The sequence below is a fragment of the Streptomyces clavuligerus genome (assembly GCF_005519465.1).
GTDB lineage: Bacteria > Actinomycetota > Actinomycetes > Streptomycetales > Streptomycetaceae > Streptomyces > Streptomyces clavuligerus.
The window spans coordinates 1,494,613-1,552,283 of the sequence record NZ_CP027859.1; the positions used below are offsets into that span (position 1 = coordinate 1,494,613).

Genomic DNA, 57,671 nt, shown 5'->3' on the forward strand with positions numbered 1-57,671 from the left:
GGAGTGCTCCAGGGCCTCGTAGGAGTGGTGGAACAGCCCGCCGTAGAGCAGCGCCACCGGGGCCAGCGAGACCGGGGCAGTACGCCGCAGGGGCGCGCCGACGGCGGTCAGCGCGTACCCGTCGGCACGGGAGACGACCACGCCGCTGGACTCCAGGTGGCGCAGCAGCCGGGCGAGCGCGTCGGGGTCGACGGCGAGCCGCCCGGCCAGCTCGTCCGCCCGGGCGGGCAGCAGGTCGGGCACCCCCAGCCCCACGGCCACCGCGATGGCCCGGGTGGTCCAGGCCCCTGTGAGCAGGGTCAGCAGGGTCCGCAGACACCGGTCGGGGGCGTGGGCCGGATGCGCGGCGAGCGCCGCCGGGTGGAAGCCGGGGACCCGCAGCTCAAGCCGCCGGTACTCCAGGGGGGTCGGGCCGCCGGGGTCGCGGAAGTAGAGGACCGTGCAGTTCTCGTCCGGGTTGTGCCCGCCGCCGTCGGGGACCAGACCGCCCCGCTCGCGCAGGAGGGCGCGCAGACCGAGGAGGATGGCCTCGTCCCCTGTGGTGACCCCCAGCGCCAGGTGGTGCTCATGGGGCTCGGCCCGCTCCCGTTCCGCGATCCGGGTCAGTGGCGAGCCCGGCGGCACCGGCAGCACGAACAGCTCGACCTCCATCCGGTCCGGCCCGCCCACCGGGAGGCCGATGTGCAGGATGGACACGTCCAGCTCATCGGCGGGCAGCCGGTGGCGCAGCGCCAGCCGGTCCCGCACCACCGTGCTGGGCACCGGTCCTCGTACCCGCAGGCCGGACGCGCGCAGAGCGGCCGTGAGCCGCTCGGGCGAGGGCGGGAAGACCAGCGCGGCCACGTGCTCCGGCACGCAGTGGGCCGCCACGGCCGCCCGCTGGTCCGCGTCGAGCGCGCGGAGCAGCCGACCGAGGGCGTCCTCGCCCCCGTTCCGCCGGACGAAGGCGAAGGCTTCGCCGAGTACTGTCGCGTCCGCCGGGTCGAGCTCGTCGGCCCAGCCGTTCTCTGCTCTCATCCGCACTCCTCGTGACCGGCCACCGGTCCGGGGCCGCGGGCCGGACCTCGCGTCGTCATCCCATGATGCGGACGCGGGCCGGGGCGGCGCAGCGCGAACCCCGCGGCGCCCGGACACGCGGGGGAGCGGACGTCGACGGGCAGGCCGCCACGGCCGAACGCCGACGGCCCTGGCCCCGGGCCGCTCACCGGAGCCGGGCCGGGTGCTGACGGCCCGGTGTGTCCGGCCGGGGACCGCGTGTGCGTCCGGAACGGGCGTCCCGCCGTCCGCCGGGCCTGTCCGGGGCCGGGGCGGGGACCGGGGCGGCGCAGCGCGAACCCGTGGCGCCCGGGCACGCGGGGGAGTGCGGGCGGTGCGCCGGACGGGCGGAAGAGCGGATGGGCCCGACCGGCGGCGGCGAACGGGAGACGGCGGGCGGTGGTCAGCGGGCCGGGCGCCCGGGTGGGCGACGCGGCGGCCCGCCGGGGTTGGCGACGGGCCTGCGCGGCCGGCAGCCGGTCGGCGACCCGGCCGGCCCCGGGCCCATCGACGGGGAGTGCCCGGCCCCGGGGCCGGGGAACCGGTGGCGGGCGCGGGGCCCGACGACCGCTCCGGAACCGGCGGACGGCAGCGGAAACCCGGTGACCGCTCCCTGGTGGCCCCGTCATCCCCTGTGCTATGCAAGGTGGTCGTCCCGCTCCGGCGGACCCGGCCGCCGTCGCTCCGTCCACCCGATCCGATGGGAAGTGATCCGATGGCAGGTACCCTCCGTGCCGCGGGCGGCTTACGCCCGCGCGTTCTCCTCCTCGTACTCCTGCTGATGGCCGCCACCCTCACCGCCGCCGTCACCGCCGCTCCCACCGCGCACGCCCGGTCGCTGACACCGGTCGGCGGCGGCACCGGGATCATCTTCCGGATCAGCCCGGCGCCGGAGGACCCCCGGAGTTACTACATCTGCTCCCTCACCGCCGTGGGCCGCGACCGGACCGGCAACCTCGTCGCCCTGACCAACGCCCACTGCTTCATCGACGAACAGGGGAACAAGCTGACCGGCGCCGAGGTCTACCGGGACACCTCCCCGCCCGGGACCGCCTTCGCCCCGGCGCCGGTCAACGACTCCCGGCCCGATCTGATGACCGGCCCGATCGGCCGCGTCACCCATGTCAGTACGCCGAACAACCTCCTCAACAACGGCCCCAAGGGCCTCGACTTCGCGGTCATCGACCTGGACGAGTCCCGGGTGGCCCCCACCACCACCGTCAACGGGACGACCATCACCTCCCTCGGCGCCCCGCCGCCGACGGGCACCCGGATGTGCAAGCAGGGCCATCGCACGGGCCTCACCTGCGGCGCGCGGGTCGGCACCAGCGGCATCTGGTTCACCCATCTGATCTGGACCAACGGCGGGGACTCCGGCGCCCCGGTCGTGCTGGGCGAGACCCTGGTGGGCAACGCCTGGGGCGCCCAGCACAGCTCCCCGATCCTGAGCATCCTCGACGAGCTGGACACCGTGGGCGGCGTGGGCGCGGGCTTCCGCCTGGCGACCTGACACCCCGGGGCCGCCCGGAGCCCGCGCCCCTCCGGTCGGCCGTCCCGCCCCGACATTTCGGCGGTGTTCGATGTCGACTTCGGTCACACCGTTCCCTCCGTTCGCTTGGAGCACCCCCGTCCTGGGCATTTGCCCGTGGGTGGGTCGCGGACCGCGGCCCGGGAGGTCGCGGCGCACGGGTTCTCCCGTCCGCCGTCGCGGGGAGGGGAGACCCAGGGTGGAAGTGCGGGATTCGGCTCGGACGGTTCTGATAACCGGGGGTTCCAGCGGCATCGGGGCCGCGGCCGTACGTGCCTTCGCGGAACGCGGTGACCAGGTCTGGTTCACCTACCACCGGGGTGCCCGGCGAGCCGGGGAGCTGGTGCGTGAACTGGCCCTCGCCGAGGGCGGCCGCCCCCACGCGCTGCCGTTCGACCAGGGCGACTGGGACAGCCTCAAAGAACTGCTCAAGGCGTTACCGCAGACGGTGGACGTCCTGGTGAACAACGCGGCCCTGGGCACCGCGACGGTCGAACAGGCGGGCGCGACCTCACGGCACATGGAGGACGAACTCTTCACCCGGGTGAACTGCCTGGGACCGCTGTGGCTGACCCGGCACCTCCTTCCCGGCATGGTGAAACGCGGATACGGCAAGATCCTCACGGTGTCGAGCGTGGGCGGCGGGATCGCGGCCTTCCCCGGATTCCGGGACGCCGACGGCATGAGCAAGGCCGCGGTCGCCTTTCTGACCCGGCAGTGGGCGGCGGAGTTGAGCCATGAGCCGGTGGAGGTGTTCTGCGTCTGCCCGGGGGCCGTGGACAGCCCCATGTTCCGGCAGAGCACCCTCGACCCGCTGTCCCCCGCCGACGCCGCCGAACTGGTCACCCGCCTCCCGCGGGGCCGTCTCATCCGGGCGGAGGAGATCGCGGAAGTGCTGTGGTGGCTGACCACGGCCGCCGCCGTCCCCCTGCACGGCGCGGTCATCGACGCGTCCATGGGGCTGGGCGTCCGCCCGGGGCTGATCACCAACCGCTGAGCCCGGCACACCGCCCGGCTCAGCCCACCGTTGCAGGGAGCCCATGGCCCATGCGTACACAGGACGAGCACCTACCTGACGAAGACGTACCTGACGAAGACGTACCTGACGAAGACGTACCGGACGAAGACGTACCGGACGAAGGTGTACCGCACGAGCGAGGAGCGCGGGAACACCGGGAGACGGAGCGCACACCGGGCGAACGGCCGCAGGAGGAAGAAGAGGAGGAAGAAGAGGAGGAAGAAGCAGGGACGGCCGACCTCTGGGCCGAGGGAGACCTCACTCGCGCCGTCACCGCCGCCGCCCGGGTCCTGGACACCTATGTCCAGGACAGCCAGCGCGGCCGGGCCCCCGTGCTGCGCCAGACACCCCCCGGCGCCCTCGCCGGGAAGCTGCGCCTGCGCGAGTGGATCGCGCGGGGCGGTATGACCGACGAGGACCTCACCGCGTTCCTCACCGACTACCTGGACGAGAGCACCCGGCTGCACCACCCCGGCTATCTCGCGCACCAGTGCGCCGTCCCCGGCATCGGAGCCGCCGTCGCCGACCTCGTCCACGGCGTCAGCAACAACGCGATGTCCCTCTACGAGATGGGCGCCCCCGGAGTGGCCGCCGAGTCGGCCGTCATCCGGTGGATGGCGGAGAAGGCCGGCTGGCCCGCCGACACCGCCGGCGGGGCACTCGTCCACGGCGGCTCCCTCGCCAACCTCACCGCGCTGCTCGCGGCGCGCGCCCGTGCCTTCCCCGACGCCTGGGACGACGGCACCCCGCCCGGCGCGGTCGTCCTCGCCCCCGCCAACGCCCATCTGTCCGTGGCCCGCGCCGCCGCCGTCCTCGGCCTGGGACGGCGCGCCGTGCACCCCCTGCCCTGCGACGGACTCGGCCGCGTCCGGGGCGAGGCGGTGGCGGACCGCATCGCGGCCCAGCACCGCGCGGGACGCCGGGTGCTCGCCGTCGTCGCCAACGCCTGCGCCGCCCCGACCGGCCTGTACGACCCGCTCCCCGCCATCGCCGGGGCCTGCCGGGAACACGGCGTCTGGCTCCAGTCGAGGGCTCCAAGGCCCAACTCGGCCTCAAGGTCTTCCTCGGCCTCGCCCGCCGGGGCGAGGCCGGACTGGCGTCCTACATCCACGGCCGCCACGAGGCGGCGCGCACCCTCTGGCGGCTGATCGGGGACCGGACCGCCTTCGAGGCCCTGAGCAGGCCGGAGAGCAACATCGTCTGCTTCCGGCACATCGACGGCCCCGGCCCCGGCAGCGACAGGAAACACATCGCCGTACGCGACCGCCTCATCCGGGAGGGCAGCTACCACCTGGCGTCCTCGGTGGTCGGCGGCAGACGCTGGTGGCGCGCGACCGTCATGGCCCCTGCCACCGGAACGGACACGTTCCACGGGCTTCTCGACACCCTGGAACGCGCCTACCGGGAGGCCGACTCCTGAGCCCCGGCGGCGTGTTCGGGCGGCGGCCCGACCGTGTCGCCCGCGCCCTCCGTTCTGCTACGGTGCACATATGTTCCTTTCTCGTGTGTAGGAGTCAGCGCCCACCACGCCCACCGGGCGTGGTTTCCGTCGCCCCCGCACACCTGAGCGCCATCGGTCCGGCGCTGTCTCCGAGGAACGTGATATGTCCCCGTCTTCCACGGCACCTTCCCCTGCCCCCTCGTACGCGGCCGTGCTGCGCACCCGCTACGCCTGCCGCACCTTCGGCGCGGCGCTGCTGGGCAGGCTCTCCTACGGAATGGTCTCGCTGTCGCTGATGCTGGCGGCCAAGGAGGCCACCGACTCCTATGCCGTAGCCGGTACCGTCGTGGCGCTGTTCGCCCTGACCAGTGTCTTCCTCTCACCGACCCGGGCCGGTCTCGTCGACCGGTACGGGCCGCGCCGGGCCCTGCTCCCCATGGCCGCCTGCTATGCGCTGCTGCTGGCCGGGCTGGCCTTCGCGACCTCGTGGCCGGGCGGCTCGGGAATCCTGCTGGGCATCCTGGCGGTGCCCGCGGGCGCGTGCACGCCGCCGCTCGGCCCGGTGATGCGGACCGTCTGGAGCGACCTCCTGCCCGACCGGCGGCTCCTCCAGCGCGCCTACAGTCTGGACGCGGTCGCCGAGGAACTCCTCTTTGTCGCAGGTCCGTTGCTGGTGGGGCTGCTGATGCACATCGCGTCACCGTCGGCCGGGCTCGCCGTGAGCGCCGCGCTCGTCGGGACCGGCTCGCTCGCCCTGGTCATGTCCCCGGCGGTGCACGGCTGGGCCGGCCGGCAGCGGGATTCCGCCGCAGCGGCCCCGTCCGGGGGGTCCGTCCCCGGCGGGCGACCCGGCACGCCGCTCCGACGGCTGTCGCGAGGCGGCCCCGGTCTGCGGCAGGCGATCGTCGTCTCGGCCGCGGTGGGCACGGCTCTGGGAGCGTTCGAACTCCTGGCGATCGCCGTCGCCGACGAACACGGGACCCCGGGGTCGGTGGCCTGGATCTTGGCCGCGCTCTCCGGCGGCAGCGCGATCGGCGGCCTGGTCTACGGCGCCGTCGCCTGGCGTGCCTCCAGCAGGCTGCGGCTGGCGGTCCTCGCGGCGGCCCTGGGGCTGGTCCTGGCCGCGGCCGGGCTCTTCCCCCATCCCGCCGTGCTCGTCGTGTGGGCGGCGATCGGCGGACTCTTCATCGCCCCGGCCCTCACCACCGCCTATCTCATCGCCGACGAATGCGCCGACCCGGCCTCCCGCACCCGGGCGGGCGCATGGGTCAACACCGCTCTCAACGCCGGTTCGGCGGGGGCGACCGCCGTCACCGGGCTCCTGCTGGGCCATGTCCCGGTGCCCGTGTGCTTCGCGCTGGCCGCCGCCCCGGCCGTGCTGTCCGCGGCGACGGCCCTGTACCGGCCCCGGCGGCCCGTCCCCGTGCCCGTCGGCCGCTGAGCGGACGGGGGAGGACTACGCCCCGCCGCGACGGCGGGCACCGTTCCCGGCGGTGTCGTGCAGGATCTCCACCTCCCGCGCCCAGCGCCGGACCAGCCGCCCGGGGTCCCGCTCCGGCGCGGAGACGAGCGCGGAGAGACGGGCCACCCGGCCGTCGGCGGCCAGCAGGGTGAAGCAGTCGGTGCCCGCGGGCAGCCAGGGGACGGCCGTCACGGCGGTGACCCGGCTGCCCAGCACCCGTCCCAGCTCCGGGACCCGGACATGGGACGCCGTCAGCAGCACCCCGCGGGGGTCGGTGAGCCGCCGCAGGAGCCGGACCGCCAGACGTTCCGGGGCCCGTTCGGTGAGGACCCGCAGGGCGGCCCGGCGCCGGTCCAGGGTGCCGCGGCTCGTTCCGGCCATGATCGCGGCCAGCCGGGCCGCGGGGTCCGGGAGGGCGAGCGGCAGGGGGACGCGGACCGGCCAGAGCCGGTTGACGTGGCGCAGCTCCCGGCCGCCGCCGTCCGCTCCCCGTGCGCGGGTGCTCACCGGCACCAGGGCGGTCCCGGGCGCGCCGGGGCCCGGCCGTCCGTCGCGCAGGGCCCCCGCGAGAGCCGCGAGGTGGACCTGGTTGACCGTCGCCCCCGTGGCACGGGCGGTCGCCGTCAACAGGCCGAGGTCGACCGCCGCGTGGGACAGCTCCCGGGACGGGCGGGAAGCCGCCGCCGGTGGCGGAGCGGCGGGCACCGGGGCCGCCGCCGCACCGGGGAGCAGATCCGGCAGCAGGGACAGCAGCCCCGCGCACACATCGCGCCCGACGCGTCCGTACGCGCCCGGCCCCGGCCCCGTACCGCCCCGTGTATCGCCCCATGTACCGCTCCGTGTACCGCTCCGTTCGGCGAACAGGGCGCCGAGCACGGACAGCAGCGAGAGGCCGTCGAGCACGGCGTGGTGGGCGAGCAGGCTGAGCGCCCACTCCCCGCCCGCGTCCCTGTCCCCGCCCGTGCCCGTGCCCGCGTCCCTGTCCCCGCCCGTGTACCCGTCCGTGCCCGCGCCTGTGTCCCCGGCCGTCCCGCCGCCCCGGTGCAGCCACAGTCCCCAGCGCGGTCGGCGCCCGTCCAGCGGCAGACCGGGCAGCGCCCGCGCCGGGCGGGGGGTCGGGTCCCGGTCCGTCAGCACATGGACGTGGTGCGCCGGGTCGAAGGCCGGGTCCGGCTCCCACCGGGCGCCTTCCCCGTCCCCGACCAGCCGGTGGGTGAGCGGGGGCAGCCCCCGGGAGCGGTCGCCGACGAGCGCGTACAGCCGTTCCCGGTCGGGGCACGGCCCCCGCAGCCGCAGATGGAAACCGAAGTACAGATCCGTGGGGTCTCCCGCCAGGGCGTCCAGGGCCAGGAAGGCCCTGGACACCAGTGAGGCGGGGACGGCACCGGCGCTCACCCTCCGCCGTCCGCCCGGCGCGGTGGATCGGCGAGGACGGACTCGGTGGTGACATAGCGTCCGGAGAGGGCGTCCGCGGGCCCCGAGACCAGCCGGACCAGAGCCCGTGCCGCGTCCTCGGCGGGGGTGAAGCGGCCGTTCTCGTACGCGGTGTGCAGCCACTCGCCGATCAGGTCCTCCCAGTGGTCGCCGGTCGGGTGCCGCCGCAGATGGTCGGCGGTCATCCCGCTGTCGACCAGCCCCGGGTGGAAGGAGAACGCGGCGATCCCGTGCGGTTCGAGTTCGGCGGCCAGACACTCCGTCAGCCGGATACCGGCGCTCTTGGAGACGGAGTAGGCGGAGGCATGGGCCCAGCCCTGCTGCCCCGCGACGCTGACGACGTTGACGATCCGGGCCCCGGCCCCGGCGGCGATCATGCCGGGGACGACGGCCCGGCAGGCGTTCACGACGCCCCGGACGTTGGTCTCCTGGGCGTCCCACCACTCCTCTCCTCCGACCTCCCACAGCGGGCCCCTCGGCCCGGTGACCCCGGCGTTGTTCACCAGGACGCCGATGGGTCCCAGCGCCCCGGTCGCCTCTTCGACGGCCCGCCGGACGGCGGCGGGGTCGCGGACGTCCATGGGGATCGCGCGCACCCGGGTGCGGTCGTCGGGGGCCGCGCGAGCGACCCGTTCCGCCGCCCCGGCGAGCGTCCTGCCGTCCCGGCCGGTGATCACGACATCGGCCCCGGCGGCGGCGAGCGCCTCGGCGAAGAGCAGCCCGAGACCCCGGCTCGCACCGGTGACCAGCGCGGTACGGCCGTGCAGCGCCCCGCGGGCCGTGGCGGCGGCCCGCGCCGTCAGCTCCCGCCGCAGCAGCTTGCCCGTCGCGTTGCGCGGCAGTTCCCGTACGGTCTCGATCGCACGGATCCTGCGCTGCGGCGGGACCCGCTCGGCGACGTGTGCCAGCAGGGAGTCGAGCAGGGAGGCGAGAGGGGAAGGGAGAGGGGAGCCGGGCGGCGGGTCGGGCAGCGGCCGGGGTATCCCGCTCTCCGGGCGCAGGACGACATACGCCTTCGGCAGCTCGCCGCAGTCGGGGTCCGGGACACCGACCACCGCCGCGTCGGCGACGGCCGGATGGGTGAGCAGGACCGCCTCCGACTCGGCCGGGGCGACCGAGTGCCCCTTGTACTTGATGAGTTCCTTGAGCCGACCGGTGACGAAGCAGTAGCCGCGGGCGTCGACGCGGGCCAGGTCGCCGGTGTGCAGCCAGCCCTCGCCGTCGGTCAGGGCCGGGGCCGGTGCCGTGCCGTCACCGGCGGGGCCGGGGCTGATCTGCGGTCCGCGCAGCCACAGTTCGCCCTCCGTGCCCGGGGGGAGTTCCGCTCCGGTCTCCGGGTCGGAGATCCGGACGTCGGTACCGGGAAGCGGGAGGCCCACGGACCCCGGCGGCGGGTCCTCGGCCCCATCGGGTACCAGGAAGGCGCAGCCCAGCTCGGTCATGCCGAACCCCTGGCGGACCACGGCGCCGGTCCGGCGGGCGCAGGCGTCCGCGATCTCCGGTGCCAGGGGCGCGCCCCCGGAGAGGATGATCCGCAGGGAGGAGAGGTCGTACCGGTCGACGGCCGGGTCCTGGGCGAGCAGCCGTACGGTCGGCGGGGCCAGGAAGGCGACGGTGATCCGGTGCCGTTCCACCGCGTGCAGCAGCTCCTCCAGGGAGAACCGCGCTCCGGTGAAGGCCAGCGTGGCGCCGGAGCGCAGGGAGTGGTTGAGCGCCATCTGCATGCCGAAGATGTGCCGCCAGGGGGCGGCGGCCACGATCACGTCGTCAGGGGTGAGGCGCTGGCGCGCGTGGATCTGCGCGAGGTTGACGGACAGGTTGCCGTGGGTGAGCCGGATCAGCTTGGGCGGTCCGCTCGTACCGCTGGAGGAGAGGAGGACGGCGGTCGCGGTCGGGTCGGGTATGGGGAAGTGCTCCGGGACGCCTTGCGGCGTGCTCTCCGGACCTGGTTCCGGTTCCGGTTCTGGTTCCGTTTCCGGCTCGGGTCCCAGCTCGGGTCCGGGGCCGTCGCCCGGCTCCGGCTCCGGCCCGGTGTCCGGCTCTTCGAGCCCGGCTCCGGTGTCGGTGAGGAGGGTGTGGCGCAGCGCGCGGGCGCCGGGCAGGGGCCGCAGGGCGTCCCAGGCGTCCCGGGTCGTGACCAGCGACCGGGCGTGGGCGGTCCGGATCAGACGCTCCCATTCCGCCGGGGGAGCCAGCGGGTCCAGGGGCAGGACGGTCGCCCCGGCGCGCAGGGCCCCGTGGTAGGCGGCGGCGAAGGGGACACCGTTGCCGAGGAGCAGGGCCACGGTCTGCCCGGGGCCGATCCCCCGGTCCGCGAGGGCACGGGCGGCGCGGTCGACGAGTGCGGTGAGGCGGGCGTACGAGGTCCGCTCGCCGGTGCGGCAGTGCAGCAGGGCCGTGGCCTCCCCGGGCGCACGGGGGGAGAGATAGGGGAGGGGGACCCCTCCGGCCCCGGTCTCCGCCCCGGTCATGGTCTCCGCCCTGCTCGCGGTCTCCGTTCCGGCCCTGGTCTCCGTTCCGGTCCCGGTCCGCTCGATCGGCTGCCGCTGCGATTGCTTCGGCTCGGTCATCGCTCTCCCTCCCCGCTGGGGGACGCCTCGCTGCCGGATGTTCGCATTCTGGACGGGTGGGTGCCCGACGGGCGGGTATCGGACGGGCCGGTGCCGGACGGGCCGGTGCCGGACGGGCCGGTGCCGGACGGGCCGGTTCCGGACGGGGGAAGTCTGCGGGCGATGGTGAGCCCGTCCGCGAGGGGCAGCATGACCGACTCCACCCGGCTGTCGGCGCGGACGCGCTCGTTGAACAGGCGGATGGCGCGGCCGTTCCCGGTGCATCGGGGGTCCGCCGCCTCCCCGGCGTAGAGGACGTTGTCGGCGAGCAGCAGTCCGCCGGGCCGGACCCGGGGGACGAGCAGCTCCCAGTAGGTGTCGTAACCGGGTTTGTCCGCGTCCAGGAAGACCAGGTCGATCATGGGTTCCTCGGGCAGTTCGCGCAGCCTCTCGGCGGCGGGGCCGAGCCGGGTCTCGATCCGCTCGGCGACCCCGGCGTCCCGCCAGGCGGCCAGGGCGACCCCGGTCCACTCCTCGGAGATGTCGAAGGTGAGCACCCTGCCTCCCGGCGGCAGCCCCAGGGCGAGCGCGAGCGTCGAGTAGCCGGTGAAGGTGCCGACCTCGACCACCAGCCGGGCGGCGGCGATCCGGCACAGCAGGGTCAGCAGGACACCCTGTTCATGCGGGATCTGCATCTCCGAGGCCGGGCCCAGCGCCCGGGTCTGTGCGATGAGCCGTCGCTGGACGGGTGTCGGGGGTTCTGCCTGGGCGAGGAGATAGCGGTACTGGACGGGGTCCAGGCCCAGGGACTTGATGTCCTCCTCGGCCATGACGGCTTCCTCCATGGCGGTGTTCTCCACGGCGGTGTTCTCCTCGGCCGACCGTGTGCGGCCGGTGCCGATCCGGTTCACGGGGTGCTCCTCGGGACGGTTCAGCTGACGATGGTCCGGTGGCCGTTCTCCGCTCCCGCTCCTCCTTCCGCTTCCCCTTCCGTTCCTGCTTCCGCTTCTCCTCCGGTGAGGCTGTCGAGGAGGTCGGCGACGCGGCGGACCTCCTCGTCCAGCGGCCGGTCCTCCTCCACGGGCGCGCAGAGCAGTGCGATCCGCGCGGTCAGCGCGGCGCAGGCGGGGGCCTGGGGGCGGCCGGAGAGATGGACGGCCTGCCGCAGGGCGACCGCGAGCGAGCCGTGGAGCAGCCGCAGCAGCCGGGCGGTCTCCCAGGCGTTGAGGGCGGCCTGGGTGCCGAAGGGGATGACGTCCTGGTTGTGCAGATTGGTGGGCAGGCTCTGGATGGAGGCGGGGTGCGCGGAACGGCGCATGGCGGCGACGAGGGCGGTGGCCGCGAGCTGGACGCCCTGCAACGCGTGCTGACGTCCCGGGTCGGCGGAGAGCATGGGCGGCAGCCCGCCGTTGCGCCCCGGGTCGATGAGGAGATCGAGCTGACGCTCCGCCAGATTGCCGAGCTGGACGGCGGCGAGGGTGGCCAGATCGCAGGCGAACGCGGCGGGCTGCCCGAAGAAGTTGCCTCCGTGGGCCACGAGGTCGCGTTCGGGGAAGAAGAGCGGGTTGTCGCTGACGGAGCGCAGGTCCCGCGCCACGACCTCCTGGGCCTGGCCGATGGCGGCCGCCGCCGCGCCGATGAGCTGCGGGGTGCACCGTACGCTGTACGGCTCCTGGAGCGAGCGGGTCCCCGAGGCCACCGTACCGTCCAGCAGGGCGCGCAGCTCGGCGCCGACCCGTGAGGTCTCCGGATGGCCGAAGGCGTCCAGCAGCTCGGGGGCGAGGAAGGCGGGCTCGGGGCCGAGGACATCGGTGAGGACGGCGGAGAGCAGAACGGCGGCGGAACGGGAGCGCAGCAGCGAGGCCACGGCGAGCCCGGCGACGGCGGCGGTGACGGAGACGCCGTTGACCAGGGCGAGCGCGTCCCTGCCGCCGAGTTCGAGAGGGCGGAGGCCCGCGCGGGCGAGCGCTTCGGCGGCCGGGAGGCGCTCGCCGCCGGTGTGGGCGGCGCCCTCGCCGCGCAGGGCGCGGGCGATATAGGCGAGGGGGATGAGATCGCCGCTGGCGCCCAGGGAGCCGAGCTGTGGCACGGCCGGAGCGAAGTCGGTGGCCAACGCGTCGATCAGGGCGTCCAGTACCTGGGGGGAGGCGCCGGAGCGGCCCTGGCAGAGCGAGCCGAGCCGGACGAGCATCGCCGCCCGGACGAGGCCGGTGGCGAGGTCCGGTCCCTGGCCCGCCGTGAGATGGGCGAGTGTGTTGTCCGCCTGGCCGACGGCGTCCGCCCGGCCCGGGTAGTCGACCAGGGGGCCGAATCCGGTGGTCGCGCCGTAGACCTCCTGACCGTCGGACATCCGGCGCAGGGCGAACTCATGACAGTCCCGCACGCGTTCGCGCACCCCCGGCGCGAGAACGATCCGCACCGGGCCATGGGCCGCGCGTTCGAGGTCGGTGAGGGTGAGCGGGTCGTCCGGGCCTATGGACACCAGGGCGGAGGGTTTGGCTCCGGGGACGGGTGTGGGGGGCATGGGTGACTCCGGGGGAAGGAGGGGGAAGAGCAGGGGGGAGGGACGGGATGGGACAGGTGGTACGGGTGCGGGACCGGCCGGTGATTTCCTGCATCACCCGTAAAGCCCGTATTACCCGTATCCACGGTGCCGGTGTCACGGCGTCATGACGTCACGGCACCACGGCGTCATGACGCCACGGGGCCGCAGGTCGGCAGGGAGACGAGGGCGCCGCTCGCAGTCAGGGAGCCGCCGGTGGTCAACACTTCTCCGGCCGACCGCCTTCCGCCGGATCAGGCCCGGCCCGTCGTCGCCAACCGCAGCGCGCACAGCAGCTCCCGTTCTCCGAGGGGTCGGAGTGACACATCTGGCAGAGAGGCGGTGTGATCATCCCCTTGTCGGTCGGAACTATGCGCGCTCGCCGTCAATGTGTGCACGGAGTAAATCGGTTCCGGACATGATCGATCGGATTCGTTTTCATCCGTTGTGTCCCCCTCGGTCTGCCGCCTTCGGTCACTCCCCGAGGGGCGCGTCCGCGCCCTCCGTCTCCGCCGTTCCCTCCTCGGCCGCGCGCACCAGCGCGTCCGCCGCCACGAAGCGCAGGTCCCGTTCCAGCAGCCCTTCGATCACGGTCGGCAGGGCCGCCACGCTCTGGCGGCGGTCACCGCCGCCGTCGTGCATCAGGATCAGGGAGCCGGGACCGGCGTGGTCCAGCACCGTACGGGCGATCTTCTCCGGTCCGGGGCGGGCCCAGTCCCAGGAGTCGACGTCCCACAGGGCCAGGGCGGGCCCGCCGGTCAGGAGCTCGTCCAGGCTCTCCGGGGTGCGCGCGCCGTACGGCGGGCGGAAGACCCTCGGGACCCGGCCCACCGCGCGGTCGAACGCCTCGTCGGTCCGCTCCAGTTGCAGCCGGAATTGACGTCGGCTCAGATCCGGCAGGAACGGGTGCGACCAGGTGTGGTTGCCGAGACTGTGTCCCGCGTCCACGATCCGTCGCACCTCGTCGGGGAGCGCGTTCACATGGAGGCCCACACAGAAGAAGGTGGCGTGCACGCCGTAGCGGGCCAGAATGTCGAGCACCTGACCGGTGAAGAGCGGGTCGGGGCCGTCGTCGAAGGTCAGCGCGATCTCACGGCGGTCGCGCGGTCCATGGCGGAACCAGCGGCCCGTCCGGGCGAGTTCCGCCTCCCGCGCGGCGCTGCGCCGGATGCCGCCGTGGTAGTCGTCGTCCCGACCGGTCTGGCCGCCGCCCTCCGCCGTCAGCGGGGAGAGGGAGGCGAGATCGGTTCTGGCCCGTTCGGCGAGGGCCCGCGCCGGTACGGAGCCGAAGTCGGGGCGTTCGGGGAGTACCCAGGGGTCGGCGCGGTAGACCGTCAGACCGGCCGCCGCGAAGATCCCGTCCACCAGACCGTTGGTGCTCTCCACGACGACCGCGCGGGGCGGTTCGGAGGACGGGCCGGGCGCCCCGAGCCAGGCGGTCAGCTCCGGTACGCGCTCCGCGCCCCAGTGCGTGGGGGCCATGGCCCGGTTCCCTTCGGCGTCGATGACCTCCACCTCGTAACCATCGGCTGACCAGGCGATTCCTGCGTACAGCATGCGTTTTCCTCCTCAGAGCGGGGCGGGGCGGGGCCGGGCCGGGCGGGACGAGCCCGGATGGGGTGGGACCGGGCGGGACGAGCCCGGATGGGACGGGGGCGGTGCGGCGCGGATGCACGGGCGGACACGGATACGGGTGCGGGCCCGGGCACGAGCACGGGGGTGCGGAGAGGAACGCCGTTGTGGGCAGGCGAAGTTGGCGATGCCCGTGGTGCGGGCGCGTACGAGGGGGTGGGGCCTGGGGGCGGGTGGACGGGTGACCGCCGGAGCCGATTCAGGATTCCCGGTTCCGGTCTTCTGCGGGGTGGGCTGTTGCGCCCCGTCTGGCCACTCTGGCCTCTTCAGCCCCTCTGGTCAGGGGTTTTGCTGCTGGGCTCAGGCCCCGACGGGGTTCGGCAACGCGCCCGATCCCCACCGATGTCCATGAACTCTCCATCATTGCGACACAAGTACGACACAGGCACGCTATTGTTCGCATGCCCCGCCGAAGGTCCAGACCATACCCAAGGGCGACAACCGCGCGCCATGCCCGTGAACATCTCCTGTGCCATCGCCTTCCCGGATCAACTGCCGCCGGGGACCACGCTCTTGGAGGACACCATCAACGCCCAGCCCGCACCGTTGACCGTTCCCGACCTCCTTGACGCCCGGGCCGCGAAACAGCCCGACCGGGTCGCGATCGAGGTGCGCGGCGGCGGCTCCCTCACCTACGGGGAGTGGCGCGAACGGGCCGTCCGGGCCGCCCAGGGGCTCGCGGACGCCGGAGTCCGCCCCGGCGAACTCGTGGCCCTGCGCTTCACCGACCGGGAGTGGGACGGCTACGCGGTCGCGAACCTCGCCGTCCACTACGCGCGGGCGGCGGCCCTGCCGCTCCGCGCCGACCTGGCCGAACCGGAGGCCATACGGCTCGCCGGGATCTGCGGCGCCACCACGGTCCTGCGCGGGGGCGAACTGCCGCCGCTGGGCGCCGCCCTGGGCGGGGCGGACCTGTCGCTGACCGAGGTCGAGACGGCGGCCCGGAACACCACCTTCGGCCCTGGCCCGGGCGCGGCGCCCGGTCACGGGCGAACCGGCCCCGACCCCGGCGATCTCGCCCAGATCGTCGGGACCTCCGGCACCACCGGCGACCCCAAGGGGGTACGGGCCTGCCACGCCAGCCTCACGGCGGGCCTGCGCCTCGACCCCCGCCCCCGCCCCTACGCCCACTCACACCATGCCCTCCACTCCTTCCCCATCGGCACCAACGCCGGTCAGGTGATGCTCATCAGCGCCCTCACCGGCGCGCCCACCACCGTGGTCCTCCCGCGCTTCGACGCCGAGGAGTTCGGCCGGACCATCGAGGAACGGGGCGTCGGCACCGTCTTCCTCGTCCCGTCGATGGCGATCGAACTGCTCAACTCCGGTGTGCCCGACCGGTACGACCTCTCCGGCGTGCTGCTGCTCGGCTCCTCCGCCGCCGCCCTTCCCGCGCCCGTCGCCCGGGCCCTCGCCGAGGCCCTGCCGAAGGCCACCGTCGTCAACGTCTACACCTCGTCCGAAGCCGCTCCCGCCCAGCTCTCCGCCGTTGTCGGCCAGGCGCCGCCCGGTGCGGTGGGACGTCCCACCGACCCCCGGGACCTGCGGATACTCACCCCGGACGGCACCCCGGTACCGTCCGGCGGAACGGGCGAGATCTGGCTGCGCCAGCCCGGCCCCCCGCGCTCGTACGCCGGTGACCCCACCGCCGGTACCACGGTCTTCCGCGACGGCTGGGTACGGATGGGCGACCTCGGCCGGCTGGACCAGGACGGCTATCTCCATCTGGTGGACCGCGAGAGCGACGTCATCAAGTCCGGCGCGCTCAAGGTCTCCACCCTCCGGATCGAGGACGCGCTGCACGAGCACCCGGATGTCGCGGACGCGGCGGCGCTCGGCATACCGCACCCGGTCATGGGGGCGGTGCCGGTCGCCGTCGTGGTCCCCGCCGCCACTGGTCTGGACCTCGACGCGCTCCGGCTCTTCCTCAGCACCCGCCTCGCCCGCGCCGAACTGCCCGTGCGTGTCCTGCTCGCCGACGACCTGCCGCGCAATGCCTCCGGCAAGGTGGTCAAGCACCGGCTGCGCCCGCTCTTCGCGCCGACGGACGAAGGCCGGGAGGCGGACGCGGCATCCACCGTGGGCGCGGCGGGCAGGACGAGCGCGGCCGATACGGCGGGTGTGGCGGGCGTGGAAGGCGTGGCAGGCATGGCGGGCACCGCCGCCCCGGCCGCCGTCCGGCCCCCCGCCACCCCCACCGAACGGCGCCTCGCCGCGATCTGGCAGGAGGTGCTGGGCCGCCCGGTCCGGAGCGCCGCCGACGAGTTCTTCGCCCTGGGCGGCGACTCCTTCCGCGCCGTGCACCTCGCCACCGCCGTCGCCGACCGGTTCGGCGTCGACACCGGCGCCGATCTCGCCTTCGGCCGCCCGTCGCTGCGCGCCCAGGCCGCCTGGCTGGACGAGGAGACGGCCCGGGAACGGACCGCCGAGGCCGCCGACGCCGCCGAAGAGGCCCCCGGACCGGAGCTGCCGCCGTATCTGCGCGCCCTGCGGGCCCAGCACCACGAGACCCCGCTCACCAGCCAGCAGGAGGACTTCCTTGCCTGGATGGCCGAGGAGGACGGCCGGGACGTCGGCGCCGTCCCCGCCCTCTTCCGGGTCACCGGCCCACTGGACCGCCCCGCGCTCGGCCGCGCCCTGTCCGCGCTGGTGGCGCGTCACCCCGCCCTGCGGACCCGGTTCGTCCCCGTCCCCGGCGGCGTACGCGGCCTGGTCCGCACCGTCCTCGACGAGGAGCCCCGCGCCCGCGTCACCCTGCGGGACGCCCCCGGCGCCACCGACGAGGAGGTCAACGCCCTGCTCATCGCCGAACGTGACCGTCTCACCGACCTGGCGGCCGATCCGACGGCCCGGCTGCTCGTCGTCTCCCGTGCCCCCGAGGACCACATCGTCCTGCTCGCCGTGCACCACATGGTCGCCGACGGCTGGTCCATCGGTGTCCTGCTGCGCGAACTCGGCCTCGCCTACGACGCCCTGCGCCGGGGCCGCACCCCCCGGCTGCCGGAACCCGGCCTGTCCTACCCGGAGCTGGTGCGCTGGGCGGGCGACCGGTGGGAGAGCGGCCGACGGCACTTCGCCACCGCTCTCGCGGGCGCCCCGTCCGCGCTCGACCCCTTCCCCGGGCGGCGCGCCGTCGACCGTGTGCACACCGTCGCGCACCCCTTCACGATCGCCTCCGGCCCCGCCGGACTGCTGCGGGAACGGGCGGGAGCGCTCGGCGTCACCCCGTTCATGGCCGTCGCCGCCCTGTGGAGCGGACTGCTCGCGGCCCGCGCGGACAGCCCCGACCTGGTGCTCATGACCCCGGTCCCCGGCCGGACCAGGGCCGAGGCACAGCAGGCCGTCGGCTGTCTGGTGCAGTCCCTGCTGGTGCGCGTGGACTGTTCCGGCGGGCCCGGCTTCGCCGAACTCGCCGAGCGGGTACGGCGGGCCGCGACCGGTGCGCTCGACCACCAGATGTATCCGTACGCCGAGTTCAAACCGCATGTGGTGGCGTTCCCGGCCTGGCTGCGGTACGAGAGCTGGGCCGCCGACGCCCATCTGCCCGGCCTGCGCTGCGAGCCGTGGGAGCTGCCGCGCGGCACCACCGTGCCCTGGCCGCTGCCCGGCGGGGATCTGGGGGTGCCCGAACTGACCGTGGTGGAGCAGCCGGACGGGTCGCTGAACTGCTGGATCCAGTACAACGCGCTCGCCTTCGAGGAGCCGGTGATCACCGCGCTCGCCGATGACTTCCGCGCGGCCCTGAGCGCTGCCACCGCGTCCTGACACCACTGCCTCCTGACACCGTCACCTCCTGACACCACCGCTTCCTGACACCGTCACCCCGACACCGTCACCTCCTGTCCTGACACCGTCACCTCCTGACACCGTCGCCTCAGGGTCCGGCGCACCGGCGCACCGACCTCTGAGCACCGTCGCCCGTCGACGGCCGCAGCCCACGCCTGTGGCACTCCTGCCGCATCGCCGTCGCCCCCTCCGCCCCCCTTCGCCCGCCGTCAGCGTCGACGCCGGGCCCTGTCCCCGTGCCTCCGGCCCGTCCTGCCCCACCCCGCGTCGACCCGCGCCGGGCAGGAGCGGGAGCCCGACCACGCTCCCGCGCGCACCTGCCACTTCCCGCCCCGTTCCCCGTTCCCTGTTCCCCTTTCTCCGCTCCCGTTCCACTCGCGCCACGCGTTCCGACGCCGAACCGACCGAGGAAGACCTGTGATCAGCACCCCCGCCAGCGCCGCCCAGCAGGGCATCTGGATCAACGAGCGGATCGCGCCGCTCGGCTCCGTCCACCACATGCCCTTCGCCGTCCGTCTCGAAGGCCCCCTGGACCCCGCCGCCCTCGCCGCAGCCTGCGCCGATGTCGCCGCCCGCCACCCCGCCCTGACCCTGACCGTCCACGAGGAGGACGGTGTCCCGGTGCTCACCCCCGGCCCGGCGCCCGTGCTGACCGTCCGCGACACCACACCCGAACGGCTGCCCGGCGAGCTGGCCACCGCGAGCGCGGAACCGTTCGACCTCGCGGCGGGACCCCCCGTACGGCTCACCCTGCTGCGCACCGACCCGACCCGCGCCACGCTGCTGGTCGTCGCGCACCACATCGCCTTCGACGGCACCTCCACCGATGTGTTCCTGAGCGACCTGGCGGCCTGCTACGCCCACCGCACCGGCGCCGGACCGGCCCCCGACGCCCCCGGCGCCGACAGCACCCCGCTCACCCACGCCGCCGACCTGCCCGAGCCGGACGCCCGCGCGGTCGCCGACGCCTCCGCGTACTGGGCCGACCGCCCGCTGCCCGGTCCCACGGTGCTGCTGCCCGGCCTCGACACCGGCTCCGGCGCGGGCCCCGACGGCGGCGACGGCGCCGGTCCTGGCGCGGCCGTCGACTTCGACCTCGACCCCGCCCTCCGCGCCGACCTCGCCGACACCGCCGGGAAACTCGGCGTCACCTTCTTCGAACTGCTCCTCGCCGCCGTGCACACCCTGCTGCTGCGGTACGGGAACGAGCGCCCCGCCGTCACCGTCGGCCTCGGCACCCGCACCCCGCACGCCGCCGACCGGATCGGCATGCACGCCAACGAGCTGCCCGTGGTCACCGCCCCCGCACCGGGCACCTCCTTCGGCGAGTTCGCCCGCGCGGTCCGCGCCGAACTGCGCGGCTGCTACCCGCACCGCCGCGTCCCCCTGTCCCGCGCGGTCCGGGGCATGCGGCCCGGCCTCTCCCTCGCACCCGTCATCCTCACCTACCGCCGCCGGATCGCCCCCGTCACCTTCCCGGGCGTCCGCGCCACCATCGACTGGACGCTCTTCCCCGGCACCGCGCGCGGCGCCCTCCGCTTCCACCTCCTCGACGGCCCGGACCGGCTCCGCGTCCTGCTGACGCACCGCACGGATCTGCCGTCCCCGGTCCGGGCCGACCGCGTCGGCGCCCATCTGCGCCGACTCCTCGCCTCGATCGCCGCCGCCCCCGGCACGGCACTCGCCGACCTGCCGCTCCTGGACGAGGAGGAACGCGCCCCGCTGCGCGGACCCGAACCGGCCCCCGACGCCCCCGGCGCCACCCTGCCCGCGCTGCTCGCCCGTTCCTTCGCCGCGCACGCCGAACGGCCCGCCGTGACGGTCGGCGAACAGACCCTGGACTACGCGGAACTGGCCACCGCCGCCACCGGCCTCGCCCGGCGGCTCACCGCAGCCGGGGTCACCCCCGGCACCGTGGTCGCCGTCTGTGCCGAACGCTCCGCCGAGATGGTGGTGGCCGTGCTCGCCGTCACCCTCGCCGGGGGCGCCTATCTGCCCGTCGACCCGTCCTACCCGGCGGAGCGCGTCTCCCTGGTACTCGCCGACGCGGGCGCGCGGCTCGCGCTCGCCGGGCGGAGCACCGCCCCTCTGGTCGAGGGGTACGGCGACACACTCCTGCTCGACGACCTCTTCACGGGCGCCGGGAGCGGTGGGCCCGAGAGGTCCGAGGGCTGCACGGGCGCCGGGAGCGGTGGGGCCGACGGTTTCCCGGGCGCCGGGTCCGAGGGCTTCATGGGCGCCGCTCGGGGCGGTGCCTCCGGCGCACCGCTGCCGCTCCCCAGCCCCGACGACCTCGCCTATCTCATCTACACCTCCGGCTCCACCGGACGCCCCAAGGGCGTCGAGGTCCCCCACGGCGCCCTCGCCCATCTCCTGCTGGCCTTCCGCGACACGCTGGCCGCCGGGCCCGACGACGTCTGGCTCGCCGTCACCTCGCTCTCCTTCGACATCTCCGCCCTCGAACTGCTGCTGCCGCTGATCACGGGCGGCCGGGTGGTGATCGCGCGTGAGACGGAGACCCGCGACGGCCGAGCCCTGGCCGCCCTGGTCGAGCGGCACGGCGTCACCCACGCGCAGGCCACCCCGTCGGGGTGGCGGCTCCTGCTGGACGGCGGGCTCGCCGCCCCCGCCCTCACCGCCCTCAGCGGCGGCGAGGCCCTGCCCCTGGCACTCGCCCGCCGACTGCGGGAACGTGTCGCGCGGCTCTGGAACGTCTACGGGCCGACGGAGACCACCATCTGGTCCACCGCCGCCGAGGTGCCGCCCGCGCCCGACGAGGTCACCGTCGGCCGCCCGATCGCCGGTACCACCGCCCTCGTGGTCGACCCGGCCGGACACCCCGTACCGCACGGTGTCACCGGTGAACTGGCCCTGGGCGGCGCGGGCCTGGCCCGGGGCTACCGGGGCCTGCCCGAGCGCACCGCCGAACGCTTCGTCACCGACCCGGCCACCGGTGTCCGCCACTACCGCACCGGCGACCTCGCGCGGGTCCGGCCCGACGGCGCACTCGACTGCCTCGGCCGCCTCGACGACCAGATCAAACTGCGCGGCCACCGGATCGAACCCGGCGAGATCGAGGCCCGGCTCCAGGAACACCCCGCCGTGGCGGCTGCCGCCGTCGCCGTCCGGGGCGACGACGGAGACCCGGCCGGCCGGATGCTCGTCGCGTACCCGGTCTGGCACCGGGAGACCCCCGTACCGACCGGCGCCGACCTGCGCTCCTTTCTCGCCCGGACCCTCCCGGACGTGATGGTCCCCGGCGTCGTCCACCCGCTCCCGGCCCTGCCGCTCACCCCCAACGGCAAGACGGACCGCACGGCCCTGCCCGAACCGGCCCGGGGCACACCGCAGACCGAGCCGGACCCCGAATCCCCGGACGAGGGCTGGGACGAGCTGGCCGACGTGATCGCCGCCATCTGGTGCGAGGTGCTGGACCTCCCCACCCTCGGCCGCCACGCCGACGTCGTCGACCTCGGCGCCCACTCCCTGACGATCACCCAGGTCGCGGCCCGTATCCGGGACCGCCTGGGGGTCGATGTCCCCCTGCATGTCTTCTACGAGGAGCCCACGACGGTGGCCACGGTGACCGACGCGGTCGTGCGTGAACTGCTGGCGGAGGAGGCGTGATGAACCCCTCGCACTCCCCCCTGACACCCCCACCCCTCACCCCCGCACCGCAGGGCCCCGTGCCCCCATCCGTCCCATCCACAGAACCTGTGAGCGCACCGCCCGCGCACTCGGGTGCCGCTGTGTCGTGCGTGTCGGAGGTGTCTGCGTCTGCGGTTCAGGTTCCTGCCGCTGCCGGGGTGGCGGGCCCGGTGCCGCCCCCGTCCGTGTCGGTCGGCGCCGTTCCGTCCGTCTCCGCGCCGCCAGTCTCTTCGACGGCGGGTGCCAGGCCCGTTGCGGGGGCGGTGACCGTGTCTTCGGTGTCCTCCTCCACCACGCCGGTACGATCGGCGCCCGCGCACTCGGGTGCCGCCGTGCCGTGCGTGCCGGAGGCGTCTGCGTCTGCGGGTCAGGTTCCTGCCGCTGCCGGGGTGGCGGGCCCGGTGCCGCCTTCGTCCACGTCGACCGGTGCCGTTCCGTCCGTCTCCGCGCCGCCGGATTCCTCGACGGCGGGTACCCCGCCCAGGCCCGTCGCATCCGTGCGACCGGTACCCGCGCACTCCGGTGCCGCCGTGGCGTCTGTGCCGGAGGCGTCTGCGTCTGCGGTTCAGGCTCCTGCCGCTGCCGGAGCGGCGGGCCCGGTGCCGCCTTCGTCCACGTCGACCGGTGCCGTTCCGTCCGTCTCCGCGCCGCCGGAGGCTCCGACGGCAGCCGTGCCGCCCGCCCCCGTGCGAGCGGTGAGCGCACCACCCGTGGCCGTCGCCGCACCATCCGCGCCGGTCGGCCCCGTGCCGCCGGACTCCTCGGCGCGGGACGCGCCGCCCGCGCCCGCACCGTCCCGGCGGGCGCTCAGCGGTGAGCAGCGGGCCCTGATCGCGCGGCGGCTGCGGGAGCGGACCGCCGCTGCGGCGGCGCGGCCCGCCGGTATCCCGGCGCGTCCGGAGGGGGAACCCCCGCCGTTGTCGCTCGCGCAGGAACGGCTGTGGTTCGTCGAGCAGTTGACGCCCGGCACCGCGGCCTACGTCCTTCCCACCGCCGGGCGGCTGCGCGGCCCGCTCCGCGCCGGGCCGCTCGCCGAGGCGCTGCGCCTGATCGCCGTCCGCCACGACACCCTCCGCAGCTCCTTCCCCGTCGACGAGGACGGCGCGCCCCGGGTGCGCGTCGCGCCCGCCGACGGCTTCACCGTGCCCTGGCGGACGCGCGATCTGGGCGAACTCCCGGCCGGGGAACGGGAGACCGCCGCCCGCGCCGCCGTCGAGGCCGAGGTCGCGCTCCCCTTCGACCTCGTGGACGGGCCCCTGCTGCGGGCCCTGCTGCTGCGCCTCGCCGACGACGACCACGTCCTGGTGATCTGCCAGCACCACCTCGTCGGCGACGGCTGGTCCGCCGGGGTACTCCTGGACGAACTCCTCACCGGCTACGAGCGGCTGGCCCGGGGTGCCACCCACGCCCCGCCCCCGCTGCCCGTCCGCTACGGCGACTTCGCCCACTGGCAGCGCGAGCGCCAGAGCCTGCCGCAGGCCACCGCCGACCTGCGGTACTGGTGCGAGGCGATGGCCGGGGTCCCGCCGCTGGACCTGCCCACCGACCGGCCGCGCCCCGCGCTGCCCGGACCCGGCGGGGCGACGCACACGTTCCGGCTCGACGCCGACACCTGCCGGGACGTCCGCGCGCTCTCCCGGGCCCGGGGCGCGACCCTCTTCATGACCCTGCTCGCCGCCTTCCAGGTGGTGCTCGGCCGCTGGTCGGGGCAGCGGGACTTCGCCGTGGGCACACCGTTCGCGGGCCGCCCCACCGAGGCCACCGAGGGCCTGATCGGCCTGTTCAGCACGGTGCTGCCGATCCGGGCCGACCTCGGCCCACCCGAGAACGAGCCCGAGCAGGGGCAGGGGCAGGGGCAGGGGCAGGAGCCCGGCTCGGGGCCCGGCACCGCCGACGACAACGGCACCGCACCCACCTTCGCGACCGTCCTCACCCGGGTCCGCGCCGCCGCCCTCGGCGCCCAGCAGCACCGCGAAACCCCGTTCGAACGACTGGTCGAGACCCTGGACCTGCCGCGCGACCTCGGCCGACCGCCCCTCTTCCAGGTCTCCTTCGCGCTCCAGAACCACCGCGCCCACACCGTCCACCCCCGCGACCTGGAGTGGCGCACCTTCCCCTTCCACGGCAGCGGCGTCCATCTCGACCTCGGTCTCTACTGTACCGAGACAGCGGACGGCGGCCTCGACGCCTTCGTCACCTACCGCACCGACCTCTGGGACGCCGAAACCGTCGCCCGCCTCACCGGGCACTGGCAGCGCGCCCTGTCCCGGGCCGCCGCCGACCCCCACACCCCCATCGACGCCCTCGACCTCCTCACCCCCGCCGAACGCGACCGGGTGCTGTACGAGTGGAACGACTCCGGCGCCGCCCACCCGGCCGCCGCGACCCTCGCCGACGCCGTCGCCGCGCAGGCCGCCCGCACCCCCGACACGGTCGCCCTGGTCCACGAGGGCCGCACCCTCACCTACGCCCAGCTCGACCGCCGCGCCAACCGGCTGGCCCGGCTGCTGCGCACCACCGGCGCCGGACCCGACCGGCTGGTCGGCGTCTGTCTCGATCAGGGCCTCGACCAGGCCGTCTGCCTGCTCGCCGTGCTGAAGTCGGGCGCCGCGTACGTACCGCTGGACCCCGAGCAGCCCCGCGAACGCCTCGCCCATATGCTCACCGACTCCACGCCGGTCGCGCTCGTCACCACCTCCGTGCGACGGTCCCTGCTGACCGCGTCCGACGCGCCCGTCCTGCTGCTCGACGGCATCGCGGACCGGCTCGCCGCCGTCCCCGACACCCCACCCGCCGACGGCGTCGGCGCGGGACCGGACCACCTCGCGTATGTGATCTACACCTCGGGCTCCACCGGCACCCCCAAGGGCGTGGCCGTGCAGCACCGCCAGGTGCTCACCTATCTCGCCGGGGTGCGGCAGCGCTTCGCCGAGGCCGGACTGCCGGACGGCGCCCGCTATGTCCTGCTCCAGTCGCTCGCCTTCGACTTCGGCCTCACCACCCTCTATCTCTCGCTCACCACCGGCGGCAGTTTGCATCTGCTGCCCCCGCGCACCCCCGGCCCCGAGCTGGCCGCCTATCTCGCGGAGCAGCGCGTCGACTGCGTCAAGCTCACCCCCTCCCATCTGGCCGCGCTGAGCGCCCAGGTGGACGACCCGGCGGAGCTGCTGCCCCGGCGGCTGCTCGTCCTCGGCGGTGAGGCGTCCGGCTGGGAGTGGGCGCGCGGGCTCGCGGCGGCGGGAGCCCGTTCCGGCTGCCGGGTGATCAACCACTACGGGCCGACCGAGGCCACCGTGGGAGCCACCACCCATCTCGTGGACCCTGCCCTGCCCGCGGCGGGGCCCACCACCCCCATCGGGCGCCCGCTGCCGGGCGCGCGGGTCTATCTGCTCGACGCCCGGCGCCGCCCGGTGCCCGCCGGGGTGCCGGGGGAGCTGTGGATCGGCGGCGACCGGCTGGCACGCGGCTATCTGGGCCTGCCGGAGCTGACGGCCGAACGCTTCCGCGCCGACCCCTTCGTCCCCGCCGCGCGGGACACGCGCCCGGCCACCGCCCCGGGACCCGGGGCAGCGGCCCCGCCCCAAAAGGGCCGCATGTACCGCACGGGGGACCTCGCCCGCCACCGCTCCGACGGCACGATCGAATTCCTCGGCCGCGACGACCACCAGGTCAAGATCCGTGGCTACCGGGTCGAACTGGGCGAGGTGGAGGCCCATCTCGCCCGCCTCCCGCACGTCGCCCAGGCCGTCGCCGCCGCCCGGGGCCCCGCCGGTGAACTCGTCCTCGTCGGCTATCTCGTCCCCACCGCGGACGGGACCCCGCCCCCGGTCGCGGAGGTGCGCCGACTGCTGGCCGAGAAGCTGCCCGACTACCTCGTCCCGTCCCGTTTCGTCGTCCTGCCCGACCTGCCCCGGCAGGCCCATGGGAAGGTCGACCGGCGGGCCCTGCCCGAACCCGGCGCGCCCGGCCCGGCCGGTGCCGCCGCCCGGACGGCCCCCGCCACCCCCACCGAGGAGACGATCGCCGCCTGCTGGGCCGCCCTCCTCGGGGTGGAACGCGTCGGCACGCACGACGACTTCTTCGACCTCGGCGGCCACTCCCTGCTGGCCATGCGGATGGTGGCCGCCCTGCGCAAGCTGCTCGGCCCCGAGGCGCGGATCACCCTCATGGACGTCTTCCGGGAACGGACCGTCGCCGCGCTCGCCGCCCTGGCCGACCGCTCCGGGTCCGAGCGCGGCCCGAGCCGTCTGCTGCACGAGCTGACCCCCCGCCAACCCGCCGACCGCGTCACACTCTCCCTGGTCTGTCTGCCGTACGGCGGCGGCAGCGCCGTCGCCTACCAGCCGCTCGCGGATGCCCTGCCGCCCGGCGTCGCCCTGCACGCCGTCGCCGTCCCCGGGCACGACCTCGGCATGTCCGAGGAGTCACTGCCGCTGGAGGAGGTGGCCCGCCGTTGCGCAGAGGAGGTGCTGAACGGGGTGCCGGGGCCGGTCGCGGTGTACGGGCACTGCGGGGTGGGCGCGGCGCTCGCCGTCGAGCTGGCCCATCGGCTGGCCGCCGCCGGACGGGAGCCCGCCGCCGTCTATCTGGGCGGTATCTTCCCCTTCGCCCGGCCCACCGAGGGCCTGCTCGGCCTGCTCGCCCGTTTCTCGGTGCTCGACCGGCGGCGCAGCGGACGGCTCCATCTGAACTGGCTCCGCTCCATGGGGGCCGACCTGGAGGGCCTGGACCCGGAGCAGTTGGCGACGATCGTTCGGAATGTACGGGAGGACTCCCGCGCGGCCGAGGCGTACTTCACGGAGCGGCTCGCACGGCCCGTACCCGCGCTGGGCTCCCCGGTGATCTCGGTGATCGGCTCCGCCGACCCGGGCACCGAGTTCCACCGCGAACGGTTCCGGGAGTGGGGCTTCGTCGGTTCCACCACCGCCGTGGCCGTGCTCGACGAGGGAGGCCACTACTTCCTCAAGCACCGTGCCGCGGAACTGGCCGAGATCGTCACCACGGTCCACCCGGCGGTGGCGGAGTCGCGCGCCGGGTCCTGCCACGCGCCGGCCCCCGGAACCACAAACACCACAGAGCACATGGAGCACACAGGGCACATAGAGCAGGCAGAGCGGGCAGAACGGTCGGAGCACGCGGACATCACCGCCCTCACCCGGGCCCGCCGCCCCGCGCGCGCCACCTGGTGGCTGGACGGCGTCCACCACGCGCCCGCCGCAGGTGAGCGCCCCGCCGCCCCGGCGGCGACCCGCCGTGACACCCGCCGTTTCGTGGCCGTCGCCGCCTCCCAGACGATCTCGCAGACCGGTTCGGCGCTGACCGAGTTCGCCCTGCCGCTGTGGATCTATCTGGCGACGGACTCGGTCGCCTGGTTCGGCCTCTTCGCGGTCCTCGGGATCGTGCCCGGACTGCTGGCCGCCCCGGTCCTCGGCGGCCTGGTCGACCGGGTCGACCGCCGCCGGGTGATGCTCCTCTCGACCCTGGTCTGCGGCACGTCCGAGGCGGTCCTCGCGCTGCTCCACACGTTCGGGACCCTGCGGCCCTGGCATGTCGGGGTGCTGATGGCGATCCTCTCCGTCTCCCTCACCGGGCAGCGGCTCGCCTTCCAGTCGGCGATTCCGCAGCTCGTGCCGAAGCGCTATCTGGGCCATGCCAACGGGGCCGTCCAGATATCCGGCGGCATCGCCCAGGTGGTCGCCCCGCTCGCGGCGGTCGGTCTGCTCGCCGCGATCGGGCTGGGCGGCGTGCTGCTGATCGACGTGGTCAGCTACGCGGTGGCGGCGCTGGTCCTGCTGACCGTCCGGTTCCCGCGCACGCTGGCCGCCCGGCGGCGCGAGACCCTGCGGCAGGAGATCACAGCCGGGTTCCGGCTGGTCTGGCGCAGACCCGGGTTCCGGGCGATGCTGATCTTCTTCGCTGTGCTCAACCTCTTTCTGCCGGTCCTCTTCCAGCTCGTCCCGCCGCTGGTGCTCGGCTTCTCCGGGCTGGGCACGGTGGCCACGGTCTCCCTCGCCGGGGGGATCGGCGCGATCGCCGGCGGACTGGCGATGGGCGTCTGGGGCGGGCCGCGCCACCGCCGCATGCGCGGGATGCTGCTCGTGGTGCCGGTACTGGCGTTCTTCTCCGTCCTCACCGGGCTGCGGCCCGAGCTGCTGCTCGTCTGCGCCGGGGTGTTCGGGATGTCGGCGTCGCTCTCGCTGCTCAACGGCATCTATCTGACCATCATTCAGGTGAAGGTGGCGCAGCGGTTCCACGGCCGGGTGATGGCGCTGAACCAGCTTGTCGCGTGGTCCACCCTGCCGGTCGGGTTTCTGCTGATCGCGCCGTTCGGCACCCGGTATCTGGAGCCGCTGATGGCTTCCGGCGGCGGCCTCGCCGACACCGTGGGCACCGTGCTGGGCACGGGCGACGGCCGGGGGATCGGACTGCTCTACCTCCTGCTCGGGGCGGCGATCCTGCTCCTGGGGGCGGTCGCCCTGCGGGTGCGGACGCTGGCCCGCTTCGACCGGGAGACACCGGACGCCCAGGCGGACGACCTGGTGGGTCTGGCCGCCCTCACCTCCGCACGCACCGACTGAGCGCCCGGCCGAAGCACGGGCATACGGGTACGGGGTCGGCCGCCGCACGGCGGCCGACCCCGTACCCGACCGGCCGACCCGTCGACCTGCCGAGGAGCCGACCAGCCGGGGAGACGGGGAGGACGGCGGCGACGGCGGCGCTCACCGCATGGCGAGGGTGAGCGCTCCGGTGACCGTCTGGCGATGCGCCTCGTGGAAGGTGCGCTCAGGACCGTACAGGGCGAAGTACCACTTCCGGTTCGCCCCCGGCTTCCCCCGGCGGTTGTAGTTCTCCAGGGTGACCACGTCCTTGCCGTCCTTCAGCACGACCCCCGCGAAGTGGTACGCCCACGGCGGCCTGGCACCCGACTCCTGGTCCGCCTCCTGCTCGGGCCTCGACCGGCCCCGCGTGGAGTAGATGGCCAGCGCTTCGCCCACCCGCGCGTCGGCGGCCTCGTTGATGCCCAGTCTGGCGTCCCGTTCCTGATCGGGCCGGTCGTACGGCAGATGGCGCGACTTGGCGAGACCGGTCACCTTCTGCGCGACGGCCTCGATGCGCTCCTTGGTGGCGTCCGACGGCTCCTCGCCGAAGAGCCCGGACTCCTCCAGCCGGTCGACCAGGAGCTGTTGCAGCGCCGGATAGGTTTCGAGCTGCCGGGACCTCATCGCGCCGAGGAGCGCTCTGGCGTGGTCCAGCGGCATGTCGGCCTCCCCGAGGTCGTCACGGGCCGCCCTCAGGGCCGGCATGACCTCCCCGTCGTGCTCCTCCTCGATGTCGATGTCGATGTCCGCATCCCGCCAGCTGAACAGCAGATACCCGCTGTCGTTGGGGAGCCGGCGGGCCAGGTCGCCGGGTGTCATGCCCGGCTGGGTCACCAGGCGGGGGTACGAGGTCAGACCGAGGACGTCGTCCGGCTTCTGCTCGTGCTCCACCCGTTCCGTCCCACCCTCCTCCGGGGCGAGCAGCACCCTGTTCAGCGACTTGCCCGTGACGACGCGGGCGACCTCGATGCACTGGTCCACCCGCAGCATGTCCTCGTCGCCGTGCTCCTGACCGCCCGCGACGATCACCGGCCGCCACTTCCGCAGCCCGCGGAGGGACAGCTCGCCGGGCACCTCCCCGTCCGCCGGTCTGAGCCGCACGGCCGCACCCGATGCCTGGAGCTCCGCGTTCGCGTCGGCGACGACGGACTCCACCGCGTAGAGGTCCTTGCCCTGGGCATGCCTGCCCACCGCCACATTCCCGCTCGTGGAGCAGATCCACGGGTCGTCCTCCGAGTCGCTGTCGGACTCGCTGTCGCTCAGGGTGACGTTCGCCTCGATGTCCGAGTGATCGAAGAACTCCTCCTCCTCGCTGCTGTTGCCCTCGTCGCTGCTCTTGCCCTCCTCCCGGCCGCTGTCCTCCGCCCACCGGAGGGTTGTCTCCGGCTCCCGCTGCACGCTGACGGACCGCTGCACGGACCGCTCGTCCGGACCGGTACCGTCCCGCTGCTGTTCGATCATCCGCACCACCGCCGCGTTGCCGATGGCGCGTTGCAGGGCCCCGATCGCCTGTGGCGGGAGGGGGCCGCCCGCGAGCGGCGCTCTGGTGCCGAGCCGCGGGGACGGGCCCGGCGCGCGACGGACACCGGCGGACTTCTCCGGCTGCTCCTTCTTCGCCCGCATGACGAACCCCCTCACTTCTTGTCTCTGTCTCCTTGGGCACCTTGTTACGAGGGTGGCCGCCGGTCGTGAAGGGCCAAAGGGGCAGCCCTGAGACACGATCGCCTGTCCGACCGTCCGGACACCTCGGCCCGCGCACCGCCGTACGGGGCGTGTTTTCCGGCCGAAGCCACCACAGCCAGGGGCAGATCGACCGGAGGGACACCGGCCCGGATCCCCGCATGGCCTTCGGAACAGCCCGGACGAGTACCCCCGTCGACCGTGCCGCCGCACCGGGAACTCCGGTATCCCCGGCCGAGCCGGGTTCAGCCCACCCTGGCGCGGTCCGGTGCCTGTGGCGTCCGCCCGGTGTCCGCCGCCGTGCTCCCGGTCTCCTTTCCGTACCGCGCGATGGCCCCCGAGGCGAGCGCCATCGGGACCGCGATGACCGCGGCGACCCGGCCGAGCGGCATCGCGGCCAGCATCCAGCCGACGAGCGGCGGGCCGACGATGCCGCCGGACTTGCTGCACGCCGCGGAGAGTCCGCTGCCGAGGCCGCGGAAGGCCGTCGGGTACACCTGCGCGGTGTAGGGGCCGAGCACGGAGACCACACCGCTGGCACCGGTGAGGAGGCCGATCAGGACCGGGACGGCGACCCGGGGGTTGTCCAGCGGTACGGCGATGAGCGCGATGAGCGATCCCGCGGTGATCGCGCCGTAGAGCGTCATGGTCTTCCGGGTCGACCAGCGGCTGTAGAGCCAGGCGGCGACCGCGGTGCCCGGTACGGAGAGCAGGGCGGAGGCGAAGAGGATCTCCGAGGCCGGGGTCCTGAGACCGGAGTCCTTGAGCACGGTCGGCAGAAAGGTGACGAACCCCCAGTAGACCAGTCCCCAGGAGAGGGCGAAGCCGGAGATGACCAACGTCTGGCCCAGATATCCGGGGCCGAGGAGCGCCCGCGCACCGCCCGGGGTCCGCGGTTCGGCCGGGGCGCGCGTCAGACCGAACTGAAGAGCCATGCGCCGCGCCTCGGCGCTGCGTCCGCGCGACTCCAGGAAGCTGGGGGACTCCGGAATCCACCGGTTGAGGCCCAGCAGGGCGAGGGCCAGCGGGAGCTGGAAGAACCAGAGACTCCGCCAGCCGTACGAGGGCTCAAGGAGCGCGGACAGCCCGCTGACCGCCAGATAGCCGCCGACGGTCGTCAGCCCCGCGGTTAACACCATCAGCCCGCTGCGTCCGGGGAACACCTCGGACATCAGCGCGTACACGATCGGCAGCATGCCGCCTGCCGACATCCCCATCAGCAAGCACATCAGGACGTTCGCCTCGAAGCTGGGCATCGCGCCGCACACCGTGGTCGCCACGAACAGCAGCGCCGCGAGCAGGACGGACGAGCGGCGGCCGATACGGTCCGCGAGGTGGCCCCAGAGCAGCGAGCCGAGCACCGTGCCGGTCAGCCCGCCCATCGGCAGCGCGGCGACCTCCGCGGCCGTGAGACCGTACTCGGCGCGGGCGCCGGGCAGGACGAAGGCCAGTGTGGCGGGCTTCATCTGATCGACCACCAAGGCGAACGACAGGACGGCGACAAGCCGTCTGCGCAGCCGGGTCCGCTGCTGTGCGGAGACGGGCGGGTCCGGTATGGGGGACCCGGCCGCCCCGGGGGCTCCTGTGGGCGGGTGGCCGAGGCGCCGGGGCAGGAGCCCCACGCCGGACAGGACGAGCCCGAACACGATCGCCGCCATGGCGAGCCACATGGAGGCACCCATCGTCATATGGGCCATGTGATAGTGCATTTCGGCGGCGTCGACGAACATCCGGATGTGCTCGGCCACCCCCGCCGAACAGACCACGATCCCGGACCAGAAGAGGAGCGGACGCGGGATCAGTCCTCGATCCCTGAGACGGTTCATCGGAGTCTCTTCCCTTCGGCTGACGTGCGGGACAAGGCAGGGCAGGGTTGAATTTCGAACGATGAGGGTGTGAGGGAAGAAGCGCAGGGCGGAACGCGGGCCCGATTCCCGGAGGACATCTCAGCAGCCTTCGGTTCCCCCGGTCTTCTTCTCGATTGCGCACTCCGGGTGGTCGGCGACGGTATCCGTCGGGGTTCTGGGCAGCGGTTTCACCCCCTTCGGCGGGCACGGCGGAGCGCCGAGGAGCACCCGGGAGGGCCGGCGCTGCCGCTCCATGGCCGCAGGGAGGGCGCACGGGAACAGAGGGGCCGGCGAGGTGGAACCGGAGCGACGGGGTGGACGCGGGCCCGGGAGCGGGGCGGGTGCGGGGCGGGTGCGGGCCCGGCAATCTGGAAGACGAAGTGTCCGGGAAGTGCGGTTACTTTGGGAAGGACCGCGGATTCCCCGCTGCTTCGGAACAAGGGGGTACGTCCATGAGTCTCTCCGTTCTCAGCGCTGTGTCCGGAATTCCCGCCACGACTATTGAACGATATCTGCGCGAAGACCCCACTGAGGTGGGGAAGAATGATTACGGGACGGCCCAACTGGGCCGTCTGGCACTGATGCGGGCGCTCGTCGACATCGGTGGCCACTCCCTTTCCGAAGTGGCGGAAATCATGGGCGCGGTCGGCGCGGTCGAACCGCCGACCGTGTCGCGGCCGGACAGCGGAGGCTCTGGGGCAGGCGCTCCGCTCGCTGTCGGCGAACTCCTCACGGACGCGCTGCGCCTTGCCCTCGGAAGGCTTGCCTCAGGAGCGAGGACGGCGAGTACCGCCCGGTAGCGCACACGGGGAGATGCCCGGCCCGACGGCAGCGTCCGATGATGGTCCCCGCTGACACATGCCAGAGGCGTATACCGACGAGAGGGCCGATCATGCCGACCGTTCCCGGCACGCCGCGCCGACTGCCGTCGGCTCCGCCCCCGGCCCGGGTGGCTTCGGGGTCCGGCCCGGCGCCCTGCGGGGGACACCGGGCGGCCGGCCGTACGCGGGGCCGGTGCCCGGGCGCAGCGCCGCCGTGATGGGCTGAGCACCATGGAAGTGGACGCCCGTTCAGCGGTCCTGTGTACATTCTGAATTCGACGGCATTTCATGTGCTCCGCGTGTGAAAGAAAAATCGACGAAGGGTGGTGGAGCTTCATGGGAGCAGATCTGCGTGCGCTGCGGCGCCGTATTCTCACCCCAAATGTTTCGCAAGTGAGTCTCGATGAACGTGGTTTCCACAAGAAGGACCCTGCGGCGCAGGAGCTTCTGGAGAACATCGGTCGCAACTTTCTCGCGGGATACGGTCACGCCGCGGAGTCGCGCTCGCTCGCGGAGCTCGAACACCGCCTGGACATGGTCCCGGTGCGCTTCCGGGGTTTCGCCCACGAAGGCGCGGCGATGGGGTGCACCGTCGTCGACGCGCTGCCGGGCAGCCGCGGCAGACGACTGGCGGGTTTCCTGGCGGGGGACGGGCGGCACCACGTCTACATGGCGTACGTCGGCATCGGCTGGGCCATGGCCAGGCTGCCGCGGTTCCGCTGGCCCGGTCTCTCGGCGACCTCCCCGCTCCTGCGGTGGCTCGTCCTCGACGGCTACGGCTTCCACCAGGCGTACTTCCACACCACCAAGTACGTCTACGGACACCACCAGGACGCCCCCCGGCGCTTTCCCTTCGAACCCGCCTCCTATGTCCAGCGCGCCATGGACCAGGGCATCGGCCGCGCGCTGTGGTTCATCGGCGGCACCGACCCCCAGTCTGTCATGAACCTGATCGAACGATTCCCCACGGCCCGCCACGCCGATCTGTGCGCGGGCGTCGGACTCGCCGCCACATACGCGGGCGGCGCGGACGAGGAGGAACTGCGGTTGCTGCTGCGGCTCGCCGGGGAGCACGCGCGCCAGGTCGGCCAGGGATCGGCGTTCGCCGCCGAGGCGCGTGAGAAGGCGGGGCTCACCGGTCCCGAAACCGGGCTCGCCACCCGGGTGCTGTGCGGCCTGGAACCCGCCGAGGCGGCCCGGCTCTGCCGCGAATTGCAGCCCGGCCGGCCGGACGACGCCGATGGCCATGCCTATGAGGAGTGGCGCCAGAGAATCGCCGAGAAAATTTCTGTCCGAGGAGAGGTGTAGAGAACCATGGCCGCACGGAAATTGTTACGCAGGCAAGCTCCTGGAATCGTCGCTCTCACGCTCATGGCGAGCACCTTCTATGCCGTACGCCTTCCGACGCCTTCCGAGGCCGATGTGGCACGTATGGCGAGTGGATACTCCTTCCGCCCCATGTCGGTCTCCATGCCCTCCGGATTCGATCAGCAGACGATCCGCAAGGTGAACAGGGACTACAAGGACATCGCGGCATGGATCTCGTCCGTCGGCGCGGGTGTCGCGATGAACGATGTCGACGGCGACGGACTCTCCAACGACCTGTGCGTTACCGACCCCCGTATCGACCAGGTCGTGGTGACCCCCACCCCGGGCAAGGCCGCCGACCGGTACCGCGCCTTCGCGCTGGACCCCGCGCCGCTGCCGATGAGCAGCACCATGGCGCCGATGGGCTGCGCCGCCGGGGACTTCAACGAGGACGGCGTCAGCGACCTGATCGTCTACTACTGGGGCCGCACCCCGGTGCTCTTCCACGGCAAGCCGACGAAGCCGGGCCGGGCCGCGAAGGGCGGTGCGCCCGCGCGCGCCGTGTCCGGCGCCCCCGGGAAGGACGTACTGACCGCTGACTCCTTCGAGCCCGCTGAGCTGGTGCGGGACGTGGGCCGGGCGACCTACACCGGACCGCAGTGGAACACCAACGCCATCACCATCGCGGACTTCGACGGGGACGGCCACGAGGACATCCTCATCGGCAACTACTTCCCCGACAGCCCCGTCCTCGATCCGACGCTGGACGGCGGCGTGGAGATGAACGACTCGCTCTCGCACGCCCAGAACGGCGGTGAGGACTTTGTCTACCGCTGGACCCCCGACGGCTTCGAGCGGGCCGACGGCGCGCTGCCCAAGGAGGTCAGGAAGGGCTGGACGCTCGGCGCCGCCGCCACCGACCTGGACGGCGACCACCTGCCCGAGCTGTATCTCGCCCATGACTTCGGCACCTCCCGGCTGCTGCACAACCGGTCCAGCCCCGGGAAGATCCGCTTCTCGCCCGTCGACGGACCGCGCGACCCGCTGGTCCCCCGCTCCAAGCAGCTCGGCCGCAGCTCCTTCAAGGGGATGGGCGTCGACTTCGGGGATCTGGACGGCGACGGCCTCCACGACATGTTCGTCAGCAACATCACCACCTCCTTCGGTATTCAGGAGTCCAACTTCACCTTTATCAACAAGGCGGCGAACAAAGAGGCCCTGAGCAGTGACTTCAAGGTCGGCAGGGCCCCCTTCGAGGACCGCAGCGTCCCGCTGGGCACGGCCTGGTCCGGCTGGGGCTGGGATGTGAAGACCGGAGACTTCGACAACAGCGGTGAGCTGGAAATCGTTCAGACCACCGGCTTCGTCAAGGGCAAGACCAACCGCTGGCCCCAGCTCCAGGAGCTGGCCACCACCAACGACGGACTGACCCACGACCCCGACTGGTGGCCCCATGTGAAGGAGGGCGACGACATCGGTGGCGACCAGACCCTGCGGTTCTTCGCCAAGGGCGGCGAGGGCCGGTACCTCAATGTCGCCAAGAAGCTCGGTATGGCGATACCCATCCCCACCCGGGGCGTGGCGACCGGTGACGCGGACGGCGACGGCCGGCTCGACCTGGCGGTGGCCCGGCAGTGGGGCGAGCCCGTCTTCTACAGCAACCGCAGCCAGGACCCCGGCGCCCACCTCGGTCTGACCCTCACCCACCCCTCCGGTTCGCCCGTCGTCGACACACAGGTCACCGTGGTCCACCCGGACGGCTCCCGGCATGTCGGCCGGGTCGACGGCGGCGGCGGCCACTCGGGCAAGCGCAGCCACGAGGTCCACATCGGGCTCGGCGACGGCGTCGAGGGCCCCCTGAAGGTGCAGCTCCGCTGGCGCGACAGGACAGGGCAGGTGCGCGATCAGGAGCTGAAGCTCGCCCCCGGGCGCCACTCCATCGAGCTCGGCACCACGGCGAAGGAGAAGTGACATGACGGACACGACCGCAGAGATGACAGCTCCCGCGCCGCGCTACGATCCCAAGGTCGTCACCGCCCTGCGCCGGTTCGCGATCTCGATCTCCGTCTTCAACATCCTCGGCTACACCCTGCTCGGCTTCGAACAGCCCTGGACCTGGCCGCTGTTCGCTCTTGCGACCGCCTACGCCGTGGAAATAGTCCTGGAGGTCGTCGCAGCCCGCGCCGAGGGCAGGACGGAGCGCTTCCGGGGCAACGGGGTACGCGGGGTCGTCGAGTTCCTCTTCCCCGCGCACATCACCGCCCTCGCGCTCAACATGCTGACCTATGTCAACGACCGCGTCTGGGTGATGCTCTTCGGTGTCATCGTCGCCGTCGGTGCCAAATGGGTGCTGCGCGCGCCGGTGCGCGGCAGGCTGCGGCACTTCATGAACCCGTCGAACTTCGGCATCGCGGTGATCCTGCTGCTGTTCCCCTGGGCGAGCATCGCACCCCCGTACCACTTCACCGAGTATGTCTCGGGCCCCCTCGACTGGCTGATCCCGCTCGTCATCATCATGACCGGCACTCTGCTCAACGCGAAGCTCACCGGCCGCATGTGGCTCATCATGGCCTGGCTGGTCGGATTCGTCCTCCAGGCGGTCCTGCGCGGACTGATCTTCGACACCGCCATCCCCGGAGCCCTCGGCATGATGACGGGGGTCGCCTTCGTCCTCTTCACCAACTACATGATCACGGACCCCGGCACCACGCCCTCCAAGCCCGTCGCCCAGATGGCCTTCGGCGGTGGCGTCGCCCTCATGTACGGGGTGCTCACCGCGCTGGGCATCGCCTACGGCATCTTCTTCGCCACCGCGGCCGTCTGCCTCGTCCGCGGCGGCTATCTCTGGTGGATCGACATCTCGGCCCGGCGCGGACTGAGCCTGGCCCCCGCTCCACCCACTGCGGACACCGACTCCCCGGTGGCCGCCCTCGCAGGCCCCGGGGCCACCCCGGGCACGGAGAAGGAGGCGATCGCCGCATGACATCGCGCATAGCCATCGTGGGTATGGCGTGCCGTTATCCGGATGCGGCTTCGCCTCGTGAGTTGTGGGAGAACGCTCTCGCGGGCCGCCGGGCCTTCCGCAGGCTGCCGGATGAGCGGATGCGGTTGGCGGACTACTGGGACCCCGACCCCGCCCGTCCCGACCGTTTCTATGCCCGTAACGCGGCGGTGATCGAGGGGTACTCCTTCGACCGGGTGGGTCACAAGATCGCGGGGAGTACGTATCGTTCGACGGATCTGACGCACTGGCTGGCGTTGGATGTGGCGGGGCGGGCGTTGGCGGATGCGGGTTTCCCGGGTGGGGCGGGGCTGCCGGGGCGGCGTACGGGTGTGGTCGTCGGTAACACGCTGACGGGTGAGTTCACCCGTGCGAATACGCTGCGGTTGCGGTGGCCGTATGTGCGGCGGGTCGTGGGGGCGGCGTTGCGGGAGGAGGGCTGGGACGACGGGAAGCTCGCCGGCTTCCTGGACGCCGTGGAGTCCTCGTACAAGAGTCCGTTCCCGCCGGTGGACGAGGACACGCTGGCCGGGGGGCTGTCGAACACGATCGCGGGGCGGATCTGCAACCACTTCGATCTGGGCGGCGGCGGTTACACGGTGGACGGGGCGTGTTCGTCGTCCCTGCTGTCGGTGACGCAGGCGGCGAAGTCCCTGATCGACGGTGACACCGATGTGGTGGTGGCGGGGGGTGTGGATCTGTCGATCGATCCGTTCGAGATCATCGGTTTCGCGAAGACGGGTGCGCTGGCGCGGGGGGAGATGCGGGTCTACGACCGGCGTGCCGGCGGGTTCTGGCCGGGCGAGGGCTGCGGCATGGTGGTCCTGATGCGTGAGGGTGACGCGCTGGCGGCCGGGCACCGGGTGTACGCGACGGTGGCGGGCTGGGGCATCTCCTCCGACGGGCAGGGCGGTATGACCCGGCCGGAGGAGCGCGGTTACCGGCTCGCTTTGGAGCGTGCTTATGAGCGGGCCGGGTTCGGTATCGGGTCGGTGGCGCTGTTCGAGGGCCATGGGACGGGGACGGAGGTGGGTGATGCCACGGAGCTGGGGGCTCTGGGCGGGGCGCGTGCGGCCGGTGGGCCTGTCGGTCCGGCGGCGGTGGTGAGTTCGGTGAAGGCGCAGATCGGGCACACGAAGGCGGCGGCCGGGGTCGCGGGACTGATCAAGGCCGCGATGGCCGTCGACGAGGAGATCCTGCCACCGGCTGTCGGCTGTGGGGAGCCCCATGCCCTGCTCACGGGGGAAGAAGCCCCGCTGAGGGTGCTGCGCCGGGCGGAGGTGTGGCCGCAGGGGGCCCCGGTCCGTGCCGGGATCACCGCGATGGGCTTCGGCGGCATCAACGTCCACGTCGTCCTCGACAAACCGGAGGGCACCACAGCCTCCGTGCCGCGAGCCTCCGTGCCACGCCGTACGCTGACCGGCCGTCACCGCGTGCTCGCCTCCTCCGTCCAGGACGCGGAACTGCTCCTGGCCGATGCCGACTCCCCCGGGGAGCTGCGCGAGCGCCTGGCCGGGCTGGCGGACTTCGCCGCCCGGGTCTCCTACGCCGAACTGGGCGACCTCGCCGCCACCCTCCAGCGGGAACTGCGCGACGCGCCCTGCCGGGCCGCCGTCGTCGCCTCCTCACCCGACGAGGCCGAACGGCTGCTGCGGCTGCTGGTCGACGTCCTGGACACCGGCGGTACCGAACACCTCACCGAGGACGGTCTGGCCTTCCTCGGCCGGGTCCGGGGCCCCGCCCGCATCGGCTACCTCTTCCCCGGACAGGGATCGGGGAAGAGCACCGGCGGCGGCGCGTTGGGGCGCCGCCTCACCGAGGCGGCCGAGGTCCACGCCCGCGCCGCCCTCCCCAGCACCGGCGACACCGTCGCCACCGAGTCCGCCCAGCCCCGCATCGTCACCGGCTCCACCGCCGGGCTGCGCGCCCTCGACGCCCTCGGACTGGACGCGACCGTCGCCGTCGGCCACAGCCTCGGCGAACTCTCCGCCCTGCACTGGGCCGGAGCGCTCGACGCGGAGTCCTTGCTGCGTATCGCCCGGCTGCGCGGGCACACCATGGCCGAGCACAGCGCCTCGGGCACCATGGTCTCGGTCACCGCCCCCGCGCCCGCCGCCGTCGCTCTCGCGGCCGGACTGCCTGTCGTCACCGCCGCGTACAACGGCCCCGGGCAGACCGTCCTCGCCGGACCCGTCGACGCGGTCGAAACCGTCCTGGAGCGCGCCCGCGCCGCCGGAACGGCCGCCGTGCGGCTGCCCGTCTCGCACGCCTTCCACTCCCCGCTCGTGGCCCCCGCCGCCGACGCGTTCCTGGCACAGCTGACCGGATTCGCCTTCGGGCCCGTCCAGCAGTCCCTCGTGTCCACGGTCACCGGAGACCCCCTGGCCGCCGACACCGACATCCCCGCCCTGCTGCGCCGCCAGATCACCGAACCGGTGCTCTTCACCCAGGCGGTCGAGCAAGCCGCCCGGGACACCGACCTCTTCGTCGAGGTCGGACCCGGAGCAGTCCTCGCCCCCCTCGCCACCGCCGTCACCGGCGTACCGGCGCTCTCCCTGGACACCGACAGCGAATCGCTGCGCCCCCTGCTGCGGGTGGCCGCCGCGGCCTATGTCCTCGGTGCGCCGCTCACCCTCGACCGGCTCTTCCGCGACCGGCTGATCCGGCCCCTGGAGGTCGGCGCCGAGCTGCGCTTCTTCGCCAACCCCACCGAGCAGGCCCCGGACATCCGGGTGGAAGGCGGCCGGGACACCACGGCCTCCGCCGACCCGGCACCGCAGGCTCCCGGGCCCGAGGAGACCCGGGCACAGGCCGACGACGACGCGCCCAGCGCTCTCGATGTGCTGCGCTCCATCGTCGCCGAGCGGGCCGAACTCCCCCCGGAGACGGTCGGTACCGACATCAGGCTCCTGGACGATCTGCACCTCAGCTCCATCACGGTCGGCCAGATCGTCAACCGCGCCGCCCAGCGGCTCGGCGTCCCCCCGGCCGCGACCCCGCTCAACTTCGCCACCGCGACCGTCGGCGAACTCGCCGAGACCCTTCAGACCCTCGCCGACACCGGGCAGCCCGGCGACGCGGACCCCACCCCCGTGGTGGCGGGCGCCGCCGCCTGGGCCAGGCCCTTCGCCGTCGACCCGGTCGAACTCCCGCTGCCCGCCCCCGGGCTCGCGGAGGGCGACGGCCCCTGGACGGTCCACGCCGAATCCGGGCACCCATTCGCCGAGGAGCTGCGCGCCCGGCTCGCGGCCTCCTCGCTCGGGGCGGGCGTACTGGTCTGCCTGCCGCCCGCGTGCACCGAGGCACAGCTCGCCGACGCGCTGCGCGGGGCGCAGGCCGCCCTCGCCGGGGAGGACATCCACCGCTTCGTACTCGTCCAGCACGGCCGCGGCGCCGCGGGCCTCGCCAAGACCCTGCACCTGGAGGCCCCCCGGCTGCGCACCACCGTCGTCCATCTGCCCCCGGACGCGTACGACGCGCACGCGGCGGCCGGTTCCGTCGAACAGGTCCGCGCCGAGACCGCCGCGACCGCCCGCTTCAGCGAGGCGTACTACGACGCCGCCGGGGTCCGCACGGTGCCCGTTCTGCGCCCGCTTCCGGTGCGCCCGGCCCGCGCCCGGCAGCCCCTGGGCTCCTCCGACGTCCTCCTCGTCACCGGCGGCGGCAAGGGCATCACCGCCGAATGCGCCTTGGCGGTGGCACGTGACAGCGGCGCCCGGCTGGCCCTCGTCGGCCGCTCGGACCCCGCGTCCGACGAGGAGCTGGCGGCGAACCTGCGGCGCATGGCGGACAGCGACCTCACCGTCGCGTACGCCCGCGCCGATGTCACCGACCCCGAGCAGGTCCGTACCGCGGTCGAGCGGCTCACCGGCGAACTCGGCCCGGTGACCGCCGTCCTGCACGGCGCGGGGCGCAATGAGCCCGCCGCCCTCGGCGGACTGACCGCCGACGACCTGCGGAGCACCTTCGCCCCCAAGGTCGACGGGCTGCGGGCCGTCCTGGACGCGCTCGAACCGGACCGGCTGCGGCTCCTGATCGCGTTCGGCAGCATCATCGGCCGCGCCGGACTGCGCGGCGAGGCCCACTACGCCACCGCCAACGAGTGGCTGACCGATCTCACCGAGGAGTTCGCGCGATCCCATCCGCACTGCCGGACCCTGTGCCTGGAGTGGTCCGTGTGGTCCGGGGTCGGCATGGGCGAACGGCTCTCCGTCGTCGAGTCACTGGTCCGCGAGGGCATCACCCCCGTCACCCCCGACCAGGGTGTGGAGATTCTGCGCCGGCTGGTGGCCGACCCCGACGCGCCCGCCGTGACGGTGATCAGCGGCCGTACGGAGGGCATCGCCACCGTACGCCGTGACTCGCCGCCGCTGCCCCTGCTGCGGTTCGTCGAGAAGCCCCTGATCCGCTACCACGGCGTCGAACTGGTGACCGAGGCCGAGCTGAGTGTGGGCAACGACCCCTATCTCGCCGACCACCTCCTCGACGGCGACCTGCTGTTCCCCGCCGTCCTCGGCATGGAGGCGATGGCCCAGGTCGCGGCGGCCGTCACCGGCCGCACCACGGTCCCGGTCATCGAGGACGCCGTGTTCCTGCGCCCGGTCGTGGTCCCGCCGGGCGGCAGCACCACCATCCGCGTCGCCGCGGTCGTCACCGGCGACGACACCGTCGAGGCGGTCGTGCACAGCGCCGAGACCGGCTTCGCCGCCGAGCACTTCCGGGCCCGGCTGATCTTCACCGATGACACGCCCGTGCCGGACGGATCACCCCTCCCCGTCCCGGAGGGGACACCGCCGGTGGCCCTCGACCCGTTCGACGGCCTCTACGGGGACGTGCTGTTCCAGAGCGGACGCTTCACCCGGCTGCGCCGTTACCACCGGGCCGCCGCCCGGGAGGTCGACGCCGAGGTGGCGACGGCGGGTGGCGAGGGGTGGTTCGCCGGTTTCCTCCCCGCGGAGCTGCTGCTCGGCGACCCGGGCATGCGGGACGCCCTGATGCACGGCAACCAGGTCTGCGTACCGCACGCCACGCTGTTGCCGCAGGGGGTCGAGCGGATTCACCCGTGCGGCGGCAAACCCGCCGGCGAACTGCTGCGTTACAGCGCCGTCGAGCGGCACAGGGAAGGGGACAGCTACACGTACGACATCGCGGTGCGCACGGCGGACGGTGACATCGTGGAGCGCTGGGAGGGGCTGCGGCTGCGCGCGGTGCGCAAGCGTGACGGCGCGGGCCCCTGGGCGGCACCGCTGCTCGGCCCCTATCTGGAGAGGACGACGGAGGACCTGCTGGGCGTACGGCTGTCCGTGGCGGTGGAGCCGGTGGCGGCCAAGGGCGAGGCGAGCACCCGCCTCCGCCGCTCTCGTACGGCCGCCGCCGCGTCGCGCGCCCTCGGCGCCCCCACCCGGCCGCGGTACCGCGCGGACGGACGGCCCGAACTTCCCGGCGGCCGGTCCCTCTCGGCCTCCCACGGGCCGGGCTTCACGCTCTGCGCGGTGTCCGGTCCCGACGACGGGACCGTGGCCTGCGACGTCGAAGAGGTCGCCGCCCGCCCCGCCCCGGAGTGGGAGGCACTGCTCGGCGCACGGGACGCGCTCGCACTGCTCGTGGCACGGGAGACCGGTGAGGACACCGACACCGCGCGGACGAGGGTGTGGGCGGCGGGCGAGTGCCTCCAGAAGGCCGGGGCCACCGCGTCCGCTCCGCTCGCCCTCGCACCCGCCCCCCACGACGGCTGGGCCGTGCTCACCTCGGGTGGGTTGCGGATCGCCACGCTCGCCACCCGGATACGCGGGGCCGCGGAGCCCGTCGTCCTCGCGATCCTCACAGAAAGGCGCTAGACCATGGCGGACTACTTTGAACACCGGCACATCGTCGGCTTCGAGGAGACCAACCTCGTCGGCAACGTCTACTACGTCAACTATCTGCGCTGGCAGGGGCGGTGCCGCGAGATGTTCCTCAAGCTGCACGCCCCGGACGTGCTCGCCGATGTGCGGGCGGACCTGAAGCTCTTCACGCTCAAGGTGGAGTGCGAGTTCTTCGCCGAGATCACCGCCTTCGACGAACTGTCCATCAGGATGCGGCTCGTCGACCTGGCGCAGACCCAGCTCGAATTCACCTTCGACTACGTGAAACTGGAGCCCGACGGGGACGAGGTGCTGGTGGCGCGGGGCCGCCAGCGGGTGGCCTGCATGCGCGGACCGAATACCGCGACCGTCCCCTCCGTGGTCCCCGAAGCGCTGGTCCACGCGCTCGAACCGTACACGGGGGCCGCGAGCCCCCGGCTGAGGAGGACGGCATGAGCCCCGCCCGGCCGCCCGCCCGCGAACGGCCCGACGCGCAGGGAGCGGGAGCGGTCCCGGATGTGCGGGACCCTCGTGAGCTGCGCGGCGCCTTCGGGACGTTCGCCACGGGGATCACGGTCGTGACGGTGGGGGGAGCGCTGCCCCGGGGCATGACCGCGAATTCCTTCACCGCCGTATCGCTCGATCCGCCCCTGGTCCTGGTCTGCGTGGGCCGCGAGGCGGTCATGCACCAGGTCCTCCTGAACGCCGAGCACTTCGCCGTGTCCGTGCTCGCCGCGGACCACCGGGAGGTGGCCCGGCACTTCGCCGACCGCTCCCGGCCCCTGGGCTCCGGGCAGTTCGCCGTCGGCGACTGGCGCCCCGGCACGGTGACCGGCGCACCCCTGCTCACCGGGGCCCTCGCCCACTTCGAGTGCGCGGGCCGCGCCCGCTACGACGGCGGCGACCACACCGTGTTCCTGGGTGAGGTGCTCGCCCTGAGCCGGGCCCCCGCCGGGGAGGCGCTGCTCTTCGCCGGCGGCCGCTTCCGGAACCTGGCGCCGGAACACGCGGAGGCGGCGGCATGAGCTGGGCGGCACGCACCCCGCCGGGGCCGCTGCGCAGAGAGCTGCCGCGGCTGTTCCGCAAACTGGTCACCGACCGGCTCGGGCTGCTGACGGAGGCCGCGGCGCTGGGGGACGCGGTCCGCGTGACCCTGGGCCCCCGGACGCTGTACGTCTTCAACCACCCCGACTACGCCAAGCACGTCCTGGCCGACAACAGCGCCGCCTACCACAAGGGAATAGGGCTCACCGAGGCCAGACGCGCCCTGGGCGACGGGCTGCTGACCAGCGAGGGCGAGCTGTGGCGCACCCAGCGCAGGGCCGCCCAGCCCGCCTTTCAGCACCAGCACCTGGCCGCTCAGGCGGATGTGATCGTCGAGGAGACGGCGAAGCTGATCGCCCGGCTCCGGGCGCAGGAGTCGGGCGCGCCGGTCGACTTCACCCAGGAGCTGACCGAGCTGACCCTCGGGGTGCTGGGACGCACCCTGCTGCACACCGACCTGACCGCGTACGGCACGGTCGGACACGCCTTCGAAGCCGTGCAGGACCAGGCGATGTTCGAGATGGTGACGCAGGGGATGGTTCCCCTGTGGGCGCCGCTGCCCCAGCAGCGCCGCTTCCACCAGGCCCGTGCCGAGCTGCGGCGCGTGGTGGACCAGCTTGTCGCGGAACGGACGGACCGGCCCGCCGAGAGCCCGGCCGACGACGTGCTCTCCCGGCTGATCGACTCCACCCGGCGGGAGCCCGACCCCGAGGTCGGCCGCAGACGTCTCCACGACGACCTGGTGACCCTGCTGCTGGCCGGGCACGAGACGACGGCGAGCACGCTCGGCTGGACGTTCCACCTGCTGGACCGCCATCCGGAGGCCGCGGCGCGGGTCAGGGAGGAGGCGCGCGGCGCCCTCGGCGACCGCGCGCCCGTCCTCGGGGACCTGCACGCCCTGCCGTACACCGGGATGGTCGTACAGGAGGCGATGCGGCTCTATCCGCCCGTGTGGATTCTGCCGCGGCGCGCGCAGCGGGCCGACGACGTCGGTGGTTACCATGTGCCTGTAGGGACGGATGTACTTATCTGTCCCTATACGCTCCACCGTCATCCGGAGTTCTGGGCGGAGCCTGAGCGCTTTGACCCCGAGCGCTTCGATCCGGCCCGGCCCGCGGACCGGCCCCGCTACGCCTACATCCCGTTCGGCGGGGGGCCCCGGTTCTGCATCGGCAGCAACCTCGGCATGACGGAGGCCGTCCTGGTGACGGCGATGATCGCGCGGGAGCTGACACTGCGGACGGTGCCGGGACGCGAGGTGGTGCCCGAGCCCATGCTGTCGCTGCGGGTCCGGGACGGCCTGCGGGTCGAGGTACGGGCCGCCGCGCAGTGAACCGCGGCGGCCCGTCGAGCCGTCGGGGGAGGGGCGGTGTCCCTCCCCCGACGGCCGGTCAGCCGGCGATCGCCTCCAGCGCGGCCATCCGCATGTCCAGCAGTGCCAGCAGCACCGGCGGGTCGAGCGTGCCCATGGGGCGCAGGTCGATGTCGGCGGGCTTGGCGACAGTGTCCGCGTTCACGGTGACGGGGCCGTAGGCCCCGATCGACGGGGCGGTGTCGGATTCGGCCCCGTCGACCTCCTCCATCCCGTAGGGGACGGACTGCACCAGTACATGCCATGTCCCGTAGGGGACGTCCTCCAGGACATAGGGCCCCGGGCGGTCGAGCACCGCACACCGCGAGGGCTGCCCCTGCGGGATGCAGCCGGCGAACAGTCCGATGAAGACGGGCCCGGGGGCGGTGCCCTCCGAGGCGCGGACGGTGCCCCGCAGCAGGGCGGAGCGCGTTCTGCCCGGTCCCGTGCCGGCCATGTTGATCCGCGGGGTGTAGCCACCGAGCTGACGGTATGTGGTCGGGGCCAGACCGACGGAACTCTTGAACCGGGAGCTGAACGTGCCGACGCTCTGGTATCCGACGATATTGCTGATATCCGCGATGTTCAGCTCGGTGCTGACGAGGAGCCGTTTGGCCTCCTGGAGCCGGAGCGCGGAAAGAAATCTTCCGGGTGAAGTGCCTGTCATGTTCTTGAACATTCGGGTGAAGTGGAATTTGCTGAACATCGCCGTTTCGGCCATGTCGTCGATGGTTATTTCTTCCCCGAGATTCTCGTACATGGAGCTGATGACTCGTGTTACTGCTCGTTCGGCAGTGGTCTGCATAAACCTCTCCTGCGTCAGTTTGCCTGCTTCTTGTCTCATCAGGTCTTCGGTGATGTGCGGCTCCGCGCAGGCGCGGTGCGCCCGTCGGCTGTCGCGACGGCGGCGGCGCGGTGTGCGGGCATGGCAAGATGACGAACCATCAGTTCTCTTCGTTGGTACTGATGGTCGCGGCAGTGGTGGTTCACGGACGCAGCCGGCGGAACCCCTCCCGCCGTGGAGCGGAGCCGAAGGGATGCCGCAGGTGCCGTAAGCGGACCTTCTCCGCAGTCCGCAGGAGTACCTCGTTCCCGTTATCTTCCGTGAAGGTCGTCTCGACGGCCGCGCCGTCCTGTGGCATGGCGGCGACGAGGCGGTGCCCACGGTCGGGGACCGGTGGGGCGGGGCGGTGCGCGAGTATCGGCGGGAGCCGCTCGTCCGCGTGCGCCGGGCTCCGGATGCCCGCTCGTCGATTCTGTCGAGTCATGGGGAATCGATCCGTGATAAGTCGGATGCGACGATGGTGTGAGCATCCGCTCGCCATCGCGTATCAGTACCGGTCAAAACGGGCTCCCTCGCGGTCCAGTCGATGTCGGTATGCGGGTCTTGCACCCGTTTTAGATGCAGGTGACTGTGTGTTCATGCCTGATTTGAGCTGCCTCGACGAGGGTACTTGCTTGTCGAGTTCAGGCCAAGGGTGTGATGGTTGCCGACTCGCGCGTACCGCATCCAGCAATCTGCAAGTTGTTTGAACGAACTCAGTCTTCCTAGTTTGAGGGTGGTTAAACCTATCGATGTATTCAGGAGACAATGGCTGTGGAAACTACCACGGACAGTGCAAGAACCCGCACGCTGGAGGCGTTCGCGGACACCATCGTCCCCGGCAGTAAACGGTGGGAGGGGGACCGGGCGGTGGCCGGGGCCTCGGACGACGCGGGTGCCGTCGAGGCGGGTGCGATCCAACTGCTGGAGTGGGACGCGACAGGACTGGCCGGGGGCCTCGACGAACTGGCACGACTGCTGAACGAGCACACCTCGGAGTACGCCCGGGAGCACGGCCTGCGACTGGACGACGACGTGGAGCCCTTCGTGGCCCTGGACTTCGACCACCGGACGGCCCTGGTCCAACGGCTGACCGCGCCCGGCCACCCCGAGAAGCAGTTCTGGGTGCTGCTCACCCTCTTCAGCAACATGGCCTACGACTCGGCCGCCCATCTGCACACCGCCGAGGCGATCGCCCAGGGCCACCCCGGGCTCCTCGCACTCGGGTTCACCCCCCCGGACCCCGACGGCGTCTGGCGCTACCCCGCACACTCCTACGGCCGTCCGCTCGCCCGCCTCCACCCGGGCACGACCCCCTCAGGGAGTCCCGCATGACCACCGCGCAGAACACCGATGTCCTGGTCGTCGGCTCCGGCTTCGGCGGTGCCATCGCCGCCTACCACCTGGCGGCGGGCGGGGCCCGGGTCACGGTGCTGGAACGCGGCCCGTGGCTGGAGGGGAAGGACTTCGAGCACGACTACAAACTGGGCTCCTCCTACACCCGGGCCTTCGACTTCACCGTCGGTGACGGCATGAGCGTGCTGGGCGGCAACTGCGTGGGCGGCGGCAGCGTCGTGTACTTCGCCTCGATGCCCCGCGCCCCGCGCTTCGTCTTCGAGCGGCACGGCAGCATCGGACGGCGCATGTGGCCCGCCGCCATCAACCGCGACACTCTCGACCCGTGGTACGACCGCGTCGCCGAGGCCATGCCCGTCACCACCCAGACCTGGGACGACGTCACCTACGCGGGCGGGCTGTGGGCGGCGGCCTGCCATCACGCGGGTCGCACCGCCAACCCGCTGCCGGTCGCCGTCGACACCGAACGGTGCGTCAACTGCAACTGGATGATGGCCGGCTGCCGCTTCGACGCCAAACGCTCCCTGCTCTTCAACTACCTGCCCGCCGCCCTCGCGCACGGCGCGCGCGTCCTGCCGCTGCACGAGGTCCAGCGGATCGAGCGCACCGACGACGGCGGCTACCGCGTCCACTACGACACCGTCGACGAGGAGGACTACCGCGTCCACACCGGCACCGGGGCGATCGACGCCAAACTCGTCGTCCTCGCGGCGGGCGCCGGAGCCACCCCCGTCATCCTCCAGCGCAGCGAAGCCGCCCTCGGCACGATGCCCCGGGCGGTCGGCCGGTACTTCTCCGGCAACGGCGAACGCCTCAACACGGCCGTCATCAACGAGGACCGGGCCGCCGAGGTGCTCGGCCTCACCCGGGGCGAAGGCCCCGCCTACGGTGCCAACCACATCGGCCGCGGCCCCACGGTCGCGAGCTGGGACCGGCTCGACGGCTCGCTGCCCGAGTACTCCCGCTACTCCCTCGAACAGCTCTACTTCCCGCCGGGTCTCGGCACGATCCTCGCCCAGACGGCCCGCGGTGAGGGACCCACCTGGTTCGGCCGGCACAAGAAGGAGATCCTCAAGCGCTGGAGCTCCTGGCTGACCATCTTCACGATGAGCGAGGACGACAACGAAGGCGTCTTCGGCCCGCCCCCGCCCACCGGCAACGCCACCCGCATCTCCCAGCAGATGCTCGGCCACGGCAGCCTCAGCTATGTCCCCACACCCAACACGCTCCACGGCTGGGCCAGCTCGGACGCGGAGGTCGCCGACATCCTCGGCCGGGACGGGCTGGCCGAGGTCATGCCGTGGACCAACGACGTGGTGGGCGCCTACACCGTGCACCCGCTCGCCTCCTGCCGCATGGGCGACGACCCCGGCACGTCGGCCCTCGACGACGGCAACGAACTCCGCGGCCACCCCGGGATCTTCGTCACCGACAGCTCCGCGATCCCCGGTGCTCTGACCGTCAACCCGGCCATGACCATCGCCGCTGTGGCCGAGCGGGCCATGCCGGGCATCGTCCGGGCGGCCAGGGAACGGGGCATCGACGTCACCTATGGGGCCCCCGCCCCCGACGGCGCCACGAGCGGACGGCGCGGAGTCCTGCCTCTCACCACCCCTCTGGTACGAGGATGAGGAGGCTCCTGCTGAGGAGCGCGCGCGGCGCCCTGGTGCGGGTCCGGCATGTGTCCGCCGTACGGCCCGCTGCCGCCCGCGGCCAGGTCGCCGCCGTCTACCGGCAGGCGGAACGCGACTTCGGCGCCGTCGCGCCCCCCATCGCCCTCCACTCGCCCGCCCCCGATGTCCTCGCGGGCGCCTGGGCGATGCTCCGGGAGACACTCCTCGTCGGGACGGTCATGGGCCGGACGGCCAAGGAGGCCGTGGCCACGGCCGTGTCCGAGGCCAATACCTGCCCGTACTGCGTCCAGATCCACGGTGCGACGCTCTCCGGCCTCCGCTCCGACGCTCCCCCGGACGCCGCCGGCGACGACGGTCCGGTCGTCGCGTGGCTCAGGGAGGGCCGGCGGCGACCACCCGGGAGCGGCGGCGGGCCGCCACCGTGCCCTCCGGCAGCAGTACCGGAAATGGTGGGCACCGCCGTCGCCTTCCATTACCTCAACCGCATGGTGAACGTCTTCCTCGACGATTCGCCGCTGCCCTCCGCCTCGCCTCCGGCCGCGCGCGACGCGGTCCTGCGCATGGTCACCCGCGCGCTGCGCGCCCGGAGCGCGGAGTCCCCCGCCCCGGGGGACTCCCTGGCGCTCCTGCCCGAAGCGCCGCTCCCGGACGACCTGGCGTGGGCGGCGGCCACCCCGCACATCGGTGCGGCGTTCGCCCGGGCGGCCGCCGTCCTGGAGGCGGCAGGGGCGCGCTCCACACCCGTGCCCGTCCGCTCGCTCGTCCTCGCCGAACTGGAGCGCTGGGACGGACGGCCACCCGGCCCCGTCCGCACCTGGCTGGAGGAGAGGACCCGACCCCTGCCGACCGAGGCCCGTCCGGCGGGGCGGCTCGCCCTGCTGACCGCGCTCGCCTCCTACCAGGTGGGGCCCGCGGACATCGACGCCGTACGCGCCACCGCCACGGGCTCCGCCGACCGGCTGCTGGTGGAGCTCACCTCGTGGGTCAGCTTCGCGGCGGCCCGGCGCGCGGGCCGCCGGCTGGCCGGGCTCGGCTGAACCGCGCTCAGCACTCTGGGAGAAGACACCGGGACCCCCGTTGGACCACGCTGGCCTGACACCGGCCCCGGCTCCCGGTCCACGGTGCGGTGCGCACGGGGCGCGTCCCGCACCGGTACCTCCCCGTTCCGACCCGTTCCGAGCGCTCCCGCAGGCCCGTACCCCCCTCATATCCATGGATTCCCGGTTTTCCGAACAGAGACGAGAGCGAGCGATGTCCGAACTGACGACCGTGCTCAAGGACCTGGCCGCGGCGGGCGACGAGACCGACCGCATGGTGGCGGATCTCGACGACGCCCAGTGGGCGCTGGACACCCCGGCTCCCGGCTGGACGATCACCGACCAGATCGCCCATCTGACCTTTGTCTTCCGGCTGGCCGGAACCGCGGCGGCCGACCCGGAGACGTTCCGTGCCCTGGCCGAGGGTGCCAAGGGCGACTTCGACGGCGCCGTACGGGCCGCGCTCGCCGCCTACCGGGGCGACTCCCCGTCCGCTCTTCTCGCGCGCTGGCGCGACCAGCGCGCCGAGACGATCGACGCCCTCGCCGCCGTGCCCCCGGACCGCGTGGTGCCCTGGCTGGTCAACCCGCTGCCACCCGCGGTCCTCGCGTGCGCCGGGCTCATGGAGACCTTCGCGCACGGCCAGGACATCGCCGACGCGCTCGGGCTCCGCCGCGAACCGGCCGACTGGCTGCGCCACATCGCCGGATTCGCCGTCCTCACCCGGGACTTCGGCTACCAGACACACGGCCTGACTCCGCCCGTCGAGCCGTTCCGGTTTGAACTGACCGGACCCTCGGGCCAGCCGTGGACGTTCGGCCCCGAGGACGCGGCCCAGCGCGTCACCGGCCCCGCACTCGACTTCTGTCTGCTCGTCACCCGGCGCCGCCACCGCGACGACCTCGCCCTGACCGCCACCGGTGCCGCCGCGGACCACTGGCTCGGCATCGCCCAGGCGTACCGCGGGCCCGCGGGCGAGGGCCGCAGGCCCGGCCAGTTCCCCGGCACCGCCCGGTGACGGCCGACCCCGGGCCCGGCGCCGTCCCACCGCCGGCTTCCGTGTCCGACCCGGCGGAGAGGTACCGTGTGCGGCCCTTCCGCATCGACATACCCCAGCAGGACCTCGATGACCTCCACGAGCGGCTGGACCGTGTCCGCTGGCCCCGGGAGGCCCCGGACGGCGGCTGGGACCGGGGCGTACCGCTCGGCTACCTCAAGGAGCTCACCGCCTACTGGCGCACGGCCTACGACTGGCGGGCCGCCGAGGCCCGGCTCAACGAGCACCCCCAGTTCCTCGCCGACATCGAGGGCGTCACGGTGCACTTCCTGCATGTGCGCTCGCCGGAGCCGGACGCCAGACCCCTGGTCCTCACCCACGGCTGGCCCGGCTCCGTGGTGGAGTTCCTCGGTGTGATCGGGCCCCTCACCGATCCGCGACGGTACGGCGGAGACCCGGCCGACGCCTTCCACCTGGTCGTGCCCTCGCTCCCGGGGCACGGCTTCTCCGGCCCCGCCCCGGGGCCCGGGTGGGGCTATCCGCAGATCGCCCGGGTCTGGGACGCGCTCATGCGCGGGCTGGGATATGACACCTATCTCGCCCAGGGCGGCGACCACGGGGCGTTCATCTCCCTCGAACTGGCCCGGCTGGCACCGGACCGCGTGACCGGGGTGCATGTCAACATGCTCTTCGCGATCCCGTCCGGCGACCCGGCGGAACTCGCGGACCTCACCCCGTCGGACCTGGAGCGGCTCGGCCGGATGGTCCGCTTCGACCAGGAACTGTCCGGCTATATGAAACTCCAGGCCACCCGCCCGCAGACGATCTCCTACGGCCTCACCGACTCCCCCGTCGGCCAGCTCGCCTGGATCATCGAGAAGTTCATGGAGTGGACCGACTCGGAGACGTCACCGGAAGAGGCGGTGGACCGCGATGTGCTGCTCACCAATGTCATGCTCTACTGGCTGACGGGTACCGCCGCGACCTCCGCCCACCTCTTCTACGACGCCCGCCCCTATATGCAGAAGGTCTTCACGCCGGGGGTGCGGCCCGAGCCGGTTCCCGTCCCGCTCGGTGTCCTCGTCCTGAAACCCGACTTCGCGCCGGTGCGCAGCCTCGCCGAGCGCGACCACCCGGGCATCGTGCACTGGACCGAGATCGAACGGGGCGGTCACTTCGCCACGCTGGAACAGCCGACGGCCTTCGTGGCGGACGTCAGGGAGTTCGCGCGCCGGCTGCCCTGAGCGCCGCCCGCGCGGTGGCGGAGGAGAGAGCCGTGTGCCCGGCCCGGGACATCCCGGGCCGGGCACACGGCTCCGCGCGTCCGACATCCCCGGCCGGGCACGGGCTACACCGGAGCCCGGCGCGCCACGAACAATCCGCGCCCCGACTGCACGTCCGGCAGGTACTCCGCCGCACAGCCGGCCTCCGCGAACGCGTCCAGGTACTGGCGCCGGGTCCACAGCCCGAAGACATGGGTCTCCGTGAAGTGCTCGATACCCCGTGCGTCCGCCACCACCCAGTGGCTCTCCACCGCGGCGCTCGCCGGACCCCGCCGGGTGTGCGAGGCCCGTGTCACCGTGACCCCCCCACCCCGCACCACATCGGCGGCGACATGCCCGTCGAGGAACGTCTCGGGGAAGTACCAGGGCTCCACGACCAGGACACCCCCCGGTGCGAGATGCCGCTCCATCCGCCGCAGCGCCGCCACCAGGTCCCGCGGCGACGGCAGATAGGCGACGGCGGTCGACAGGGAGATCACGGCGTCGTAGCTGCGCCCCAGGTCGACCTCGCGCATGTCCGCCACGTGCACGGCGACTCCCGGGAGCTTGCGCCGGGCGACCTCGGCCATGGGCGCCGAGAGATCGACGCCCTCCACATGGCGGAAGCCGTGGCGCAGCGCCAGCAGGTGCTCGCCGGTGCCGCAGCCCATGTCCAGGAGGGACTCCGCCCGGGGACAGCGGTCCCGTACGAGACCGGAGACCAGTGCCGCCTCCGCGGCGAAGTCCTGGCCACGAGCCGAGTACACCAGGTCGTAGAGCGGGGCGAGGTGCCGGGTGAAGGACGAGGCTTCCCGCCGGCCGCCGGTCACCCGGGGTGCCCCGGAACCACCGGGTCGGCCGCGGCCGGGCGGGCCAGGGCCTTCGGCGGGCGGCGCAGCGCGTGCCGCAGCACCCGCAGGGCGGTGCGCGGGCGCATCAGGGCCTGTGGCGGGTCGATGAGCCCGGCCACTCGCATCATGCCGTCCGTCAGCCGGGCGTCCTTGGTGGCCGCGTACTGCACCCGAGCCATGTAGGCGTTGCCGAACCGCACCTTCAGCGTGCGGCGCCCCTCCACGCCGGGGAAGGCCAGATCGCCGCCCGCCGAGACGTCCCAGGGGATGTCGATCGCCCGCGAGACGTCCCGGTGGAAGAGCTGCGGGACGACGGGCCCGCCCCGCCGCAGCCGCTCGCGCAGCGCCGTCGCCTCGATCGCGGCGACACTCATGCCCTGCCCGTAGACCGGGTTGAAGCTGCACACGGCGTCCCCCAGGACGAGCAGCCCGCCGGGGAAGCGGGTCAGGCGCTCGTAGCGGCGGCGCACGCTCGCCGGGAAACGGAAGGACACCGGGTCGTCGAGCGGCTCGGCGCCGCGGACCGCGCGGTAGATGTCCGGTACCGGAAGCGACCGCACATACTCCAGGAACGCCTCGGGATCGGTGGGCGGCTGGTCACCGAGGATGCCCGTCAGCGACAGGATGCAGCGATCCGGGCCGACCTGGCCGAAGAACGCGCCGCGCGGATGGTCGGGCGAGGCGACCGGATTGATCGACTGCACGCCGTCGAACATCCCGGGCTCCGTGCGATAGTGCCGTGTGGTGTACGCCAGGTCGATCTTCACGCGCTCCTCGTCGGGCCTCTGGTAGCCGAACTCCTCCAGCCACACCGGGGTGCGCGAGCCCCGTCCTGTCGCGTCGACCACCAGGTCGGCCGCCAGCTCGTCGATGGTGTCGTCCGCGATCCGGCGTATCCGGACTCCAGTGATCCGCTCGTGGGACGGTGTGGCGGTCAGCCCGAGGATCTCGTGGCCGTCCCGGAACACCACACCCGGCAGGGCGGCCACCCGGTCCCGTGCGCACCCCTCCAGATAAGGGCGCGGCGGGGTCAGCGACGTGAGACCGGTCCGGGCCGGGCGCAGTCGGCGCGCGTCGAAGAACCAGCGCATCTCGCCGAGGTCGCCGACCGGCATCCCGGCGGAGGCCAGCTCCTCGGTGAAGCCGGGGAAGAGATCCTCCAGGATCAGCTGCCCCCGGGCGTGCAGCCCGTGGGCGTGCCGGGTGTGCGGGGTGCCCCGCCGGGGCCCGCGGACACCGACCACCGTGTCACGGTCGACCACCACGACCTCGGTGTAGAACTCGGCGAGTACACGGGCGGCGAGGATTCCGGCCATGCTCCCACCGAGCACGACGGCCCGGTCCCTGGTGCGGCTGGTCATCGCGGGTACCTCCTCTGGGATCGCTGAACGGACGTTCTCCGTCCTGCGCGTACGACCTTCGCGCCCCGTGACGCCGACCCGCATCTCCTGGATTGCGCACTGCTGTGAACAGGACCCCGCGGTAGGGCATTCCAGAAGATGCCGTGCGGTGGACGCGACCACCACGATGACGGTGATTCCCGGACACTCCCGAGCCTGGAGGTACGTTGATGCGCAGCGCGGCCCGGTGGACCCGTACCCGACACCGGCACATCCGGCTGCCCGGCGCGATCGGGCTGGCGGTGGCCACGGCCTTCTCCCTCGGCGCCGCGCCACCGCAGGGCGCCGCGCCACCGGACCCGGTCTCCGCCCCTGCCCCTGCCCCCGCGGCCGCCCGCCCGGCCGGGGAGCAGCCGCGTGCCGTCACCTTGATCACCGGCGACCGGGTGCTGCTGACCGGAGCGGGTCGGTCACCCGCCGGGGTCGAGCGGGCCCCGGGGCGCACCGGTGTGCGGTTCAGCAGTTACCGCGTGGACGGCCACCAGTACGTCGTCCCGGAGGACGCGCGGCACCTGCTGCGCGCGGGCCGCGTCGACCGGCGGCTCTTCGACGTCACCGCGCTGCTGGGCGCGGGCTACCACGACCGGGGCGCGGACCTGCCGCTCACGGTGGACGGAGAGCGGCGGGGACTGCCCGCGGCGCAGCGGGCGGCCTTCTGGAAGGATCTGGCCGGCCGCTCCCGAGCCGCCGTCCCCCGTACGGCCCGCGCCCAGGGACCGGCGGAGGACGCCGACGGACCCCTTGTCCTGCTCGCCGACGGCGCGTCGGCGGACCTCGGGTCCCCCGCGGCGGAAGTCCGGGCGGACCGCGGCGCGGACGCGCCCGGCCGTACGCGCGCAGCCGCTGACTCCTCCACCTTGACCGTTCGCCATCTGGACCGGGACGGAACACCCGCCGCCGACTCCGAGACGATGGTCGTCGGGCTCGACGCACCGGTGCGCCACTTCCTCCACGACGACGACGGCACCGCTCAGGCACGGCTGCCGCGCGGCCGGTACCTGCTCGTCGGCGACATCGTCGACCGGGCGGGCAACTGGCACCGGGTCGTACGGCCCCTCCTCGACCTGACCGGGGACACGGTGGTCACCGTCGACGCCCGCACCACCCGGCCCGTCACCACGGCCGTCGCCCGCCCCGGCGCCCGGCCCGCCGCGGTCGACCTGGGGATCGAACGGCACCACGGCGACCGTGTGATCAGTGTCTCCCTGGGCTCCGCGGCCTTCGGCCGGCTCTACACCGCGCAGCTCGGCCCCTCGGTTCCCGCCGCCGCCATGACCTCCGGGATCTCCTCCACCTGGGGCGCCCCCGGGCCCGCGGGAGACTTCAGCGACACGCCCTACAGCTACCATCTGCTCGACACCCGCCCCGGCGGGTTCTTCACCGGCTTCGAACGCCGGGTCCGCGACGCGGAGCTGGCCCGGCTGGAGGCGTCCCACCTCACCCAGACCACCGGCAGACGGGGCGTGAAGGGCTTCTTCGGCAAGGCGCCGGGCTTCGCGGCCGTGTCCGGGACGATGCTCCCCGTCACCCTGCCGTCCCGGGTCACGCACTACCTCGACACCCGGGACACCGAGTGGTCCGGCGCCTTCGGCGAACAGATCACCGGCGCCGACGGATTCGGCCAGTACGCCACCGCCATGGGCTCCGACTACCGCGCCTACCGCGCCGGGCAGCGGACCACCGAGCGGTGGAACGCGGCTGTGTTCGCGCCCTTCCTCTTCCGCCCCGACCACGCGGGCCGCAAGGGCGACACGATGTGGGTCGGGGTGCCCCTCTTCACCGACCAGGACGACCACCGGGCGGGTTCGCTGACCGACAGCGAGTCCATCCGCCTCTACCGGGACGGGCGGCTCGTCGGCGTCTCCGGCGGCGGCCAGCTCACGACCCGGGTACCGCCCGGCCCCGGCAGGTTCCGCATCGAGAGCAGCGCTTCCCGGCCCTCCTGGTTCCGTCTCTCGGACCGGGTGAAGTCGGTGTGGACCTTCTCATCGGACACGACGCCCGGCGCCGGCGCGCCCCTGCCGCTGTGGGCGGTCCGGTACTTCCCCCGGGTCGACGCCCACAACAACCTCGTGCCCGAGCCCGGCCGGGCGGCTTCGCGGACCTTCAGCCTCCCGCTCTCCGCCGAGCCCCATCCGGGCGCGGACACCGGCGCCGTACGGTCGCTGCGGCTGAACGTCTCCACCGACGGGGGCGCCACCTGGCGGCCCGCCCCGGTCGTACCGGACGGCTCCGGCGGGTGGCGGGCGACGGTACCCCGTCCGCACGGCGCCCAGGGCCTGTCCCTGCGGGCCCGGCTGACCGACGAACGGGGCAACACCCTGGAGCAGACCACCCACAACGCCCTGCGGGCCGGGGGCACGGCGCCGCCCGACCCCGGCACCGGCCCCGCCGAGCCGTCGCGCACCTGCACCAACGCCCCGGCGACTCCCCACCTGAGCCACAGCGGCTTCCGGATTCTCAGCTCGGCGCGCAACGACTGCTCGACCCCCACCACGTTCTGGCTGCTCCGCTACGACGCGGACCGTTCGGAATGGCACACCATCACGGAGAACGTCATCCACGCGGGTGCCACCGCGGACGCCGAGTGGCCCTGCCGGGGCAGCGGCACACATACCTACCGGGCCGTCCAGTTCGACCCGAACATGATGTTCACCAAGGCGTCCCCCGCTGTCTCCATCCGCTGCTGAGACCACGAGACCGGCCCAGGGAGGCCCCCATGCGCGTCCTGTTCACCGTCTG

33 protein-coding genes (2 of these 33 only partly in view) are annotated in these 57,671 nt (G+C 73.4%); 22 read left to right on the top strand and 11 right to left on the bottom strand.

The genetic code is table 11. The features are described 5' to 3' along the window. Nucleotides 1–1,017: the 5' portion of a methyltransferase gene (locus tag CRV15_RS34555; RefSeq protein WP_003963633.1), read on the bottom strand. 702 nt of this gene lie to the left of the window's left edge; only the first 1,017 of its 1,719 coding nucleotides appear in the window; the start codon lies at nt 1,015–1,017; its stop codon lies beyond the left edge, outside the window. A gap of 733 nt (nt 1,018–1,750) precedes the next feature. Between CRV15_RS34555 and CRV15_RS34560 the strand changes: the two genes are divergently transcribed. From CRV15_RS34560 to CRV15_RS34575, 4 genes are all read left to right on the top strand, one after another. Then, nucleotides 1,751–2,545 carry a trypsin-like peptidase domain-containing protein gene (locus tag CRV15_RS34560; protein WP_009999587.1) on the top strand — a complete coding sequence of 265 codons (795 nt, stop codon included), beginning with the start codon at nt 1,751–1,753 and terminating at the stop codon, nt 2,543–2,545. Between the two features lie 217 nt (nt 2,546–2,762). Continuing rightward, nucleotides 2,763–3,560, top strand: coding sequence for an SDR family NAD(P)-dependent oxidoreductase (locus CRV15_RS34565; protein WP_009999588.1), 798 nt, complete (start codon nt 2,763–2,765; stop codon nt 3,558–3,560). Between the two features lie 50 nt (nt 3,561–3,610). Then, nucleotides 3,611–4,729, top strand: a complete 1,119-nt coding sequence (locus CRV15_RS34570) for a pyridoxal-dependent decarboxylase (RefSeq protein WP_137986997.1) — start codon at nt 3,611–3,613, stop codon at nt 4,727–4,729. A gap of 456 nt (nt 4,730–5,185) precedes the next feature. Further along, on the top strand, nt 5,186–6,463 hold the full coding sequence (locus CRV15_RS34575; RefSeq protein ID WP_003963636.1) for an MFS transporter: 1,278 nt from the start codon (nt 5,186–5,188) through the stop codon (nt 6,461–6,463). Between the two features lie 15 nt (nt 6,464–6,478). Here CRV15_RS34575 and CRV15_RS34580 read toward each other — a convergent pair whose 3' ends face one another. The 5 genes from CRV15_RS34580 to CRV15_RS34600 form a co-directional block, all read right to left on the bottom strand. Continuing rightward, nucleotides 6,479–7,879 (bottom strand): WS/DGAT/MGAT family O-acyltransferase, encoded by a 1,401-nt coding sequence (locus CRV15_RS34580; protein WP_003963637.1) that lies wholly within the window; start codon nt 7,877–7,879, stop codon nt 6,479–6,481. Next, a complete protein-coding gene (locus CRV15_RS34585; protein WP_003963638.1) occupies nt 7,876–10,488 on the bottom strand; it encodes an SDR family NAD(P)-dependent oxidoreductase in 2,613 nt (870 codons plus the stop codon). Before CRV15_RS34585 ends, CRV15_RS34580 begins: the two co-directional genes overlap by 4 nt. Continuing rightward, entirely contained in the window at nt 10,485–11,378 is an 894-nt protein-coding gene (locus CRV15_RS34590) for an O-methyltransferase (protein WP_003963639.1), read from the bottom strand. The genes CRV15_RS34585 and CRV15_RS34590 overlap by 4 nt, the downstream gene beginning before the upstream one ends. A gap of 20 nt (nt 11,379–11,398) precedes the next feature. After that, nucleotides 11,399–12,991 (bottom strand): HAL/PAL/TAL family ammonia-lyase, encoded by a 1,593-nt coding sequence (locus tag CRV15_RS34595; protein WP_003963640.1) that lies wholly within the window; start codon nt 12,989–12,991, stop codon nt 11,399–11,401. A gap of 492 nt (nt 12,992–13,483) precedes the next feature. Then, nucleotides 13,484–14,566: a polysaccharide deacetylase family protein gene (locus tag CRV15_RS34600; protein WP_009999593.1), complete on the bottom strand. Its 1,083-nt coding sequence runs from the start codon at nt 14,564–14,566 to the stop codon at nt 13,484–13,486. 525 nt (nt 14,567–15,091) lie between these two features. Between CRV15_RS34600 and CRV15_RS34605 the strand changes: the two genes are divergently transcribed. The 3 genes from CRV15_RS34605 to CRV15_RS34615 all read left to right on the top strand — a co-directional run bounded on the left by CRV15_RS34605 (nt 15,092) and on the right by CRV15_RS34615 (nt 28,653). After that, nucleotides 15,092–18,406 (top strand): AMP-binding protein, encoded by a 3,315-nt coding sequence (locus CRV15_RS34605; RefSeq protein ID WP_003963642.1) that lies wholly within the window; start codon nt 15,092–15,094, stop codon nt 18,404–18,406. A gap of 438 nt (nt 18,407–18,844) precedes the next feature. After that, complete coding sequence (locus tag CRV15_RS34610) at nt 18,845–22,054, top strand: non-ribosomal peptide synthetase (RefSeq protein ID WP_009999596.1); 3,210 nt, start codon at nt 18,845–18,847, stop codon at nt 22,052–22,054. 716 nt (nt 22,055–22,770) lie between these two features. Next, nucleotides 22,771–28,653: a non-ribosomal peptide synthetase/MFS transporter gene (locus CRV15_RS34615; RefSeq protein WP_230864286.1), complete on the top strand. Its 5,883-nt coding sequence runs from the start codon at nt 22,771–22,773 to the stop codon at nt 28,651–28,653. A gap of 141 nt (nt 28,654–28,794) precedes the next feature. On the opposite strand, the gene CRV15_RS34620 is transcribed toward CRV15_RS34615, so the two are convergent. Both CRV15_RS34620 and CRV15_RS34625 read right to left on the bottom strand, forming a co-directional pair. Further along, nucleotides 28,795–30,297, bottom strand: a complete 1,503-nt coding sequence (locus CRV15_RS34620) for a hypothetical protein (protein WP_003963645.1) — start codon at nt 30,295–30,297, stop codon at nt 28,795–28,797. A gap of 302 nt (nt 30,298–30,599) precedes the next feature. After that, nucleotides 30,600–32,180 (bottom strand): MFS transporter, encoded by a 1,581-nt coding sequence (locus CRV15_RS34625; protein ID WP_003963646.1) that lies wholly within the window; start codon nt 32,178–32,180, stop codon nt 30,600–30,602. A 473-nt stretch (nt 32,181–32,653) separates the two neighbouring features. Here CRV15_RS34625 and CRV15_RS34630 point away from each other — a divergent pair, with 473 nt between their 5' ends. The 8 genes from CRV15_RS34630 to CRV15_RS34670 all read left to right on the top strand — a co-directional run bounded on the left by CRV15_RS34630 (nt 32,654) and on the right by CRV15_RS34670 (nt 45,551). After that, a complete protein-coding gene (locus CRV15_RS34630; protein ID WP_003958075.1) occupies nt 32,654–33,001 on the top strand; it encodes a MerR family transcriptional regulator in 348 nt (115 codons plus the stop codon). Between the two features lie 357 nt (nt 33,002–33,358). Further along, a complete protein-coding gene (locus CRV15_RS34640) occupies nt 33,359–34,330 on the top strand; it encodes a DUF1702 family protein (protein ID WP_003958077.1) in 972 nt (323 codons plus the stop codon). Between the two features lie 6 nt (nt 34,331–34,336). After that, nucleotides 34,337–36,301, top strand: a complete 1,965-nt coding sequence (locus tag CRV15_RS34645; protein WP_003963649.1) for a CRTAC1 family protein — start codon at nt 34,337–34,339, stop codon at nt 36,299–36,301. 1 nt (nt 36,302) lies between these two features. Next, nucleotides 36,303–37,313: an enediyne biosynthesis protein UnbU gene (locus CRV15_RS34650; RefSeq protein ID WP_003958079.1), complete on the top strand. Its 1,011-nt coding sequence runs from the start codon at nt 36,303–36,305 to the stop codon at nt 37,311–37,313. After that, on the top strand, nt 37,310–43,168 hold the full coding sequence (locus CRV15_RS34655) for a type I polyketide synthase (protein WP_003963650.1): 5,859 nt from the start codon (nt 37,310–37,312) through the stop codon (nt 43,166–43,168). Before CRV15_RS34650 ends, CRV15_RS34655 begins: the two co-directional genes overlap by 4 nt. A gap of 3 nt (nt 43,169–43,171) precedes the next feature. Next, the gene (locus tag CRV15_RS34660) at nt 43,172–43,630 is read left to right on the top strand and encodes an acyl-CoA thioesterase (protein WP_003958081.1); all 459 of its coding nucleotides are present in this window, start codon (nt 43,172–43,174) and stop codon (nt 43,628–43,630) included. Beyond that, nucleotides 43,627–44,199: a flavin reductase family protein gene (locus tag CRV15_RS34665; RefSeq protein ID WP_003958082.1), complete on the top strand. Its 573-nt coding sequence runs from the start codon at nt 43,627–43,629 to the stop codon at nt 44,197–44,199. Before CRV15_RS34660 ends, CRV15_RS34665 begins: the two co-directional genes overlap by 4 nt. Beyond that, the gene (locus CRV15_RS34670) at nt 44,196–45,551 is read left to right on the top strand and encodes a cytochrome P450 (RefSeq protein WP_003958083.1); all 1,356 of its coding nucleotides are present in this window, start codon (nt 44,196–44,198) and stop codon (nt 45,549–45,551) included. Before CRV15_RS34665 ends, CRV15_RS34670 begins: the two co-directional genes overlap by 4 nt. Nucleotides 45,552–45,609: 58 nt before the next feature. Here CRV15_RS34670 and CRV15_RS34675 read toward each other — a convergent pair whose 3' ends face one another. Continuing rightward, nucleotides 45,610–46,374: a helix-turn-helix domain-containing protein gene (locus tag CRV15_RS34675; protein ID WP_044955882.1), complete on the bottom strand. Its 765-nt coding sequence runs from the start codon at nt 46,372–46,374 to the stop codon at nt 45,610–45,612. A 786-nt stretch (nt 46,375–47,160) separates the two neighbouring features. Here CRV15_RS34675 and CRV15_RS34685 point away from each other — a divergent pair. From CRV15_RS34685 to CRV15_RS34705, 5 genes are all read left to right on the top strand, one after another. Continuing rightward, entirely contained in the window at nt 47,161–47,727 is a 567-nt protein-coding gene (locus CRV15_RS34685; RefSeq protein WP_003958086.1) for a DUF5987 family protein, read from the top strand. Further along, nucleotides 47,724–49,379 (top strand): FAD-dependent oxidoreductase, encoded by a 1,656-nt coding sequence (locus tag CRV15_RS34690; protein ID WP_003958087.1) that lies wholly within the window; start codon nt 47,724–47,726, stop codon nt 49,377–49,379. Before CRV15_RS34685 ends, CRV15_RS34690 begins: the two co-directional genes overlap by 4 nt. After that, a complete protein-coding gene (locus tag CRV15_RS34695; protein WP_003958088.1) occupies nt 49,376–50,419 on the top strand; it encodes a hypothetical protein in 1,044 nt (347 codons plus the stop codon). The genes CRV15_RS34690 and CRV15_RS34695 overlap by 4 nt, the downstream gene beginning before the upstream one ends. 214 nt (nt 50,420–50,633) lie before the next feature. Next, entirely contained in the window at nt 50,634–51,437 is an 804-nt protein-coding gene (locus CRV15_RS34700) for a TIGR03084 family metal-binding protein (protein WP_009999609.1), read from the top strand. Nucleotides 51,438–51,505: 68 nt separating this feature from the next. Continuing rightward, nucleotides 51,506–52,660 (top strand): epoxide hydrolase family protein, encoded by a 1,155-nt coding sequence (locus tag CRV15_RS34705; protein ID WP_003958090.1) that lies wholly within the window; start codon nt 51,506–51,508, stop codon nt 52,658–52,660. A 104-nt stretch (nt 52,661–52,764) separates the two neighbouring features. Here CRV15_RS34705 and CRV15_RS34710 read toward each other — a convergent pair whose 3' ends face one another. Both CRV15_RS34710 and CRV15_RS34715 read right to left on the bottom strand, forming a co-directional pair. Continuing rightward, nucleotides 52,765–53,508, bottom strand: coding sequence for a class I SAM-dependent methyltransferase (locus tag CRV15_RS34710; protein ID WP_003963654.1), 744 nt, complete (start codon nt 53,506–53,508; stop codon nt 52,765–52,767). Further along, complete coding sequence (locus CRV15_RS34715; protein WP_003958092.1) at nt 53,505–54,890, bottom strand: FAD-dependent oxidoreductase; 1,386 nt, start codon at nt 54,888–54,890, stop codon at nt 53,505–53,507. Before CRV15_RS34715 ends, CRV15_RS34710 begins: the two co-directional genes overlap by 4 nt. A gap of 209 nt (nt 54,891–55,099) precedes the next feature. Here CRV15_RS34715 and CRV15_RS34720 point away from each other — a divergent pair, with 209 nt between their 5' ends. Then, nucleotides 55,100–57,619, top strand: a complete 2,520-nt coding sequence (locus tag CRV15_RS34720; protein WP_003963656.1) for a hypothetical protein — start codon at nt 55,100–55,102, stop codon at nt 57,617–57,619. A gap of 29 nt (nt 57,620–57,648) precedes the next feature. After that, nucleotides 57,649–57,671 carry the 5' end (the start) of a nucleotide disphospho-sugar-binding domain-containing protein gene (locus CRV15_RS34725; protein WP_003963657.1) on the top strand. Its footprint extends 1,312 nt past the window's final position, so 23 of the gene's 1,335 nt are visible here — the first part of the coding sequence; its start codon is at nt 57,649–57,651; its stop codon lies beyond the right edge, outside the window.

What these genes read in the sequence shown, in the direction of transcription:
- CRV15_RS34560 (WP_009999587.1), top strand. Translation starts at nt 1,751, where the DNA reads ATGGCAGGTACCCTCCGTGCCGCGGGCGGCTTACGCCCGCGCGTTCTC.
- CRV15_RS34570 (WP_137986997.1), top strand. Translation starts at nt 3,611, where the DNA reads ATGCGTACACAGGACGAGCACCTACCTGACGAAGACGTACCTGACGAA.
- CRV15_RS34575 (WP_003963636.1), top strand. Translation starts at nt 5,186, where the DNA reads ATGTCCCCGTCTTCCACGGCACCTTCCCCTGCCCCCTCGTACGCGGCC.
- CRV15_RS34585 (WP_003963638.1), bottom strand. Translation starts at nt 10,488, where the DNA reads ATGACCGAGCCGAAGCAATCGCAGCGGCAGCCGATCGAGCGGACCGGG.
- CRV15_RS34595 (WP_003963640.1), bottom strand. Translation starts at nt 12,991, where the DNA reads ATGCCCCCCACACCCGTCCCCGGAGCCAAACCCTCCGCCCTGGTGTCC.
- CRV15_RS34600 (WP_009999593.1), bottom strand. Translation starts at nt 14,566, where the DNA reads ATGCTGTACGCAGGAATCGCCTGGTCAGCCGATGGTTACGAGGTGGAG.
- CRV15_RS34605 (WP_003963642.1), top strand. Translation starts at nt 15,092, where the DNA reads ATGCCCGTGAACATCTCCTGTGCCATCGCCTTCCCGGATCAACTGCCG.
- CRV15_RS34620 (WP_003963645.1), bottom strand. Translation starts at nt 30,297, where the DNA reads ATGCGGGCGAAGAAGGAGCAGCCGGAGAAGTCCGCCGGTGTCCGTCGC.
- CRV15_RS34625 (WP_003963646.1), bottom strand. Translation starts at nt 32,180, where the DNA reads ATGAACCGTCTCAGGGATCGAGGACTGATCCCGCGTCCGCTCCTCTTC.
- CRV15_RS34630 (WP_003958075.1), top strand. Translation starts at nt 32,654, where the DNA reads ATGAGTCTCTCCGTTCTCAGCGCTGTGTCCGGAATTCCCGCCACGACT.
- CRV15_RS34640 (WP_003958077.1), top strand. Translation starts at nt 33,359, where the DNA reads ATGGGAGCAGATCTGCGTGCGCTGCGGCGCCGTATTCTCACCCCAAAT.
- CRV15_RS34645 (WP_003963649.1), top strand. Translation starts at nt 34,337, where the DNA reads ATGGCCGCACGGAAATTGTTACGCAGGCAAGCTCCTGGAATCGTCGCT.
- CRV15_RS34650 (WP_003958079.1), top strand. Translation starts at nt 36,303, where the DNA reads ATGACGGACACGACCGCAGAGATGACAGCTCCCGCGCCGCGCTACGAT.
- CRV15_RS34655 (WP_003963650.1), top strand. Translation starts at nt 37,310, where the DNA reads ATGACATCGCGCATAGCCATCGTGGGTATGGCGTGCCGTTATCCGGAT.
- CRV15_RS34660 (WP_003958081.1), top strand. Translation starts at nt 43,172, where the DNA reads ATGGCGGACTACTTTGAACACCGGCACATCGTCGGCTTCGAGGAGACC.
- CRV15_RS34665 (WP_003958082.1), top strand. Translation starts at nt 43,627, where the DNA reads ATGAGCCCCGCCCGGCCGCCCGCCCGCGAACGGCCCGACGCGCAGGGA.
- CRV15_RS34670 (WP_003958083.1), top strand. Translation starts at nt 44,196, where the DNA reads ATGAGCTGGGCGGCACGCACCCCGCCGGGGCCGCTGCGCAGAGAGCTG.
- CRV15_RS34675 (WP_044955882.1), bottom strand. Translation starts at nt 46,374, where the DNA reads ATGCAGACCACTGCCGAACGAGCAGTAACACGAGTCATCAGCTCCATG.
- CRV15_RS34685 (WP_003958086.1), top strand. Translation starts at nt 47,161, where the DNA reads ATGGCTGTGGAAACTACCACGGACAGTGCAAGAACCCGCACGCTGGAG.
- CRV15_RS34690 (WP_003958087.1), top strand. Translation starts at nt 47,724, where the DNA reads ATGACCACCGCGCAGAACACCGATGTCCTGGTCGTCGGCTCCGGCTTC.
- CRV15_RS34695 (WP_003958088.1), top strand. Translation starts at nt 49,376, where the DNA reads ATGAGGAGGCTCCTGCTGAGGAGCGCGCGCGGCGCCCTGGTGCGGGTC.
- CRV15_RS34700 (WP_009999609.1), top strand. Translation starts at nt 50,634, where the DNA reads ATGTCCGAACTGACGACCGTGCTCAAGGACCTGGCCGCGGCGGGCGAC.
- CRV15_RS34715 (WP_003958092.1), bottom strand. Translation starts at nt 54,890, where the DNA reads ATGACCAGCCGCACCAGGGACCGGGCCGTCGTGCTCGGTGGGAGCATG.
- CRV15_RS34720 (WP_003963656.1), top strand. Translation starts at nt 55,100, where the DNA reads ATGCGCAGCGCGGCCCGGTGGACCCGTACCCGACACCGGCACATCCGG.